Here is a 57,671-nt window from a genome sequence, read left to right on the forward strand (position 1 = left end):
TGCCAAACTGCGGATGTGCATCCAACGGTAGATGATAGGCAAACATATTGATCTGATGATTTATTAACAAAGCGATACGACGATTTTTTATACCGGTGATGCGCATATCTTCACCACGCCAAAAAAAACCATGATGAACCAAAACCGCATCCGCTTTTGCTGCCAGCGCCGCCTGCAGCAGATCGAGTGAAGCAGTTACACCGCTGACAACAACATGAATATCGCTACGCCCTTCCACTTGCAACCCATTTGGGCAATAATCCTGAAAACGGGGTATATCCAGTAACTGATTCAGATGATTTTCCAGCTCATCTCGGTCCATCGATTTCCTCCTTGGTTTCTTATACTGCATCGCAATATACTCATATTAAAACTATTTATTCTGGAGTAACACATTTGATGTACAGACTTTGGTTAATTTTTGCACAAACTGTAACAGTATTGCTGGCTATTTTTTTTATCGTGTCAACATTGCGACCGGATTTACTCTCCTGGAAACCCCGAGGAGAAATTGTAACCGTAAGAGAAGCTGCGCCTGCGGTTACATCGGAAAGACCGGATAGCTATGCCAAAGCAGCCGAAATTGCCATGCCGTCTGTTGTCAATATTTTCACTAGTAAGGAAGTCAAGGAACCTGCTCATCCTTTGCTGAATGATCCAATGTTTCGCAGATTTTTTGGAGACCAGTCAGAATCCAGACCAAAGCGTACTTCAAGTCTGGGATCCGGGGTCATTGTCAGCTCTAATGGCTATATACTGACCAATCATCACGTCGTTGAAACCGCTGACGAAGTTGAAGTTGCGCTGGTTGATGGCAGAAAAACCAAAGCCCGTCTGATTGGCTCCGATCCTGAAACAGACCTGGCAGTACTCAAAATAAATTTGAAAGACTTGCCTGCCATAACGTTTGGCCAATCACAGCAGGTTAGAGTAGGCGATGTCGTGCTTGCTGTGGGCAATCCTTTTGCGGTTGGTCAAAGTGTTACTATGGGAATTGTTGGCGCACTGAGCAGGAGCCGGGTAGGAATTAATACCTTTGAAGATTTCATTCAAACCGATGCAGCGATCAATCCGGGCAACTCTGGTGGAGCATTGACCGATACCTCAGGCAATCTAATTGGAATCAACACTGCAATTTATTCCAGCAGCGGCGGCTCACTCGGCATCGGCTTTGCAATTCCAATTCATACTGCCAAACAAATTATGGAGCAGATCATTCAGTCTGGCGGTGTAATCCGTGGCTGGCTGGGAGTCAGCATGCAAGATATGACGGAAGAGTTGGCAGAGTCATTCAATCTGGATCATCCATCGGGGGCCTTGATAGCCAGTATTCTTAAAGACGGTCCGGCCGATAAAGCGGGAATAAAGCCAGGCGATATACTGATTGCAATCGAGGGCAAATCACTTAAAAATTCATCGGAAATGCTCAATTACGTAGCTGCATTGCCACCGGATAAAGTGGTAACTGTTACAGTCATTCGCAATAAACAAGAAAAATCTTTTCCGGTACAGGTAGGTGTAAGACCAAAACAAAAGTGATCATATTTTAAAAATTAGAATGATATCAAATTTATGAAAAACCTATTACCCGCAAACGGCTTTCTATCCGTAATCGCACAATGGCTTAGCGTCAATATCCTTGCCTTGGGTCGTGAAATGCGGCTGTCCTATTTACCTCCCTTGATGGTATACGTCGCTGCCGGCATATCGGGTCTGACAAGTATTGTTGGTACGTTTTATGTCAAAGAAAAACTTGGGCTTTCCGCCGAATTTCTAGCCATGCTGGGATTCTGGATGATGTTGCCATGGGCACTCAAAATGCCGATGGGGCATTTGGTTGATTTGATCTGGCGCTGGAAAGGCTTACTGGTATATTTGGGTGCCAGTTTGATCATGTTAAGTCTGTTAATCATGATTGGGTTGCTCGGCCACACTGAGGCTATGATTGCTATAGCTTCAGTTGAAACCTGGTATGTAGTCTCAGCGTTATTGGCTCCGATCGGTTATGTTCTACAGGATGTGGTAGCCGATGCCATGACCGTTGAAGCAGTGCCGCGCGTAGACGAAAATGGTAACAAGCTGGGTTTAGAGAAACGCAAACTGATGCATGTCACGATGCAAACTCTCGGACGTGTCGCCATTATCGGCGGCGGTGTGCTGGTATCCGTGGTCAATGTTTTTGTACTCCGCGATGCTGGATCATTACCGGAAGTGGAAAAAGAAGCGGTTTATTTATTGGTGTATGAGCTTGCTTTGATTATTCCGTTAATTTCAATCTTTGGTGTGGTGTTTGCATCCTGGTTACGTCGCCGCGAATATAAACGCTTTCTAGCGCTGGGACATAGTCGTCAGGAAGCTGATAGACTACTTAATATACATTCGGAATCGCCCGCAGTAAACTGGTGGATCCTCGGCGGTGGATTAGCTTTCACACTCATATCCTTGAGCGTTGGCCTGAGCCGCATGCCCGGCAGCGAGGAGATCATTTTCGTCATTTCCATGGCCATAGTCATATTCTTGATGTGGCGCTTGACCGGCGAGCTTGAACCCGATGCTCGTAATGTGTTAGTCGGCACGGCTGTGCTGATATTCATATTTCGCGCTATTCCGGGACCCGGTGCCGGTTCTACCTGGTGGATGATTGACGAATTGGGCTTTGACCAGCAGTTCCTCGCCGTTTTATCATTAGTCGGCGCTACATTAACGCTATTCGGCATGTTTATTTTCCGCCGTTTTATGGCCGAACGCTCGATTGCCTATATCATCGGCTTTCTGACGATCGTAGGAACATTTCTTTCATTACCGATTATTGGCATGTATTTTGGCCTGCATCAATGGACAGCAGCTATGACTGGCGGAGTGGTCGATGCACGTTTCATTGCATTGATTGATACCGCGCTGGAATCGCCGCTCGGTCAGATTGCCATGATTCCAATGCTAGCCTGGATTGCCAACTCCGCACCGGAAAAACTTAAAGCCACTTTTTTTGCCGTGATGGCATCATTCACCAATCTGGCGCTTTCGGCTTCGCAACTCGGAACCAAATATCTTAATCAGATTTATGAAGTAAAGCGTGAAGTAAAAGATGCCGTTTCCGGTCAAGTGACTATTCCGGCAGATTATAGCGAGCTGGGACATTTACTGATTACCGTCACAGTCATTGGTTTTGTTTTGCCGCTGCTTACCATTTTGGTTGTCAAACACTCGCGCTTTCGCAATGCTTGATTTTATTATTTAAACAACAATAATATATTGATTAGTATCAGCTAATTTACCCCTAAATTAATTTCCGCAAAATCCGATATCACTTTGACCTGTGTGCATAGCAATTTTATGTATTCAGGTATTTTTTAATCCATAAAAACTGAAGCACTACTTTTGTTGTATGCATCAGTATTTGTTTTGATAAAGGAGATATTTATGCAGAAATGGGTTTTACTGATAGCTCTGGTATTCTTGTTTACCGGCACTGCATTTGCAGCAGTCAATATCAATACGGCGTCGCAAGCTGAGCTTGAATCTTTACAAGGTATTGGTCCTGCTAAAGCAAAAGCGATCATTGAACATCGCGAAAAAAGCGGCACCTTTGCTTCCGTTGATGATTTAGCGAAAGTAAGTGGTATTGGTCAAGGAACTATCAAACAACTTCGCGATGTAATTACCGTCGAAGGTGAAAAAGCCACAGAAGCTCCGGCCAAACAGGAGTAGTTTTTGCAGTGGATTAATTAACCCTCTCTGAATTATCTTCAGAGAGGGTTTTTATTTGTGTGATTACTTTCTTTCAATGCTGATCGCTTATGCGATAATTAAACCTATCTATGATAAAGTTTGCATTATGCATAAAACGATCGAAAATTTTGTTGGTAATACACCTTTAGTAAAACTCAAGCATTTGCCCGGATTAACTTCAAACACGATTCTTGTTAAGCTCGAAGGTAATAATCCTGCCGGATCAGTGAAAGATCGCCCGGCCTTGTCGATGATTTCGCATGCGCAACAACGCCGGGAAATTAAGCCAGGCGATACGCTGATCGAAGCTACCAGTGGCAATACCGGAATTGCTTTGGCCATGGCTGCCGCCATGATGGGGTATCGGATGATACTGATCATGCCGGAGAATTTGAGTATTGAACGACGGCAATCCATGAGTGCCTACGGCGCAGAAATTATTCTGACGCCAAAATCCGGTGGCATGGAACAAGCACGGGATCTGGCTGAAAAAATGCGTGCCGAAGGTCAGGGTATCATTCTGGATCAATTTGCAAATCCGGATAACCCACGAGCGCATTATGAAGGTACTGCGCCAGAAATCTGGCGGGATACGCAAGGAAAAATCACCCATTTTGTCAGCAGCATGGGAACCACAGGTACGATTATGGGCTGTTCAAAATTCTTTAAGGAACAACAAACACCCATTAAGGTAATCGGCGTGCAACCGGAAGAGGGAGCGCAAATACCCGGTATCCGCAAATGGTCTCCTGCGTATTTACCAAAAATTTTCGATGCGAAACAGATTGATGAAATGATCTACGTTTCTCAGCATGAAGCCGAGGATATGACACGCCGGTTAGCGCGTGAAGAGGGGATTTTTGCAGGCATTTCATCGGGTGGTGCCTTAGCGGCAGCACTTAAAGTATCCCATCGGGTTGAAAACGCCATCATAACTTTTATCGCATGCGACCGGGGCGATCGCTATTTATCGACAGGTGTTTTTCCCGCTAATGTACGATCAGAATGAGGTTTAGCGTCACTCGCTTACTATGTTGACACGCCATTTCTCATTACCGCTCCGGGTCTATTATCAGGATACAGATGCAGGGGGAGTAGTCTATCATTCAACCTACTTGAATTTCATGGAACGAGCACGCTATGAATGGCTTAGAGAACTTGGATTTAATGCCAATGCATTGATTACAGACTCTAACGTCTTGTTCATGATACGCTCAATAGACATCGAATATTTAAAACCAGCGGTATTGGATGATTTGCTGAATATAACGGTGTCAGTTCTGGAAGTTGGCAGAAGTCGCATCACGCTATTTCAAGAAGTTTTATGCAGTCATATTAAATTAGTAAATGCCACAATTCATGTGGTATGTGTCGGTGCAGAAAAACTCAAACCCGTGAGTATTCCTGCATCTCTCCGTGAAAAAATTGGGAAGTCCGCATGAGCACAACAGTAACACAAGATATGTCATTTCTTTATCTGATCAGTAGCGCCAGTGTACTGGTACAACTGGTAATGCTGATTCTGGTATTGATTTCATTTTTTTCCTGGTGGTTTATTTTTCGTAAATTGTTTGTTATTCGCAATGAAAAAAGGAAAACTGATGATTTCGAGGATATTTTCTGGCGCGGGGTAGACTTGAATGCACTGCATCAGCGAATAACGAGTGCACGCTATGATTCCGGGAGTCTGGAACGAATCTTTGCCGCAGGTTTTGGTGAATTTAACAAGCACCCTGCCGGATCTGATCTTGACGCGGTAATGGAAAGCACTCGCAGAGCGATGCGCGCTACTTATCAGCGGGAAATGGATTATCTGGAATCACATTTGTCATTCCTGGCTACCGTTGGTTCAGTCAGTCCATACATCGGCTTGTTAGGCACTGTGTGGGGTATTATGAATTCTTTCCGCAGCCTCTCCAGCGTTACCCAAGCAACCATTGCACATGTCGCTCCAGGAATTGCAGAAGCCTTAATTGCGACCGCAATGGGATTATTTGCGGCCATTCCAGCGGTGGTTGCTTATAACCGCTATGCCAGCAGCACCGATCAACTGGCCACCCGTTTTGAGAGTTTCATGGAAGAATTATCCAATGTATTGCAACGGCGAGCAGCCGGATAAACTGATATAAGAGGGTTCTATGGCGCGGCGCGCAAAACATCGGCTAATGAATGAGATCAATGTGGTGCCCTACATTGATGTAATGCTGGTATTACTGATTATTTTTATGGTCACAGCACCCATGATCAATCATGGACAGATTGAATTACCTCAGATCGGCAAATCGTTGGCAACACCGGCCGTACCTTTGGAAGTAATTATACAAGCGGATGGGCGCCTTTCCTTGCGCGATCGTGCCGTATCATCAGCAGAACAAAGTGTTGATCAAAATCAATTGATTGAAGCTATCAAACAGAAACAGGCGCAAAATGCAGACCAGCCCGTAGTGATTGCCGCTGATAAAAATGTCCGTTATGAAGAAGTCATCAAAGTAATGGATGTATTGCAGCAGAATCAGGTGCAGAAAGTGGGTTTACTGGCGCAACAAAAATGATCTATTCGTAATGAGTGTAAGTGCCTTACGCAATTCATCCTATTCTGAACCAAGAATACTATTGGCTGGTGCACTGGCTGCGCTGGTGCATCTCGTATTTATCGCACTCTTGATTTTTGGTTTGAATTGGAAAGATCAGCCACCTGAAGGCATGATGGTTGAAATCTGGACGGAGTTGCCCACGCCCATTCAGGAACCAGTTAAAACTCAATCGCCACCCCAACAAATCAAACCAGTACCCGAACCCGTTAAACCAAAACCAGAGTCAGAGCCGCCAAAACCTGAACCCGTAAAACCCGAATCTGCAAAAACAGCGCCACAGCAAGCAGCGGTAATACCGCCTGTCAAAAAACCTGATATCACGATACAGCAGAAACCAGAGCCCATTAAAGAAATCAAACCGGATCTGGAACAGCAAAAAAAACAAGAACAAGAAAAATTAAAAGAGCTGGAGAAACAAAAAGAGCTTGAAAGAAAGAAAGAATTAGAAAAACAAAAGGAGTTGGAAAAGCAAAAAGAATTAGCCAAGCAGAAGGAATTGGAGAAACAAAAAGAACTACAAAAACAAAAAGAGTTGGCCGCGCAACGACAGCGAGAACAAGCAGCAAAAGCGCAGCGGGAAGCTGAAGCACAACGCGCTGCGCAGCAAGCAGCGGCAAGGAATCAGATAACCAATGAAATTTCGAAATATAAGGCTTTGATCCTGGCCAAGATCAGGAGCAGAATCGTAATGCCGCCTGATTTACCGGGCAATCCTATCGCTGAATTCAGCGTTACACTGCTTCCCGGGGGTGACATTCTCGATGTCAGGCTGAGCAAGAGCAGCGGATATGCTGTTTTTGACAATGCCGTGGAACGTGCAATTTATTTGTCAAAACCATTACCCTTACCTCCGGACCCTGCGCTGTTTAATGAATTTCGCAATCTGAATATTACAGTGCATTATCGTGAATGATTGCTATAATCAGAAAAAAATTAACGTTTCTTGAAAATTTAATGCCTTAACGTTTATGTCAATTTACTGTTCTAAATTAACGCATGGCTTACTGTTTTGGCTTCTATGGCTAGTCAGCTCATCACTCCATGCACAACTGAATATCGAAATTTTTGGTGGGGGGGCATCCCGTATTCCGATTACCATCGTCCCTTTTGCCGAGGAAAGTAGGCTTCAGCAAAATATCACCCCGGTTATCAACGCCGATTTGCAACGTACTGGATTGTTCAGATTGATAGATCCCGCCGGATCGTCGCCACATTCGCCAGCGGAAGTGGCCTACGCCGATTGGGCCAATCGTGGTGTCAATGCGTTGGTTATTGGTCGCGTTACGCATTTATCCGGCGATCAGGTGGAAATTCAGTTTCGTGTAATGGATATTGCCAAGAAATCGCAATTAACCGGTTTGGCTATTACCGTTTCAACCACACAAATACGCGCTGCAGCACATCGTATTGCGGATGTTATCTACGAAGCACTAACCGGTGATGTGGGGGTATTTAGCACTCGTATCGCTTATGTATTAAAACGGGGTAATAAATACGCACTCCAGGTTGCCGATGCCGATGGTTATAATGCGCAGTCCATTATCGAGTATACGGAACCCATAATATCTCCCGCCTGGTCTCCGGATGGAAACCAGTTGGCTTATGTATCTTTTGAGAACAAAAAACCGGTTGTATACGTTCAGACACTATCAACCCGGGAACGCAGAGCGGTTGCCAACTTTAAAGGCAGCAACAGCGCACCGGCCTGGTCTCCGGATGGAAAAAAGCTGGCGGTTGTGCTGACTGGGCAGGGCGGATCACAAATTTTTCTGGTCAATACCGATGGTAGCGGTTTACAAAGATTGAGCAGAAGCTCCGGTATCGATACAGAACCTAGCTTCTCTCCTGATGGACGATACCTCCTATTTACTTCCGATCGTGGCGGTAGCCCCCAAATTTACCGCATGCCGGTAACTGCTGCAGAATCAAGCAATGCCGAACGGCTCACCTTTGAAGGTAGCTATAATGTCAGTCCCGATTATAGTCACGACAACAAAAGCTTTACTTTTATTCACCGCAACAATAATCAGTTTAATGTAGCGGTTCAAGAAATCGGTTCACGCCAAATAGAAATTTTAACCAACTCCAAATTTGACGAATCACCCAGCTTCGCACCCAATGGCAAAATGATCTTGTATGCAACTGAAATAAACGGGCATGGTATATTATCCGCTGTTTCCAGAGATGGACAGACACGACAGCAACTGTCAGTACAAGCGGGTGATATTCGGGAACCGGCCTGGGGTCCTTTACCAAAATGGAAGTAATGTCTTAGTCTTTTTAATTTTAAAGGAGCAACAAATGAGAAAGTTATTATGCATTGCATTGATCGTTCTGTTATCCGCGTGTGCCAGTCAAACAACACAGCCTGATGTTGATGATCTATCATCTGGTACAGGCAACGGAAATGACTTAAGCGGAAGTGATTTGATGGGATCCGATTCAGGAAGACCCAGTTATTTCAGCCAATTGAATGACCCCAACAGCATTCTGTCACAACGTAGCGTTTTTTATGACTTTGATAGTTACACAGTCAAAAGTGAATATAGGGAATTGGTGCTGTCTCACGCCAGATTCCTGCGTGACAATCCCGCCGCCAACGTAATCCTGCAAGGAAATACGGATGATCGGGGTAGTCGTGAATACAATCTCGCTTTAGGTCAACGCCGCGCAGATAGCGTTAAGAACATGATGATTTTGTCAGGCGCACAAGACTTACAGATTGAGTCAGTTAGCTTAGGGGAAGAAAAACCACGCGCGTTGGGACACGGTGAGTCAACCTGGAGTCAGAACCGCCGTACCGATATTCTTTATCGGGGCGAATAACCATGCTGATACGCGCTTTCTTTCTATTGTTGTTGCTGAGTTGCAATGTCAGTTATGCGTCATTATTCGGTGATAGTGAAGCACGTGAACAAATTGATGTATTACGCAAACAAGTTAAGGAAATGGAAGCGCGTATTGCCAAGATGGATCAAGCGCTGAATAGCGAAGCATTGTTGCAACTGTATACTCAGGTTGAAACGCTCGGGCTGGAACTGGGCAAATTGAACGGGCAAATAGAAATGCTCAGCAACGATAATGCATTGTTACAAAAACGGCAACGGGATTTTTATATCGATCTTGATAATCGACTACGTCAGATCGAGCAACCGGGCAGCCCGACACCTTTACCTCATTCCACCCCTCAGAGCACTCCTCGCGGCATGACAGCACCGTCACCCGACGAGCATGCAGCTGCACCACCGATTAATAATGATATAACACCTGAGTCCTCATCAGTTGAGAGTGCCAACTCATCCAACGCAATGGATTCCGGGTCTTTGTCAGCGAATGAATTGGCGCCCCCCGGTCCGGCAGAAAATGCGGCTTATAAGGAAGCGTATGATTCGTTTAAAAATGGTGAATATGCCAATACTATCGCGCAATTTGAAAACTTCCTGGAAAACTACCCGCAATCCACCCTGGCACCCGGTGCTGCTTACTGGATTGGCAATGCGCGTTACGCATTGCGTGATTATCAATTAGCCATCGATGCGCAAAAAAGGCTGATCAGCAAATACCCTGACAGCAATAAAGTACCCGATGCCCTACTCAATATTGCTACCAGTCAGTTCGAAATGGGTGATCGCAATGCGGGCAGAAAAACCCTGGAGAATTTGCTGCTAAGTCATCCGCACAGTGAAGCCGCAGGAAAAGCCAAGCAACGCCTGGCAAACATCAAGTAACTCGGGAACTTAAATATCTATTCCCCACATGCTGTTTGCTGCATTCGCTACAAAGTAGTAGAGTCCGTCTTTTCCTTCAGGTAATTAGTAATGATGCAAGCGTTAGAAACAACAACCTTGCGTGTCAATGAAATTTTCTTCTCGTTACAAGGTGAAACAAGTCGTGTTGGACTACCGACTGTTTTCGTACGCCTGACGGGCTGTCCCTTGCGTTGCGGATATTGTGACACTGCTTACGCATTCACTGGTGGCGAAAATATTTCGATTGCAGAAATCTTAAATCGAATCGCAGATTACAAGACAAACTACATCACCGTTACCGGTGGAGAACCCCTCGCTCAGAAAGCTTGCTTAGTTCTGCTCACCGCACTTTGCAATGCAAAATATTCGGTGTCACTCGAAACCAGCGGTGCATTGGACTTATCGCAAGTCGATCTCCGGGTCTGCAAAGTAATGGACATTAAAACTCCAGGTTCAGGGGAAGTCACGAAGAATAACTGGGAGAATCTTATCCATCTGACACCGAAAGATGAAATCAAGTTTGTATTATGTGATGAAGCCGATTATCAATGGGCGAGTGAAATTATTCGCTGTAAGCAGCTTTTCCGGTTATGCCCAATCCTGTTTTCACCGGTTTATGATGTCCTGAATCCTGCGACATTGGCATCCTGGATATTGCGCGATGAATTACCGGTGAGAATGCAGCTTCAAATGCACAAATTGCTTTGGGGCGAGGGACCGGGAAGATGAAATTTATTAAGAAGCTTCTGCGTAAAATAAGTAGCTCTTATTCGTCATTTCAACACAGTGAGCAATCTCACGATCAATAATAAAGGTTTCTTCTGATAACTCGAATGACAAATATTCAAAAAAAGCTAAGCGTATGAAAAAAGCGATTGTATTGCTCTCCGGTGGATTGGATTCCGCAACCACATTAGCTATTGCACGCGGCCAAGGTTTTAGGTGCTATGCATTGAGCATTGATTATGGCCAACGACACTTCGCAGAGTTAAATGCCGCACAAAAGATAGCACAATCATTGGACTCCCATAAGCACCAGATAATCAAGCTTGATTTGACCGCATTTGGTGGATCTGCGTTAACGGATCAATCCATTAAAGTACCGACATCAGGAGAAAATCCCGGCATTCCGGTTACTTATGTTCCCGCCAGAAACACCATCATGCTGTCACTGGCATTGGCCTGGGCAGAGACATTGGATTGCCAGGACATTTTTACTGGCGTCAACGCGGTTGATTATTCCGGCTATCCGGATTGTCGCACAGAGTACATTCAGGCTTTTGGAATAATGGCCAATCTGGCAACTAAAGCAAGTGTTGAAGGTAAGCAGTTAACCATTCATACGCCGCTCATGCTTTTATCCAAACAACAGATTATTCAAACTGGACTTGCTTTAGGTGTTGATTACAGCTTAACCGTTTCTTGCTATCAGGCAGATGAAGCAGGACAGGCTTGTGGTGTTTGTGATTCCTGCCGTATCCGCAAAGCGGGATTCAAAGCAGCGAATATACCCGATCCGACCGCTTATAAAGCTAACTAAATACTATTTCTTCTGAGTATTATTCTTATCGCCTGTCTGCCGCATTTTGTTTTCAAGTTTTTCCATTTGCTCGGGAGTTAATACCGCTTTCAGGCTTGATCGAGTTTCTTCTTGAATTAACTGTAATCTCTTTCTTTCCTCATTAAAAACAGCTTCAACTTTCTTCTGTTCCGTATTAAGGATAGCTTCAACTTTACCACGCTGAGTTTCATTAAGTCCCAATTCTTTGGTCATTCGATCGATAGCATTCTGACTGTCAGCTGAAGAATTTTTATTCTGAGCGTGTAGGATGGAAGCAGAAAACAATAAAACCATCATCGATGATACTACGAGAAGTATTTTTATCTTCATCACAGTCCCCTTAAGTTTATAAGAATATTCCACTTTTTAAATTTATAGCGTTGCAGAACAAGCAATCATGCGATTGCTTCCCCAGTATCATCCAGATTCTGGGGGGAAACCGGCAATCCTGCTACTGCATTTAGAACAATCCTGAAATGGAGCGAGCCAAACCATTGGTCAATTCGACTGCAGCTTCTTCGTACTGCAAATTTGCTTTGTTCGCGGTGCTGACTACACGAGTACGATATTTATTCATTTCACTGACTTTTGTCGAAGACTGCCTTCTTGCACCACCCACACCCTGCTTCGCATCTTGCTGCCTGTCTTCACGAACAATGACACCTTCCTCGGCTCGCTCTGCTATTTCAACATCTGTAATGGCCATAAAGGTAACATCTTTCACCGAAGCATCTGCGAGCGTACTGGCGAGACCGAAAGCAGCTGCACCAGCCAATCCACCTATGCCAGCTCCACTCCAGCCATCAATGGCAGCGCCCGTAGCTGTTCCCACGGCAGCGCCCAGCGCGGCGCTTCCCATGCCCCCATAACCCGCTCTCAAAGCAGCTTCAGCAGCGGTAGGACTGGCTTTGTCAACGCTTAGGATATTAACCTGCAACCAGTAATGCGCTTCTCTGGGATTATTAGTAATGAGATAACCTCTACCCTCCAATGCTCTGGCAACCGTAGCCGTAATATCAAAATTAGTTTTATCGGAAGTATTGCGGATATTCAGATAGATCGTTCTCTGGCTCGGTTCAACAGGATCGAGAAAAATGGTGTCACTCATCTTGGTTTGAACATCCAGATCCTTCTTGGCAATGGATGTATGAACTGCCGCACATCCACTTAGAATCAAAGAAAAAACCATGATTCCTGTGAATATCCATGTATTCTTGCTGCCGTACCCTCCCATTTCATCTCCCCTTGTTTAGTAATTAAATGAAAAACCCTTGCTTGCAAGTGATCACAGCAAATTATCCATCAATTCACTGTATCTCATATGTTGAATTGATGGATAATTAGATGGCTATCCCAGAATCAGCATCCATCCCGGCTATCACCAGCCGGAATAAAAAGGCAGATAACTGTTCACTCCATATAACCCCCCATAATATGGGCGAGCATAGCCTCCAAAATAACTGCCATAACCATAGTTGCCTAAACCAATAGCACCTCCACACCCCAGACCAACGCAGCCTGGCGCAAAGCGCTGTGTTCTTGTCGGCATGCCTCTTTGCGTCGCTTCTTTGAGCGCAGATGTTAAAGCGGCATCGCTGGGAACACTAAAACGTTTATTTATGGTTTCTGCGTTAAATTGCCTTTGAATTTCACTGAGATCCTGCCTCGCCAAAGCTTTGTTACTCACGAATGCCATTAATAGCGCTATATAAAGAATCATGCTGAATTGTATTGTACGCATTGCACACCTCCTAATCCTCGATGAGTCAAATGATATTATCAAATTTGAGCAGTTGCCATAACTCTTCAAATAATTGGCATATTCTCAACAAACTATGGAAGACTTATTCCATTTAGACATTGTCAATTCCGCTATCCGTCTTAATTTCATCACTAATTATAAATTGAATGAAGGCGTTATGGAATTGGATGTCCATACCAACATATCATGGCGTCCACGGTTCAACAGAAACAGAACGGCCTGCACGTTTGACAACATATGAAGTGATACATTGCGTATCCAATTACCCGGATTATTCTTTCATTATTCCGGATAGCTACCGGGCTCGATCTCCCTCCTTCGTTGTATTTTTACAAAGCTTGCTTACCCAATACGAACAAATTGCAAAGGAAAATTTTTAATTTAAAAAATATTAAGATATATTCCTATATTCCTACATTAGTTACATAATAATCTTAAATAAGATTGTAGGAAAACGATGGCAACTGAATGATTTATTTCTTACATACTCGGAGAAGTACGTCTTAACCACTCTAATTTAGCGTCAAGAGATCATCGGAAATCCGGCATGCTTATTGTTTTCTCTCAGGAAGAGAGTGATTTACCAAGCGAATACAAGAATATGTTTGAGATCTCATATTTTTGCGATTTTTCAGTTTGGGAAAAGGAAAAAATCATTCCATCGGCCTTTATCATTAAAGGAAAGGATAAACATTACATTTCCTCCACCCTGGAAAAGGTGCGTAAAGAAAATGAATTTTTTGCATCTTTGTGTTTTGTTACAGATTCAGCATTCCCCTACGATGATTTTATGCTCGACGGACAGCTGCCACAACCTGCAGACTTACGGGAAGTAATTAATCAGTTTGATAATTTGTCGAAATCCTTCAAGAGGAATGAGACTTATATTACGCATCAAGGGCGATTCATCAAATATTTCTGGCTGCGCCCGGACTTTATCCTTCAGCCTTACCATGATTGGCAGCATGCACGTTTCTACCGTTATCCATTACTCGAGGCGCTTAGCCTGGATCAGTCGGATTCTTTCGAGTGGCTGCGGAATCTTGCAAATAGCAAAATAATCGATCCTATCAGACTGATTGATCGGCAGCGTGAATGCACATATTGCCGGTCTTCCCATTTGAGTTTTATTGACGTTTGTCCAAATTGCCTTTCTATCGACATTGGCACACAAGCCTCTTTACATTGTTTTACCTGCGGATGTGTTGATGTGCAGGAGAAATTTCTGCATAGCGGCACCCTAATTTGCCCTAAATGCCATACCCAGCTGCGTCACATCGGCAGCGATTATGATAGGCCGATTGAAAACTACCGATGCCATTCATGCAGCCAATCATTTGTCGAAGGCAATGTGCAGGTTCGCTGCGCTATGTGCGAGAAGGAAATGGAATCCAGTGAACTTATTCAAAATGAGATTCGCAATTGGCGCTTAAGCGACAAAGGAAGAACAATCGCTTTTCGTGGCGAGGTCTTTGATTTGTCCGCAGGTTTTAATCAGCTGGATTTTATTCCCCGCGAATTATTTATTCACGATCTTGATTGGATGATGGTAACGTCACGACGCTACCCAAGCGTTAATTTCAGTCTGTTTGGAATTTATTTTGCTAACTTACCCGATTTGATCGAGCTTTTTAATCATGCGCGGTTGCTTCAAATGCTTGAGTTCTTTGCGCAACAGCTGAGAAGTTTACTACGCACCCCAGACCTCTCCACCCGGACGGCGGAAAACATGCTCTGGCTGTTACTGCCCAATACTGATGAACAAGGACTCACGGGCTTTCATAAACGCATAGAAAACAGCATGAAATTATTACTGGAAGAAAGTGAACATACATTGGACTTTCGCTTTGTCAGTCTACCCTCACATAAACTATCCGGCAAGGAGAATGCTGAATTGCTGCTTGCTCGTCTTTATGGTGAATTACTGTAACTCATGGAAAGTCTGAATCAGGCTTGGTATCTGTTTCAGGCTACATTGTCTCGCTATCAGGATTTTCAGTATGCATTCATGCTGATTCCATTTGTACTGTTTTTTGAGCTTCCGCTTTATTTTATCAATTGGATGAGCGCATTCCGCTATCTAATCAAGAACGCTATCGAGGCGCCCTTGACGCTTCATTACTATCCCCACGTAACCTGTGCGATTACCTGTTATGCGGAAGGCAAGGCCGTCCAAAGTACGGTGATTTCATTGCTGGAACAAGTATATTCCGGACACATAGAAATTATTACAATCGTGGACGGGGCAAAAAGAAACCAAGCCACTTATCAGGCTCTGGTAGAACTCATTTCTTTAGTTTCCCGATACCCTAAACGCTCGCTAGTCATTATTCCCAAGTTTCAGCGCGGAGGTAGGGTGTCTTCGCTCAATGCAGGGCTAAATCGGGCTAGAGGGGAAATTTTCTTTGCTTTGGATGGCGATACCTCATTTGATAATCAAATGGTCCATCATGCCGCAACACATTTTCGCAACCCTGGTATGGTTGCTGTCACGGGCCCGATGCGAGTACGTAACGCCGGAAAAACCATCATGACCCGGCTGCAAAGCTTAGAATATATGTTGACAATGCAAGTAGGAAAATTAGGTTTTGCGAACCTGGGCGTTATCAATAACGTACCGGGAGCATTCGGTATTTTCAGAAAATCTTTTCTTCAGCAGGTGGGAGGCTGGAATACCGGAACCGCCGAGGATCTCGATCTGACACTGCGTATCAAGCAATATTACAAGCGCTATCCGCATCTACAAATTGAATTTGAACCAAGAGCAGTTTCTCATACGGATGTACCTGAAAGTTTTTGGGATTTTCTTAAGCAACGCTTAAGATGGGATGGCGATCTCTGGTATATCTATTCAAACAAGCACAAGCATGGCATTTCAGCTTCCATGATGGGGTGGAGAAATTTCATTTTCCTTTTCTGGTACGGAATCTTGTTTCAAATTGTCATGCCTTTTTCTATTGTGATCTATACGATTTATATCGCGGTGAAGCTTCCTTTCCATGCTTTCTTGCTTAGCATGATATTGGTTTATGCCTTCTATTTTTGCCTTATTGCCATTCAGTACATTCTCTATCTGCTATTCATTACCGATAGAAGAAAGGAAGACTGCAATGCCATTTTTATTCTTCCGGTTTATCCCGCATTTCAATTTATATCCCGCGTCTGGAGTGCGCTGGCTATCCTGAATCAGATTATCAATAAAGGCCATCTGGATTCAGCTATGGCACCCCTATGGGTATTGAGAAAGGGGAAGCAGTAACCGTGCGTTGTTTATTCCTGCTAGCCTTATTGATAATGCTCAGCTCGAGTACGCTTGCCGAATCAAGAACGCTTGCCGATTTCTTTTCGCACCTTGATCAAGCCGCATCGATATTGAAAACACAAGCTGATTTAGAAGCGCAGCGATCTAATCTACTGGCTCAAGAAGCACTCAAGGGCTTGGAAGTATTTGGAGGTGTATCCGGTGGCTTCCAGAAAAGCCCCTACGCACGCGAGCCATTTGGACACTTCTTTGATCCTATGGCGCGCATCGGCTTGCGTTATCCTTTGCTGGGAAGTGCGGAGCGACAGCAACGTGCCATTGAAGACGCAGCGACACAAGTAAGAATTGAAACTATTCGTTTAGACTGGAGCCGACGGCTAGCAGCGCTTTTTCTAGAAGAAAACTACGCCGCCTATTGGAGTGCGCAAAAAATCCTGGCGCTGACGGATAACTACCTGCATTTGCGTCATGAAGGCGTTGAGAATTTACTACGCAAGCGGCAAGAAGCAGGATTGTTGTTCAAATCCGATTACTTCGAATTTCTTTCCGCTTTTGAGCGGGCACAACGCACTCAGGTGGAATTTTACAACAACAGTAATCAGGCGTTAATGCGATTAGCGCACTTGACCAATTCAACGGTAATGCCCTTCACGCCAGTCAAGCCACCCTTGGGGAAGATTGCGGATACCCTTCCGAACGAAGTCGATCAGCTGGATCTGAGAATACTACAAACGCAAATAGATAATCTGCAAAATATCCGCGATACTCAAAATTGGCAAGGAATAGAATCCGATGTATCAGTAACCGGTTTCGGAGGGCCGGCAATTCCTCATCCATCACCGCCTGACGGGATGCAATGGGGTTATGGCGGAGCAGTGGGTTTTAATTTCAGAATGCCGCTGGAAATTGTGAGCTATCGGAGAAACGAACAATCCCGATTAAACAGCCAATTAATCAGCTTACGTGCGGATTACACACGGCGGGGTCAGGAGTTGCAACATGAATTCCACGCGCTGCTGAGTAGCTTTCAACAATTGACTCAGCAAATCAATTTTCAGCGCACGCGCCTTGAAGCAGCGCAAGAACTGCTGCGTGAAAGATATCTGCGCCTGCAAGTGCTGGATGGCGATGTAATCGAGCAATACCTGCAAGCGCTGAATACCTACTACCGGGTTGCAGTAGACAATATCGAAGCAGAGTCCGAACACTGGAAACTTCACATCAGATTACGTCAATTTATTTTATTACCGAGTATGCCGGAAGAAGACAATTATCCGGAAACTGACATCACTTCATTGATCAATCCGTTGCATCAAGCAAAAAAATTTCTAACCAGCGGAGGTAACGTCACTTTAAAACACAGAGACGAACTTATTACACCCGTGAGTACGCAATTCATTTCCGGTCAACTGGCTGTTTATGTGTGGAATTTTGATGAATTAATAACACACGCTGGATTATGGAATAAGAAAGAAACCCATGTGATTAATCGGTTTCTGGTATCTCTTGATGCGCGGCAAATTTCACAAGCCGCAGATAATCCCAAGAACCTGCGCAATTTCTTGCACGACGCTCATCATCACAAGAAAAAGATTGAATTACTTTTAGGTGATCCAGATTGGATTTTGCCCGAATATCGCCATCATTTAATACAAATTATCCACCAAATGAAAACCGTAAGTTTTGATGGATTGCATCTTGATATTGAACCGGATCAACTGGAATCGGAGCTGTCTGGAAAAGCAAGACTAGAAGAATTTGTCGAAACAATCCGACAAGTAGCGGCGATTTCTCCTTGGCCTGTAGGTATCAGCATCCATCCACGTTATTTAAGCAAAGACTCATCCTTTGGTTTATGCATTCCCTGTGAATTAGGCAAGATCGGGATCAAAGAAATTACAGTGATGTATTACTCCATGAACATACAGGCTATTGTCACGGCGCTCAAATCGGCTATGCAACAACATCCGACGCTGGTGTTCAGTCTTGCGCAAAGCTTGGAAAAGGAATTAGGTTCCGAAAATAGTTATGCGCACAAACCGCGACAACATTTCATTAATGCAATGCAGCACCTTCAAGATCAACTTCAAAGCTCAAACTTTAGTGGCCTCATTATTCAATCATGGTTAGACTGGGAACATTACCTTCATGAAAATCCGCTTTAATCAGCCCGAAAATAAAGCCCCGAACATCGATCGAGGACTACGCGTGCACTATAGTGAAGCAAAGCGCCCTGGCAGACCTTGGCGCTGGTATTCGATCGTTGCGATTTCGAGTCTTCCGATTGTTTATTTGTTGGGAATAATAATATGGGAAACCATTGCAATTGAAGCGAGCGGACGCATTAGAGTCAATAATTTTTCAGTTCGCACCGCTGTTGACGGGTATGTTCAGCAGATATTTGTCGAGCCCATGCAAACAGTTTTTGAAGGTAAGCCATTGGCTGAGCTGACCAACACTCCATTACTCGACAGTCATGACCGGTTACATATTGAACTGAATGCTCTAAAAAAAGAACAACAGAAGCTGTTGACACAAGTCAAGCGATCCTCATCACGTTCGGCACAACTATCGGGATATGCTCAAGAACACAAAAGGTTTGCATACAATCGCCTGCAGCATTATGAAGCATTGTTTAAACAAGGGGCTGCCACTCAGGCGGAAATGACTTCAGCCAAAAATCAGTATCAGAGAGCGCTTGAAAATATCGTGGCACTTGAGAAAGCCGAACACCAGGAACAGGATCAATCCTCTGAAATGCGCAGGATTTCAAACCAGATGAGGCAAATGCAACTGGAGTTTGAAAAGGTTCGGGATCAGCTGCAGCAGCTAAGCCTTGTTGCGCCAGCAGGAAATGGGATAGTTACCGAAGTGTTTGTGCAGCCTGGAGAATATCTGAGCCGCGGACAAGCGCTACTTGAAATTATTTTTCCTGAGAAAGTACACATCGATGCCTTCATCCCACCTAAATACCAGAATTATGCGGTAGAAGGACAAATTGTGACTGTGAAATTTCCCAATGGAGAAAAAACGAAGGCAAAGATAATTTCCGTTCCGGGTGTTACGCAAAAAACACTGACCGAAGAAGTAAATCCCCTTGAACCGGTTCGTACCGCAATATTGGCTCAATTAGAATTTATTGAGCAGGTTAACAACCGGTTAATCAATGGAATGCCCGTAACAATTTATTTTTAATAACGCACCGCCGCAAACGGCGAGGAATTAAATCCGCCAGAGATCAAATCGGAATTACTACACATAAATTCTATTTCCTGCTGCTAAGCAGACAATTTCCCGTTCAACAACTCCAGCACTGCTCCTGATCCTGTGTGACGAATACGCGTAACTCCACCATTGCTGATTTTGATGCGATATAAACCGATTGTAGGCGCCTGGATTGTTTTTGCAATCAAGGCGCGCATCACGCCTGCATGCGCTACGATCAGAATATGATGACCGGCATGGCGTTCGATAGCTGCTTCATAGGCTGAATTTACCCGTTGAACAAAATCGTCGAGGGGTTCGGCACCTTTCGGCCGCGCATTCACAGGATTGTTCAGGAAGGCCTGATATTCGGATGCCCGCCCAATTTTAACTTCATCATGACTCAATCCTTCCCATTCACCAAATCCCACCTCCTTAAAGCATGACTCAACGGAGACATCAATACCATAACGTTCCCCTAAAGCACAGGCAAATGCCTGGCAGCGTTGCAACGGAGACGTAATAATATGTTGCCACTGATTGTACTCTCCTACCGCGTGCCACATTTGCGCCCATCCTTTCTCGCTCAGAACATCATCCACGCCGTGTCCGCGATAGCGGCGTCCGCCGATAGGTTCACCGTGACGGATCAAATCAATTAAAGTTTCAGTCATAAAAAATCTTGGCAGGGAAAATCAAAGGCAGTAGTTCAGCTGGTTTATTTTGTATATCGTATGTATGGAAAGCAGGGTAAAAAATATGAATATTAAGAAAATCTTGAATTAACCACTTTGTTCCAACAGTGAGCTACATCATAATATGTAAGAGCATATTGTCTCTAATTCTTGCTGCACATTATAATCACTTGTAATAATTCGATAAACTTGCATCTTATTCGAGAGCGATAATAACACGTTCTAGCAGGCGGTTGGAAAACGTAGCTATAACGTGATTTAGTGTAGCCGGCCGATCAGTTAAGAGAAAATAGCGTAACTGGAGGAAGAAATGGTAACAAGATAGCAAATCAAGCAGCTCTTCTCGTTCGTTAGAATTTAAGGGAGCACCACTCGATGCAAAAGTAGTGGCCGTTGCCTGTGGCCGATACCGAACACCCGTGGCACGGCACCATGCTTGTATCGAAGTGTAGTGGCAGCCAAATTCTTTGGATAATTGCTTGGGACATCTGCCTAATGCTACCAATTCCACCATCTGGTGGCGAAACTCAGCCGGGTAAGCAGGTTTATAGTTTTGTGTCATATTTCTTCCCCTTTAAACAGAACATAATGTGTCCGTTCAAAGGGGACAACTCCAGAATGACAAAGAGCTTGGTTATACAGGCATTATTTCGTGCAACCGCAAGTAAACATCCAAATAAGGGACTCATTGCTCATTCAGATCAAGGTAGCCAATAAATACTGTGCACATGATTACCAAGATCTATTACAATAATTTGGCATGGTCGCTTCCATGAGTCGTAAGGGTGACTGCTATGATAATGCTCCAATGGAAAGCTTCTGGGGATTACTTAAAACCGAACTGGTGCACCATTGTAAATTCAAAACACAGCAACAAGCCATTCAGGAAATTACCGAATATATCGAAATATTCTATAACCGACAGCGCAAGCAAGAAAGATTGGGCTATCTATCGCCAGCACAATTTACGCAGCGATACTATGCAAATCTACTCGCCGCTTAAGTCAATGGCCTCCATTTTTGACAGCACCCCTCACAACCCAATAAGGAGAACTCTCATTAAAAGATTCGCACTCGATGTTGTAGCAGTACTCTATGCCGGCACTGCCAGTGCCGACGCCCCTCATTTAGCGGGCAAGTACGGTGCGAATATCACAACCGATTCTAACCAGCCGGGACAGGTCCGAGTCAATGGCAAGGTGACCAAGCTCATCAAGCGTCCAAAAGGTCAGATCACGGCCCAATCCGCTGGTGTCTATATTGATATCACGTCCCAGGGAGACCAACTTCCTCGGATTACCTACACTGCCAAGGACAAGCCTATCGGCACGTGTCAAATCCTCTCCTTTGCACCACCGGCGGATACCGCTGCATCGGCAGGTCACGCTTCACACTCCGAACGTGCTAGCCGGGGCCATTACGACCCACATACTGTGGTGAAGTACGCGATGAAACCGCGCACGCTGATGTCGGACTGCAATGCCACCGTGACACGCGAACGCGGTGGCAACGTCACTGTGTTGGTAACGCGCCCGAACGGCCGCACTTGGACGATCTTCTTGGAGAATGGAAAACCACTCGGCGCCGACTTGAGCCAGGCCGATAGCGATATGACTTTCGAGGGGAGAAAGGAAGGTGACGTATTCATGATCCGGGCTGGCCATGAGCACTATGAGATCGTCGAAGCGATGGTATTCGGCGGATGAGCGGCCTGCATGCATTGATCGGGGGGTTAGCGATGGCCAGTCTCCCGTTGGTGAGTTGGTCGGCTGATGCGAAGTTTGTCGGCACCACCTGGCAGCTGCTCGCAATACAGTCGATGGATGACGCACAGGGCACTACCCGGGTGGATGATCCCGCGCGCTTCACGCTGACTTTTGGGCGTGACGGTCAAGCCTTCCTGCAGCTGGACTGCAATCGAGGCACGGGCAGTTTCAAGATCACCCCGGCAGCAAGCGGGGATTCCGGGTCAATCAGCTTTGGCCCCATCGCGGCCACGCGTGCCTTGTGCCAGCCGCCACGCCTGGATGAACGCATTGCACGCAACATGGCCTATGTCCATAGTTATCTGCTCAAAGATGGCAAGCTCTATTTCTCGCTGATGGCTGATGGCGGCATCTACGAATGGGCGCCTGTGCACACGGAAGGTACGGCGCAGGACCCGGACCGCACAATCAAACCGGTGCAGTTTTCCAAGGGGACGAATGAAATCCGCATTCGTGATCGCATCGTCGGCCGCCAGTTTGTTGATTACCAGTTGCGTGCCAGCGCCGGCCAGCGCCTGATGGTGAGCCTCAATGGCAGCAATGGCGCCAATTACTTCAACCTGCTGCCGCCGGATTCAGCCGATGCGGCCATGGCAATCGGCATGTTGAATGGCAACCGCTTCGAGGGCTTGCTGCCGGATGACGGTGTTTACACCATTCGCGTCTTTTTGATGCGCGCGGCCGGCCGCCGCAACGAGGCGAGTAACTACACATTGTCGATCGGCATTACAGGCAAACCGCTCGAACCGGTGTCTGGTCAGACTGACGTCGTGCTTCCGGGCACGCCCTACCATGCCCGTACCACGACACCCTGCGAGCCTAAGTATTCGCAGGCTCGCGAGTGCGAAGCGCTGGTGGTGCGGCGCGGTTTTGATGGCACCGGGACGGTGGAGCTGCGCTGGGAGGGCGACCGCAAGCGGCGCATCCTGTTCATCAAGGGTGAGCCAAAGGCGACCGATGTACCGCAGGCCATGACCTTCATCCGCCACGAGCGAGGCTGGCGCGTAAGTTTTAATGGCGACGAGCACTTCGAAATCCCCGAGCCGCTGGTGTATGGCGGCTGACTCCTCAATGACGGGAGAGCGGAACGCCATGCGACCGACGCTGATCCTGTTGCTACTTGTTGTTTGCCTCACGCTGTATTTCATTGTCAAGCTTCAGCCGAGTAGCGTGGGCGCTTTCGGATTTGCGGTGGTCTGGCTGATCGTGCCGTATGTTGCGATGGCGGCGTTGCTGTTCGTATTGCGGCGCAAAGGCATAGCATTATTGCCATGGTGCATCGTTGTTATTGTGCTGGTGACTGTGACGGGGCTCAGCGTGTTTCTCGATGCGATCTACTGGCATCCCGATCCGCAAAGCCCCATCGCCATCGTGTTTACGCCCCTACTTACAGTACCTCGTCTTCTTGATCGTGGCGCCACTGGCATGGTGGGCAGGACGGCGAATGTCCGCGTGAGCAAGTCGCCTCCTGTCAATGGCGGAGTAAAAAATGCGGATCATGTTAAGTGATTGCGGGGCATCGATCTGACTAATCGGATACAAACCGATATAAGGAAATACATTGCTTTCAAATCTACGCAATACATCCTTGCTATGACTTGCTACCCAGGTATGAGTTTGTTTTGTGTGCCCCTCAAGGGCAACAGCTTCAACGTAATTGATTGTGGCTTCCTTTGCTTTTTGCTTATTGATTTGATGATCAATTGAAGGATCAATATTACTGACTAGTTTGACTCGTTCAGCTTGTACCAGCTGCCTGGCTTGTTTTAGCGAAAGAGGGATTCATATTTGAAAATTAACTTAATGATTAATAGTAATATTATTTTTTTAAACTAAAAGTTACTCACATTTTGAAATGTACCCCCACAGATATAGGAATTTCAATTGTGGTTTGTTCTGACAAATTTGCCAAAACAGATTCTGATTTTCTTATCTGATGTTTTTTTGCTCTTGCAGCAATCAGAGGGATGGGTATGAAATTGAATCTCTCTCTTTTTCGCGAAAGAAACGAAGTGAAATATTCGTTCATCACCCAAAGAAAGAAGACCTGCCCGGTTGGCTTGATGTGCCGACTCATGGGTGTAAGCCGTAGCGCCTATTATCATTATGTTCGGTTCGCTGATAATTGTTCTACAGACCCATGTCACGAGGAAATGCTTGGAATGGTTTTGGATATAGCGAAATCCAGCAATCATAGCCATGGCAGCCGCAGAATCGGAAAAGTGCTCAATGCGTTGGGTTATCCAGTTGGTCGCTGGAAAGTCCGGCGCCTGATGCGGGAAGGCTGGATTTATCTGGTTGTCTTCATTGACTTGTTTTCCAGAAAAGTGGTTGGCTGGAGTATGAGTTCAAGAATGAAAGCAAGACTGGTTTGTGATGCATTAAAAATGGCTATCTGGCAGCGCCAGCTGCAAGCAGGACTGATAGTACATTCGGATCATAGATCACAATATATCAGCAGGAAATATCGGAAGCTTCTGGAAATAAACGGCTTCGTGGGTAGTTTGAGTCGCACCGGCGATTGTTTCGACAATGCTGTGTTAGAAAGCTTTTTCGGCAGCCTCAAACAGAAACGAATTCACTGGTGGCATTACCAAACCCGCCATGTAGCACAGCAAGATGTGCTGTAGTATATTTTCATATTTTATAACAGCCATCGATTGCAGTCATACTTGGGATACAAAAGTCCTAATCAATGATGTGAAGTGGAAACAGAAAAAATGAGAATAGTCGCTTAACTGGCTGCAAATGCAGTTTTTTAGCAGTCAACTAAGTAACACACTATTGAGACTTTAGGTTAAATGAACAAAGTAATCATTCGATTTTTGCTGTTAGTCCCTTACATCACTCTGCTGCATGGCTGTTCAAGCTTATTTTATTACCCGGATAATAAAAATAGTTTTTTTGATCCCAAAACAGCAGGCTATGCGCCAGAAAATGTTTTTTTTACAGATGCATCCCAAAGAAAGCTGCATGGCTGGTGGTTCCCGGCCCAGAAATATCCGGTAAAAGCAACCGTTATTTTTTTTCATGGTAATGCCGAAAACTTAACTTCACATTTCCTGCACTTGGCTTGGATCAGTCAAGAAAACTATAACTTCTTCATTTTTGATTTCCCCGGCTTTGGACGTTCCGAGGGAAAACCAACGCCCCAGAGCTGTATCGAATCAGGACATGCAGCAGTTGATTGGGTGAACAAGCACAAAGCGGAAGGCAAACCGATTATTATCTATGGTCAAAGCCTAGGTGGAATAATTGCGTTGCGAACTGCAATTGATAAAAAGTCAGCGACCAATTTAAAGCTAGTAGTCGCAGACAGCACTTTTGATTCTTTTCGTGAAATAGCCCGCGTTAAGCTATCTCATTATTGGTTGACTTGGTTAATACAACCATTGGGCTACGTTCTGTTGAGCGATCGCTGGGCCCCCAGAAACTTGGAATCGTTATCACCTGTTCCCGCCCTAGTTATACATGGGCAAAAGGATACAACCGTAGAACCAATTTTTGGGAATAGGATTTTTGAAAAGCTGGCTGAACCAAAGACGCTCTGGAAGATTCCAGATGGGATCCATACCGATGTATTCTCGAGGCATGAATACAAATATCGCACAAAATTTATATCATTTCTGAAAGGTCTGGATAAACTGTAAAATTCTGAAAAATTAACCATAACAAGGAAAATACTAATAGCCGAGTAGCCAAATAAAATGTAATATTTCTTCAGTATTAATAACAGATCTTAAATTTATTCATAACCTGCATTTACATTTTGACAATCTAAGGATAAGGGAGATTTGGTAAGCTAAGTTTTAAGTCGACCTTAAACCAGATCTGAGTTATTGATACATTATAAAGTAAGATTTGAATCTAATTACTCTTATAAAGGAGTTTATAATGATAAAAAATTATTTGATCGCACTTACATCTTCGTTACTTTTATTGCCACTATCAGTATTTGCTGCAGGGTATGGCTCCGCCGGATGCGGGTTGGGCTCTATGGTCATGGGATCCGGAGATGGCATTGGACAGGTTTTTGCTGCAACGACCAATGGCACATCCGGCTCTCAAACTTTTGGAATTACTTCTGGCACATCGAATTGTGATGAAGGCGGGCTGATAAAATCGAGCAAAGAGCGGGAAGTTTTTGCAACAGAAAACTATACCAGCCTGATTAAGGAAATGGCACAAGGTCGTGGTGAAAACCTGCACACATTAGCTAGCTTATATCAGTGCCAAGCCGGAGCTCATCAAGAATTTGGTTCCATGGTACAGAAAAAATTCGATCAACTGATTGCAAGCGAGCAGACCACTCCGATCGAGTTACTTAATCATCTTGAAGCCCAATTGGATCAACATCCTAGTCTTTCAAAATCCTGCAGTTACAGCTAACAGAACTGAGTTTAACGAGCTCAAACGGATACAGGTTTCCACTGTATCCGCTTAAAAAGTTTATTTCGCTGTTTTTATAGGTACTGCGCGGTGCGAGTTTACCTTATTGCCGGACTGTCTTTATGGCTTTGCCTTTTACCTGCAATCACATATTCCAAAGGTAAAGACTCCGACAATTATCTCGCTGAACTTCAACAGCAAGCAAAAAAAATCAAACTTGGCGAACAGAGTGTCTGGCATCTTTTATTAAAATACAATCGGCAGTTGCTGGGAGGTGTCATCAGTGAGGCGGATGGCATGGAGTTTTTTAATTCTGCAGATGGAAAAATCAATCCAGAATCGGAATTAGTAGCTACTTTGGCCAGTTTCTTTCTCCCGCTTGATAATCTGACAAATAACCAAGAGCATCCACAATGTAACTTCCCCGCCCGGTTCAAATGGCTGAATCAGCAATTGAAGTTTGATGCCACCCGGCTAAAAATACAAACCTGCGACCGACTTGATCGCTGGATTAATGAGCTGGATCCCGTCAGCATAACATTAGTCTTTGCTTCCTACTATTTGAATAACCCGGCATCAATGTTTGGTCATACGCTGATTCGCATTGACAGTAGAAATCGCAAAGACAAAAAATTAACGAATTATGGTGCTAACTATGCCGCCAATCCAGATACCGACAATCCATTTCTATATGCCTGGAAAGGATTGACGGGCTCATTCGAAGGGCGTTTTGCAATTTTCCCATATTACACAAAAATCCAAGAATACAACAACTTAGAAAGCAGAGATCTTTGGGAATATGAACTCCAATTTACCGAAGACCAACTGAATACTATGCTTTTACATTTATGGGAGTTAGGCGGTACATACTTTGATTATTATTATTTCCAGGAAAACTGTTCATATCATGTACTTTCACTTCTTGAAATTGCCAGACCGGAGCTTCGATTAAGGGATCAATTTTTCTTTAGTGTCATACCGGCAGATACTGTGAAACTCGTCTTAGCTCAGGATAATCTGGTTAAAAATATCGTATACCGCCCCTCGATTTTGAGTTTGATGAACCAAAAAAGAAATTCGATGACATCTGTAGAAAAGAAAATCTTTCAAGACATAGTGGAAGCAAAAATTTCAATAAATTCTGATACGCTCACCCTTTTTTCAGCACAATCCCAAGCGCTTATATTGGATGCGTATATGGATTACCTTCAGTATATAGGCATGCGGCAAAAAAGCGACCATGACGCCAAAATTCCGCATTCGGTTTTACTGGCAAGAAGCCGCTTGCAACTAACCGATGAAGAAGAAAAATCTATAGCATACCTTACCAGTCCTCCGCATCTTGGTCATGGTGCTGATCGTTTCCGTATTGGAATGGGCCACAATGACCAAGAACCATTTATAGAGTTTGCTTACCGACCCGCCTATCATGATTTAATGGCCAGAGATGAAGGTTATGACAAGGATTCGGAAATTATTTTTATGGATTTCAAACTTCGGTATTTTTTTGAATCTGAGCATGTAAGACTGGATCAAGTAAAATTTCTTTCGATTACCGCGCTCAACCCATATGATTCACTTTTCATTAAACCTTCTTGGCGTATAAATTTTAGTATTGATACACTTAGAGATCGAGACTGCAATTATTGCAACGCAATTACAGGTAGCTACGGTAGGGGTATGTCTTATCGTCCCACCTTTTTTTCTTCTCTGTTGTTATTTTCATTTCTTGACCTTAGAACTGAATTTTCGAATCACTTAAAACAGGATTATCGATTCGGCGGAAGCATGGAGGCAGGAGCTTACTATGATTTTAATAGTCACCTAAGAATCAAGTTCTCGGGCAGCTATCGCACTTTTTTTTTGGGTGAACATAAACATTTTTTCACCTCACACGTCGTTACCAGATACGCATACTCACAAAATCTTGATATGAGATTGGAATTCAATCGCTATGATAACAACACTGAGAGTATTTTCGCTATCAACTATTATTTCTAGCTACAAAAACCTACTACAGGTATTCTGATTTTCAACTCCATTAATTCCATTTCTACACGCACATAGCCGCAACAGTAGAAATCTTCCATCATCCCATTCTTAATTCTTTAATCATGATCTAATAATTTCCCACCTTAATATTCGATCCGCCGGTTTTCTTAACCACCTCCAGCGCGATATCCACATACTCGGTAAACTCCAGCGCATCTTCTTCCGCAATCGGGGTTGTCAGAACAAAATCAGCATGCTTGCGCGCTTCATTCTTTCGTCCGATGTCATATAACAATTCAGCATAAAAAGCGCGCGTAATGATGTCGTGCGGAAACAGTTCGTGGGCTCGTTTGAGATGTGCGAGCGCTTTTTGGTTACTACCAAAGCTGATCGGAAACCTTGGCAGTTTATGGTAAATACGACCCAATGCGCGATGAGCGCCGGCATTCTCATATCTTTCATCAAGTTCGACCACTTTTAAAAGCAAATCCTGCATCGGCTGAAGCATTCTCAGTGCATTGAGCATGCCGCTATCTTCAGCGATTTTTCCCATCGCCGCAGCCTTCCAGAACAGCCCGCGCACATCATTGACATTCAACATCAGTGCCTGATCAGCCATTGCAATACTGCGCTCAAACAACTGTATTCGATGATGTTTATCGAGTTCGAGCTGAGCGCGCATAAATTTCAATCGGGCAAGCTCCGCCAGCGCAGCCGATTCCTGGGAATTTCTCGCCACATCACGAAACCAGTCTATGGTTTCCAGCAACAGCGGCGTATCAATGGCATACTTCCACGCCGCCAATTCAATTCTCTGCTGATTTTCCGGAGTTAATACAGTGGGCGCAATGCGGTACGCCAGAACCGATGATGTCAAACAAATCAGTGAAACCATGCCGCATGTAAAAAGGATAAATCCTTTTCCCAATTGCCTTAAGTTTGATTTTATGAAGACACGCATGTTAAATCCTTTTATAAGCTGTTTCTTTGATCAGTCTGACAAAATAAATAAAATATCGTTATTCAGGGTACGCACAAAATTAAGCATAGCGCTATTTAGAATAAATTCAAATCATAAATAATAAGGAAATTTACGCCTTTTTAAACAATCCGCTACTGCAGAAACTGATAACAGAAATGAAGTATAGTTACCCTTCCATTCTGGAAATCGTATAGCCAGCCACTAAGACAACCAATCCATGCCAGGATTCCGATAGCCTGTATCAAACTTAATCGTTTCACTCACCCGATACGTTTGTCACGAAACAAATGGCATGTCTCTGGGCTCCTCATTTCATTACAACTTATTACAATGAAATGACATTTTTTGTCGATTTATCCCGCCTTTCATCGAATGAGCTTATATTCCGCTTCGTTCTGCTCCTCTTTCTAGGATAATATACAAATTTTGATCACGATCCATCTTTCCGGTTTTCATTTTCCAACGCTGCAAGGCAAGCATGTCAATAATGCAACACCCACACTCCTTACCTAAATCCGGCACCATATTCCGTTATGCTGATCTCGATGGTTCCAGCGATGCGCTGTTTCTCGCGCAAGTGGCGCAACAGGCCAGGCCTGTGACGATCATTACCGCTCATGCACTGGATGCGCAAAGATTATTGGAAGAAATTCCATTCTTTGCTCCCGAATTAAGAACGCACTTGCTACCGGATTGGGAAACATTGCCTTACGATGTTTTCTCGCCGCATCATGATCTCGTCTCAGAACGGCTGGCAACACTTTATCAAGTGATGCACGGCGCCTGCGATGTATTGATTGCGCCGCTGACCACGGCACTCTATCGCATGCTGCCACGCGAATATCTGGCTGCGCATACTTTCTTCCTCAAGCAAGGCGAAACGCTGGATGTAACGGGATTACGCAGTCAATTGACATTGGCGGGTTACTCGCACGTCACGCAAGTTTTCTCGCCCGGAGAATACAGCGTGCGCGGCGGTTTAATCGATTTGTTCCCGATGGGCAGCCCGTTGCCCTACCGTATCGATTTAATGGATAAAGAAATCGACACCATCCGCACATTCGATGTGGATACGCAGCGCAGCATTTATCCGGTCAAGGAAATACGCCTGCTGCCCGCACGGGAATTTCCCCTGGACGAAGCGGGACGCACCTGCTTCCGGGGTAATTTCCGCGATAAATTTGAGGGCGATCCATCAAAAAAACAGATTTACAAGGATATCAGCAAAGGCCTGACACCCGCAGGCATTGAGTATTATTTACCTTTGTTTTTCGATCAGACGGCTACGCTATTTGATTATTTGCCAGAAAATACCCTGCTTTGCCTGCATCACGATGTACGTCCGGTAATCGAGGAATTCTGGCGCGATACGCAATCACGCTATCAATTACTGCGTGGCGACTTGGATCGGCCGTTGCTGCCGCCGCTGGAATTATTCCTATCCAGAGATAGCTTCTTCGGCACGTTAAAACCCTATGCGCGCATTGAGATTTTGTCCACTGCGCAAGACTCGAAACTGACCGCCCCCAAGAACACTCTCCCGCTGCCTTCGGTTCAGGTCAATCGGCACGCCGAGAATCCATTGGAAAAACTGGCTATATTTTTGGCTCATTTTTCCCAATCCGGCGGTCGCGTTCTGCTGCTGGCGGAAAGCATGGGACGGCGCGAGCTCATTGCCGAGTATCTACACCAGTACGATCTGCACCCACACAATTGTGAAGATTATGCCCAGTTCCTAGACAGCTCGCAGCCTTTCATGATCAGTGTGTCATCACTGCACAGCGGTTTTATACACGAATCCGCGCAGTTGGCTTTCATCACCGAAAGCGAACTGTATGCAACGCATGTCCACGGACGGCGCGAGCGCGAATCGCGCAAGACCACATCCACCGACAATATCCTGCGCGATTTATCGGAAATCAAGCCGGGCGATCCGGTCGTCCATGAGCAGCATGGCATTGGCCGTTATCTCGGCTTGATCAGCATGGATGTCGGCGAAGGCGAGCCTGGCGAACTCAGTGAATTTTTGTCGCTGGAATACGATGGGGGCGACAAGCTCTATGTACCGGTCTCACAACTGTATCTGATCGGGCGCTACAGTGGTGCTGCCCCCGAATCCGCGCCGCTGCATAAATTGGGCAGCGGCCAATGGGACAAAGCCAAGCGCAAGGCGATGCAACAGGTGCGCGATACCGCAGCGGAATTATTGAACTTATACGCGCAACGTGCCGCGCGCGAAGGTCATACCTTCACACTCAAGCAACACGACTACGACGCTTTCGCGGAAGGATTCGGTTTTGAGGAAACAGCGGATCAAGCGGCCGCGATTAAAGCAGTGATCGAAGATTTAACATCGGGAAAGCCGATGGACCGGCTGATCTGCGGCGATGTGGGTTTCGGCAAAACCGAGGTAGCGTTGCGTGCTGCGTTCATTGCCGTCGCCGATGGCAAACAAGTAGCGGTTCTGGTTCCCACCACGCTACTTGCGGAACAGCATTTCCAGAATTTCTCCGACCGCTTCGGTCTGATCGCCGATCAATGGCCGGTCAAAATTGCTGAGTTGTCGCGCTTCCGCTCCGCCAAGGAACAAACCCAGGCAATTGCCGGTCTGGCCAAGGGCGAAATCGACATCATCATCGGCACGCATAAATTGATTCAGAAAGATGTACATTTCAAGAATCTGGGCTTGGTCATTATCGATGAGGAACACCGTTTTGGCGTGCGGCAAAAGGAACAACTGAAAAAACTGCGCGCCGAAGTCGACGTATTGACACTCACCGCGACACCGATCCCGCGCACGTTGGCGATGTCGCTGGAAGGGTTGCGCGATTTCTCCATCATCGCCACTGCGCCGCAGCGCCGCTTGGCCATCCGCACCTTTGTCAGCGGATTCTCGATGGGCATCATTCGCGAAGCCTGTTTGCGCGAACTCAAACGCGGCGGACAGATTTATTTCCTGCACAACGAAGTCAGCACGATTCAATTGATGCTGGAGAAACTGACTGGCCTGCTGCCCGAAGCACGCATCAACATCGCCCACGGACAAATGCCGGAACGCGAACTGGAACACGTCATGCGCGATTTCTACCAGCAGCGCTTCAACATCCTGCTGTGCACCACGATTATCGAAACCGGCATCGACATCCCGAGCGCCAACACCATCCTCATCAACAACGCACATAAATTCGGCCTGGCACAACTGCATCAATTGCGCGGACGGGTCGGACGCTCGCACCATCAAGCCTATGCCTACCTGCTGACGCCCCCGGAAGAAGCGCTCGGCGCGCAAGCCAAGAAACGCCTGGAAGCGATACAGGCGATGGAAGAACTCGGCTCCGGGTTTTATCTCGCCATGCACGACCTGGAAATTCGCGGTGCCGGTGCAGTCTTAAGCGAATCGCAAAGCGGCGAAATGCAGGAAATCGGCTTCAGCTTGTACAGCTCGATGCTGGATTCCGCCATCCAATCCTTAAAACAAGGCAAGGAACCCGATATGCAGCACCCATTGGGTGTTGCCACCGAAATAAACCTGCACGTACCGGCGTTGCTGCCGGACGATTATTGCCACGACATCCACGAACGCTTGGTACTATACAAGCGCATGGCCAATTGCAGCGATGACGAACAACTCGACGACATGCAACGCGAACTGATCGACCGTTTCGGCCTGTTGCCCAATCCGGCGCGCGCATTGCTCGACTGCCACCGCCTGCGCATCGCCGCCAAACCGCTCGGCATCACCCGCATCGACGCCAGCGCGGAAAGCATTCAAATCCAGTTTATCCCCAATCCGCCGATCGACCCGGTAAAAATCATCCAACTGATCCAAAGCAGCCGCGAATACTCACTCTCCGGCCCGGATCGTTTGAAAATCCAGGTGCAAATCGAAGATGTGAATAAGCGGGTGATGCGGATTAGGGAGTTGATGCAGAAGTTGGGGTGAATGATTGAGAATAACCTTTTTCACCGACTTATGAATTTGTTGACATGTATCATATTGGAAAACGAGGTGATACTTTTTTATAAGATGGGAGGGGTTAGCATGATGACTTCAAATATGAATTTGATTTTTGACGCATTAGATTGCGTCGTTTCGGATGCCTAATTCTCGTTAGAGCAGAAGAACAAGGGAGACCATGCTGTGGATTTAGCAAATCGACTCGAACTGCACTACTATTTTTTCTCTGAATCAGACCATGCTATTGATGCGTTAGTGCGTAACAAATGCGAAGCAGAGATGCTGGCGATATTTCTCGAATCCGCTGCACTACTCGATATTGATGCGCATCTGATCACGGAGGCTTATCTCGAAGGTGGATTTCGAGATATCTGGAAATTTCTAGGACGGAATGTTCAACTCCTAACACTACTTGTATTGATCGCCCAACTCGTGGTCACTGCGGCGCCCCTTTTCGATAAAGAGAGCGCTGATTTGGAGAATGAGTTAAATAAACTAAGTATCGAGGAGAAAAAGCTGCAAATCGAAAAGCTGAAGAGGGAACTTAAAGAAAGCGAACCAAGTGAGGAGTTGGTTCAAAAAGCGGCCAGTGCCGTAGGTAAAAGCCTGAAAATTATTAAGCGAAGATCGAACTTCTACGCAGACCTTGAAAAATACCGAAAAGTCGAAAAGATTGGCTTTATCGCCTTGAACGAAAGGTATCTTCCAGTCTCAGGTGAGATTGTTGTGTCTCAAAGTGATTTTTCGCGGTTCGTTCTTAGCACGAACAAACTCCGATCCGAAGAAGATGAAAATGCAGTGATTGAAATTATCTCACCCGTGCTCAAGGAAGGGCGGTACAAATGGAAAGGAATGTACAAAGAAAAGCCGATTAGCTTTGAAATGCAGGATGCCTCTTTTCGTGATTCCGTTCTTCTGGAAAACATCCCCTTTCAGCACGGTACCAGCATCGAATGCGTTCTGGTCATAAACCGAGAGCTTGATGAAGTCGGGGAGATAAAAATCACCGGGTATGCGGTTACAACAGTAATCAAGAAGGTTGATGGGGATGTGGTCATGGAAACTCTCCAAGGGAAAAAATATCGGTACGCGAAGAAACTTGCGGAATCTCAAGGCGATTTATTCGGTGAAAGCTCTAACAAGTCCAGATAGATTGGGATGAGACCGCGAACCCCAACATAAACAATAAATATTGGCATCGTGCATGAGGAAATGAACAACCATGCAATACAGGCGTGCTGATGTAAAAGGCGGAACCTATTTCTTCACGGTCAATCTTGCCCAACGTCACCTGCGCTTGTTATTGGATCCTGTGGAAATTTTTCGCGAAACGGTCAAAACGGTGAAGTAACGGCACCCTTTTCACATCGATACCTTCGTCGTGTTGCCGGATCATTGGCATGCAATATGGACTTTACCGCTGGGCGATGCGGATTTTGCCACCCGGTGGTGCTGATCAAATCGGGTTTCTCGCGTCATATCACCATGAACGAACGCCGCAACGCCAGCCGGATTTCCAAAGGCGAACGTGGAATTTGGCAGCATCGGTATTGGGAGCATTTGACTCGTAACGAAAATGATTTTGAGCGGCATGTCGATTACATTCATTACAATCCGGTAAAGCATGGATACATCCACCGGGCAAGTGAATGGCTTTACTCGAGCGTTCGCCGGTATATCAAGGCTGGCATCATCATAAATGATTGGGAAGTGGCGTTGATAGCAACGATAAAAGCAATTATGGTGAGCGGTGAAAAGTTGGGATTCGCAAGCTCACCCAACCTACAAGCTATTATTCGAACGGCAACGTTACATAACACCAAAATTATATTACAAAAAGCAAAAGTTCATATATCATGACATTCAATGCATCTCATCGACATTATAACAGCGGGGTAAAAATTCGAAATGAGTCAAATTTCTGCAAGACTGCCGGATGAATTAGTAGCAGCACTGGATGAAGCAGCTACAAAATTGCATCGAACACGCGCCGACGTAATCAGACAAGCTGTTGAATATTATCTCGACGATTTTGAAGACATTTCCCACGCTGTGGAAGTCTTGCGCGATCCAGCGGATCCAATTCTGGATTGGGAAACTGTAAAGCATGACCTACTCCGTCAGCATTAAGCAGAGTGCACTCAAATCGTTAAAAAACATTGCGCATGAAGATCGATTGCGTATCATTGCCGCCATTGATCAACTCAAGGTTAGCCCTACGGCTGGCGGAGTACTAAAAGGTGAATATTCCGGGCTACGTCGTATTCGAATTGGTTCGTATCGTGTCGTGTACGAGATACATGACAAGAAATTAACGGTACTCGTTATCCGCATCGGCCATCGGCGCGAGATTTACCGACGAATCTGATCATTACGGATTCACATGACAAGCGTTATTCAAAATTGCACTTCAAACTTGAATCCACCCTTAAATATAAACTGGTGCATTTTCATAAAACAGAAGGAGATAGCATGCAGTTTTTGATGTTAAGTTTCATTTATGGCGTATTATATTGCGTCATTTCGGGCGCCTAATTCTAGTTAGGCGAATAAAATTGAGCCACATAGAAATGATCGAGTTTCTGAAGGAATTTAGCTTCTTAGCTCCGTATGCAGCTACATTCGGTGTTGCTGTGGCAATGGTTCAGCTGTGGAGAACTGCGACGCAGGCAGTGACGACATTCGAAGACTCTACCTCTAAGGAGTATAGGGAGATTACTAGGAGAATCCCCTACAAAGCCCTAGTTGGAATAGAAATGACAGACGCGGAGAAAAACGTAGCGCTAAATGAAATATACAACTACATGGACCTCTGCAATGAGCAGATATTTCTTCGGAAAGCCAAACGGGTTCGCAAGAATACCTGGAATGACTGGCAAGAAGGAATGAGACTAAACTTTGAATTGCCCTTCTTCCAGGTGGCTTCAAACGAGATCCTAAATAGGCTGCCAACTACCTTCAACGAGCTTCGACGTGTGAAAGAGAGCGGCTATAGAACGGACCCACGGAAATGGTAACGCATAACAAACTGCTCCTGAGGCCGGCAGGCTGGGGTGAGTCCGAGAACTCCAATATAAACGATTATGTTGGGGTATCAAAAACGAGGAAATGAACAACCATGCGATACAGACGCGCTGATGTTAAAGGCGGAACCAACTTCTTCACGGTCAATCTCACGCAACGGCATCCCTTTCATATCGATGCCTTTGTCGTGTTGCCGGATCATTTATCTGTTATAGAATTTAGAACTAACCCCAAGAAAATAAGAAATATTTTTGATTGAATAGAGGGTTGCTACCAATAAGGAACTTAGAAAAACCTGAAACTGGGTTTTATAGACTCAGCCATATCAAGCCTCAAATGGATTGACAATCATCAGTCCATCGATTTGCTGGTTGTGCTGTAAATCTTCGGTGTATAAACGGATGCAGCCAGATTCGAGCGCTGCCGACACGATCAACGCATCGTAAAAACTAAAACCGTAGCGCTGCTGAAGCACAAGACTCCGTTGATAAAGCGTCGGAGTGGGCATGACTTGCCACAACGGAATCAGCACTTGCTCCAGAAAGCGCTGCGCATTCTCGGCGCTCATCGGGGATGGCAGTTTGCACGTTACGACATTGAGTGTTTCCTGGATAACTTGATAACTGATACAAGCACCGCGCGTTTCCAATGCTTGCTGAATCAGTTGGTTCGCGATCGCACGTTTGCGATCATCGGTTTCGTCGAACAAGTAGATGAAAATATTAGTATCGATAAACTCACCGTTCATTCATTTCATCCCGCGTGAATTTACGGCCGCCGGTTCTCACTTGTCCCCGCAGCTCTTCGATCAATGCAATTGCGGATTCGGTTGTTTGCTCCTGCTGTACATAATCGGCCAGCCAGCGGCGGAATTGCTCATTGAGCGTGGTCTGTTCAGCGCGGGCGCGAGCTCGTGCGGCTTCTATTAATTTATCGTCTGCGCTCAAGGTAATATTCTTCATCTGTGATGTTCTTTCTAATGTTGTGTACACGATAATAGTGTACGCTATTATCGATGTGTGGATCAGCAATTTGGCATTTGAATTCCAAAAACATTCCACAACGCGGATCAGAGTCAGGCGTAACCGTTACCTGGTTACACAAAGCATACGCTGACTAAATATCAATTTGAAACACAAGAAAAAACTAACCCGCCAATTCATTCTCCACCAGCTTAACCCAATACGCCGCACCCAGCGGCAGAATCTCGTCATTAAAATCGTAGTTGGGATTATGCAGCAGACAGTTGCCTGCCGAGTTACCATTCCCGATCCAGATATAGCAACCCGCTTTTTCTTGCAGCATAAAGGCGAAGTCCTCGGCGCCCATGCTGGGAATCGGCGCGGTATTGACGCAATCCTTGCCTGCAACCGCAGTAGCGGCGCGGATTGCACTGGTGGTTTCATCAGGAGTGTTGATCGTGACCGGATAACCGGGGTTTTCGGGATTGAAACGGATGTCAGCATTAATCCTAAAACCCTGGGCAACACTTTGAGACAGATGACTGATACTTTGTTCCAGTTGCACCCGCACCGAGTTTTTAAAACTGCGAAAGGTTCCCCGTACTATCGCCGAATCCGGTAGCGCGTTCCAGGTGTTGCCGCCGTGAATTTGCGTGACGCTGACTACGGCAGCTTCGGCCGGATCAATCTGGCGGCTGACAATGGTTTGCAATTGGGTGACCAAATGTGCCGCAACGACCAACACATCGTTACCCAAATGCGGCATCGCGGCATGCGTGGCCTGACCGCTGAGATTGATTTCGAAGCAGTCAAACGAGGCCATCATGGGGCCGGCTTTGACCGCGAAATGCCCGACTGGAACATCCGGAAAATTATGCATGCCGAAAACCCGTTGCGCCGGAAATTGTTCAAACAGGCCTTCACTGATCATTTGATGAGCACCCGCACGGCATTCTTCCGCCGGTTGAAAAATAAAATACACCGTACCTTCAAAACGACCATGATTGGCGAGATAATGGGCAGCGCCGAGCAACATGGCGCAATGTCCGTCATGACCGCAGGCATGCATTTTCCCACCATTGCGTGAGGCGTACTCAAACCGGTTTTGCTCCTGGATAAATAGCGCATCCATATCGGCGCGCAACGCAATGCTGTTATTACTGCTACCACGACGCAGAATCCCGATAACACCGGTTTTGGCCATGCCTAGATGCACTTCGATGCCGACTTTCCGCAGTTGCTCGGCAATCAACCGGCCGGTTGCGGTTTCTTCAAATGCGACTTCCGGATATTGATGCAACTGCCTGCGCCAACGACGCATGTCGGCATGCAATGCCAGAATTTCGGGAACAATGTTCATCGTCGATCCATACCCGTGACCCCATCGTGAAATCGCGCACACCATAATAGCGATGACTCAAACAACATGAATGATTCAAAATGCGCTGCTTTTGATAAGAAACACGAAGACATGTCTTGAGTATCAAGACACGGATTCATGAGTAGAACCCGCAGCCGAACCCATGCGCAAAAAGTTATACCGGTCTTCCGTTTCACGGTGAAATCGGGCAAGCCGCTTTTCTGATTGCTCATCGCGTTGTTTTTCCAGCTGTAGCTTGGCAGAATTAATTTCCATTTTTTTCGGGGCGGGTATCTTCAGATACTGAAGTATTCTTGCAATGATGAACTCAGGCTTTGCTAGTAGATCTTCATAATGAATTCGGCAGGGATTCAACTTAAGCATCTCAAAATAAAGTTCAAATCTTGACTGCGCAAACAGTATCTCGGAAATCGCCATGATGATTTGTTCGTTGCTTATGTCTGCCAATTCTATTTTTCCATTCAAGCCACTATTCCAATTACTTTTCCATTGCCCTGTCTGCTGAGCTACCAGGAATGAAAGCGCTTGCGCGGCCACATCATCCCGCACGATATAAATGAATTGAGGATTGGGGATGATCCAGGGTATCACTTTTACACGGGATAAAAAATACAACTGATCCCAAGAAAGCTTGGTAGCGAAAATTTTATTTAACGTGCTGTGATTACCGGGCAAATGGCGCACGAAATCATCCAATGAACTTAATCCGCACTCAGCACAATCTGCCTGAATGCGCTCTGTATTGAAAAATTCATCCGCCAATCCCATCAATTCCGTGGCATAAAGCAATTCAGCCAGCCAGTTGGAACCGCAACGATTTGTAAAACAGAGTATGACTTGTTTCTGGGTGCTTATTTTTATTGATAAATCTCTAAAAAGAACTTTATCCGATTGATTAAAGTACTCTAAAGTCTCAATTTCGTGGTGACATGGCGTGTATTCGATCGGAAATGGCTGCTCCAGCGTCGAACGAATAGCGTGATAAAGGGATTGTAAAAATGGCAACATCTTGCGCCGACCTTATAGCACAGTATTACTGATATTGCCAAACCAGATATTTCACACGCGACGCAAAACAATTCATACTGTCAAATTAATCAACAAATTAGGGAAAAAGTCTCCCTATTCTTTAGGGTGTCACACCCTCATTTGGCCTTCACTCTGCTCGGTTGGATTTTTGCAAACCCGATCCTAAATGGCACTGGCTCTTTATTACTCAGTAAAAAGCCGGTGCCAAACCAAACATGATCAAGGAAATGACGGCACCCTGGGTTCCGTTTGCTCGACTTCAACCTGAGGCAAATGTTGTTTGACCCGATCTTCAATTTCAGCCACCCGGTCAGTCGGCACATCGACCAGAATCAATAGCTTACCGGCCTCAATCGCATTCTCAAATTCTTTAATTTGTCGATTGCCAACACTCATGCCCACCATGCCACCAAACCATGAACCTACACCTGCCCCCGCCAAAGTGGTTGCCAATAAAACACCCCCGGCAATGACTGTCGATGCTGGCGGCAATGCAACTGCAACCAACCCGGCAAGCAAGCCTGTCGCGCCGCCCAATGCGACCCCTTGCTCCACGGCAGGAATGAAATCGGTTTTTTGCAATAGATTGGCTTCTGGCAAATCTTCAAGCGGTGTACCACGTTTCGCAATTACATGGATATGCTTCTCTTCAATTTTTTGCAGAAGCAAATCCTCGACAATTTTTTTAGTGGTTGTGATATCCGGAACTAGAAAGTATATGCGTCGCATAATTTCCTCCTTCGAGGGTATGGCGTTTAAAAAGAAAGAGCATAAGACACGTTTTGGACAAAAGCTTTCTCTTTCAGTTAATGATGCTAATGCAGTTTGTACCTATCTTTTATTCCGATTCAATTCCACCAGAATAATTTCCCTGTACATTTTCTAAAATATGTTCAAATGATCGTTTTTCAATCCTCTTGCCAAAAAACCAGAAAATTCTGATATTAGCCGACAGACGTAAGGAACTCACTAAAGCAAGTAAGCATCAAAAACCGCCAAGCGACTGCGAAGGAAAACTATCGGGAGGCAAGCGTAAGTTTACGCAGCCACGAGAGCGAAAGCGTGCAAATTTACTCGTTTCAATGATTGCTTTGCAACGAGATCGAATAGTGAGTTTCCAGCTGAGCTCTAAACAATCTTGCTATCTGTATCAGTGACTTGATTAAAAGATTTATGCTGGAAGAAATTTTTGATATTGTCCGCCAATAATTCCAGCAAACGCTGTCTCGATTCCCGGCTGGCCCAGGCGATATGCGGCGTGACAATCAGATTGGCAGGTTGTTGCCGCAAGACCGGATTATCCTTGCTCGGCGGCTCTTCCTGAATCACATCGATCGCAGCACCGGCAATTCGGCCCAAAGATAGGCTCTCCAATAAATCGGCTTCATTGACCAGACCACCGCGCGCGGTATTGATCAGATACGCAGAAGGTTGCATCAGCTCAAATTCCTTGCGGCTGATCAGGTGCTGCGTTTCCCGCGATAAGGGGCAATGCAGCGTAATAAAATCCGCCTGCTGTAATACCGCATCAAATAAAGTTCTGCCAGGACGCGGCAATTTATTTTTGTGCTCCGCAATTTGTACTTGCATGCCAAATGCTCGCGCCACATCGGCCACCGCATGACCCAATTCACCATAACCGATGATTCCCAGTGTTTTCCCAGATAATTCCCGGATACCGAAATCCAGCGGACAAAAAAACTGGCTTGTCTGCCAACCGCCACGTTTTACCAACGCCTGATAGTCGACAAAATGGCGCGCCAGATTCAGCATCAGCATGAACACATGCTGCACCACCGAAGGCGTAGCGTAGCCGCGCACATTGCACACCGGAATACTGCGCTTGCTGGCTGCTGCGAGATCAACATTGTTATACCCTGTTGCTGCTACGCATATGAGTTTCAAATTCTTCGCCGCAGTGATCGCCGCACGGCCGATAAACACCTTGTTGCTGACAATCACCTCCGCTTCGCGAATTCTTTCCGGCACTTCCGATTCGGAAGAATCATGATAATACCGCCACGGCGATACCGCCCGCTCCAGCACCGCACAATCCATATCGCCGCGGGTTACAGAACCAAAATCCAGAAAAACAGCGCGCATTTCAATACTCCAACTATGATCGAAAACCATGTTTCAAGCAATTTTAGCAGTTTCATAAGCAAAATCTCATCGCACACTTCACAAAATATTTGACCGTGTACTTTTAATATTCGACTTGATACAGTGTTCTTCTGCCTTCACATGTCGATGTGATTTCTAACGAGGAAATCAAGCTATGACCGAATCAAAAAACAGTACCTCAAACCTGATTGATGTCAAGGCCGATTCACAGGAAGCGCTTGCCATCAGCCAATTCGTGCAGCGCAAAATCCTGCTACGCTTGTTTCTGGGATGGTTGTTTCTCTGCGTCACGATCGGTGGCGTCGTTCTATGGCTTGAAATTTCGCGCTTTCAGCAATTCGTGCATGCGCTTGCACTGGAGGAATCCGCAGTGCTCAGCGGTGAATCCTCTTATGATTTGGAACAACTGGACAACTCAACTCATCGACACCTGACCCTTTTGGCCCAGCAATTGGTTAAACGCAATTTCCTCGTGGTTGAGCTCTACGATGTTAACAAGCAACTCAAAATCGAAGCATTCCGTCAAGGGCAGAAAATGACCGAGCAATGGATCAACAGTCATCGCCACCAATTTCCCAAACGCGGTGACTTTTTCCAGGAATTTCATTTCATTCAAGATGAACTGCTACTGGTCATATTGGTTCCGATCAAAGGGCCCCAGCATACCTTGATCGGTTATTTCGAAGGCATTTACCAGGTCGATCAGAAAACTCTGAATTCGATCAAGGATGAACTGTTTCACACACTGTTACTGATTACCATCAGCATCACTTTCACCACCCTGCTGATGTATCCGATTTTGCTAAGGCTCAATCGGGAACTCACCAAGCTTTCCACCGATCTTCTAACCGGAAATCTGGAGTTGATGAATGTAATGGGTTGCGCGATTGCAGAGCGCGACTCCGATACCAACAGCCATAATTACCGCGTTACCTTTTATGCGCTCCGGTTGGGAGAAAAAATCGGATTGCGTCATGAAAATATCCTTAACCTGATCACCGGTGCCTTCCTGCACGATGTTGGCAAAATTGGAATCCGCGATCCCATTTTGCTGAAACCGGGAAAGCTGACCCCGCAGGAATTTGAGATCATGAAAACGCATGTCACATTGGGTGTGGATATATTAAAGCAATCCAGCTGGCTCAGCGGAGCGTGCGATGTGGCTCATTTTCACCACGAGAAATATGATGGCAGCGGTTATCCGGAGGGACTCAAAGGCGAGGAAATCCCGTTGAATGCGCGGATATTCGCCATTGCCGATGTATTCGATGCGCTCACCTCCAAACGTCCATATAAGGAATCGTGGACGGTGCACGACGCCATCGCCGAACTCGAGCACGATAGTGGCACTCATTTCGATCCGCAGTTATTACGTATTTTCGTGTCGATCGCCCCGGCGCTCTATCAGCAGGTGACTGATATTAAGGAAAACCAAATGATTGCTTTGGTAAAACGCTGCATTTCACGTTATTTCCTGACAACTACGACGACGGATACCCAACCTCACAACCACATGCTTTGAACAACACTGCATTAGGCTTGACGGGGATCAGTAAAAATTACTGTGGATCACAATGGCTTGCCAAATTATTTGGCAATCGTAATACTCGGCACCCCGATGCGCGGTAAATCGGTGACGGTCATTTGAAATAGCAGGAACAGTAGCTGAAATGCATTCCGATTCCAACGCGCATGGGGTCCTGTCGTATTGACCGCATAGTACCGGTCATTCCAGCGGATCGAAAAATCGGCATCGGAAGGAGGCACATTGGAAACCGCAAATTCCATGGTTTGGTCTGGATTCTCGTTGTTGAGAATCGGTGGCGTACGAGTATCTTTCTCGACATGATATCCCTTCTCATTACCCAGCGCCTTACCCAGAAAACCAAGAATCGAATGAAAGCTTCGCAACCGGAACATACCGCTCATTGGCCAGTCACCGCCATAATGACCGGCACGGATATCAAATGCAATATCGCTGATATCCCAATCTCTAGCGCGTTCATTTAGCGCTTCACGCTCTTCCTCGGGAAGCAGATCGGGATCATAGTTAGTAATCAGAATGGGGCCCGGGGTATGTTTGCGCAAAACAAAGGCATCATCCTCAGCATCATAGTGCACGATAAACTCTTTTTGCAGCGACTGAAAGCTATCCGGCGCAATCGAACTGGATGGAATCTTCCAGGTATGTTTCAACAACAACGGTTCTGCATACAGTTGATTATGATCCTGGATCGCGGAGAAATGCAGTACCACGCGACGGAACATTTCATACCCATCTTTATCGGTGGGAGTGTTACGATGAACACTATGCTGTTCGGAGTGCGCCATGCGAACTTCCTGCGCCATCATGCGCAACAGCATGTCGACATCATAATGCTGGCGCAGCAACAGCGTTAGCTTGCTTTGCGGAAACGGCGTCAGCAAGCGCTGCGTGAACTCTTCCCCTTCGATCGGAACAATGCTGATTGTTGGACTCTCAGCCAGACTACCACCGAAAATCGGCATCAACGTTGCGCCTGCGAGTCCTCCCGGCGCTGGCGTAGCCCCCGCATTGGCAACAAAAGTAAAAGTAGCTGCAATATTGGATACACCGGTAAAATGCACCGGTTGACGGTAATGCGCGCGTACGATATTCACCAATAGCTGCTGTGATATGGAATCGGTAACCGCTTCATCATACGCAATCACAGCGCGATTCAATGCCAGCGGCGATATACAACCGGTGAGGACGATTAAAACGAACAGGCACAGCAAATGCTGGAAAATCAACCCCTGATAACTTGATTGCAGCCTTTTATACTTCACCACTCATCCTTTACCCCGAAATGGGTTCTCCGATACAAGCCGCGTAAGCCCGTCATCTGTACTGCGCGCTGAAAATTAGGCGCCGGATAATTTACCAAAAACCAGCAATCATCGTAATAAAGATTGTACTAATAGTATTCCGGCCTGGCATGGCTTTCAAAGCGTGTATATTCGCCCAGGAATGTCAGATCGACTTTTCCGATCGGGCCGTTGCGCTGCTTGCCGATAATGATTTCGGCAATGCCCTTGTCCGGTGAATCGGGGTTATAGACTTCATCGCGATAAATAAACAGAATCACATCGGCGTCTTGCTCAATCGCGCCGGATTCGCGCAAATCCGACATCACCGGGCGTTTGTTGGGACGCTGTTCCAAACTGCGATTAAGTTGCGATAATGCAATCACCGGCACTTTCAGTTCTTTCGCCAGCCCTTTCAACGCACGCGATATTTCCGAAATTTCCGTGGCGCGATTCTCTCCCTGACTACTAGAAGACATCAGTTGCAAATAATCAACCACAATCAAACCCAGTTCACCGTACTGACGGTACAGCCGCCGGGAGCGCGCTCTGAGCTCAAGCGCATTCAATGCCGCCGTTTCATCTATAAAAATGGGCGCTTCATTCAGCTTACCCAAAGCGTGCGTCAGCTTGGGCCAATCTTCATCATCCAAACGACCGGTGCGCACCTTATGCTGATCCAGCTTACCCACTGACCCCAGCATCCGCATGGCCAGCTGCGCACCGCCCATTTCCATACTGAATACTGCAACGGGTTTGTTTAACTCCAATGCCACATACTCCGCAATATTCAACGAGAATGCGGTTTTACCCATGGATGGCCGACCCGCAACAATAATCAGATCACCCGGTTGGAATCCCGATGTCTTCTGATCAAGATCGTGAAAACCCGATGCAATTCCGGTTACATTGCTCGGATTATCCTGGCTATATAACAACTCTATCCGCTCGACCACTTGCCGCAACAGGGGCTGAATTCCCATGAAACCTTCCTTACCGCGCGCCCCTTCTTCTGCAATCTCAAATACTTTCGCTTCCGCTTCATCCAACAAGTCTGCGGCAGAGCGTCCCACCGGGTTATAAGCAGAGTCGGTAATGTGCACGCCGACTTGCGCCAGATTGCGCATAATCGAGCGCTCACGAACAATTTCCGCATAGCGCTTGATATTTGCTGCTGAAGGAGTGTTCTGCACAATGGCACCAATATATGCAAGCCCGCCGATAGTCTGCAGCTCTGCGGATGTTTCCATCGACTCCGCGACGGTAATGACGTCAGCCGGCCTGTTCTGCTCTATCAGCTTACAGATATGGTGATAAATCAGTTGATGATCCTGTCGGTAAAAATCGGCATCGGTAATGATATCGGCGACTTTCTCCCACGCGTTATTGTCCAGCATGAGCCCACCCAGTACCGATTGTTCGCTCTCAATCGAATGGGGCGGTGTTTTATAGGGATCGATTAGCTGATCCTGATGGAGACTGATCGGTGATTGCACCATAGATATCGAAAACTCGGTTGAAGATGTCTGATTCTACCACTTGCTGAATCACAAATGAAAAAGGACTACGAATAGTCCTTTTTCAAATAAATCCATAAAATGGCTTTATCAGAACGTTGAATCACCCAGTACCGAAACGGTAATAATTGCTTTTACATCACTATGCAGTGAAATGGTCAGGGGATAATCACCCACTTGCTTTAATTGACCATGCGGCATATGAATCATGGTACGTTCAACTGAGAAACCCAGGCCGGTAAGCGCCTCGGCAATATTCGCATTGGTAACGGAACCAAATAGTTTTCCATCACTGCCAGCTTTCTGGGAAATCTGCACCAACAAACCATCCAGTTTTGCAGCAACTGCCTGAGCAGCGGCAAGAACTGCTGTCTGTTTTTTCTCCAGTTCCGCCCGCCTGGATTGGAATTCCGCAATAGCCTGCTCCGTTGCACGCTTTGCTTTACCTTGCGGAATCAGATAATTACGTGCAAATCCGCTTTTAACATTCACTACGTCACCTAGTTGACCCAAATTGCTAATTTTTTCCATCAAAATGATTTGCATAACATTGCTCCTTAGTGACGATCCGTGTAAGGCAATAACGCCAGAAAACGAGCCCTTTCTATCGCCGTACCTAACTGACGCTGATAAAAAGCAGTTGTACCGGTAATTCGCGCCGGAATTACTTTGCCGTTTTCACTAATGAAATCTTTCAAAATTTCAATATCCTTGTAATCCACCTGTTTAATGCCTTCCGCGGTAAAACGGCAAAACTTTTTGCGCTTGAATAAAGGGCGGTTGGCTTTTTTATCTTTTTCTTTCTCTTTACTGTCTTTACGTCTGGTAGTAAAACGTGCCATATCTATTCCTATTTATAATTAAATGAGTTCAATTTGATCTGAGTGCAGCACTAATTGCTGATTCATATGGTTCTTTCTATTGAGAAACCCGGTGAGCCTGACGCTGCTGTTAATCTCAAATTCGGCCACGGTCAAAGCCTGCTCTCCCATCACAACCACAGGAACATCAAAGACTATTTGCCTCATAACACCCGCTTCCTTTTGCCGAGATCCGTGACTTACCGTAAACTCAATCACAGCAGTACCGGCAGGGGTGTAGCGTAAAATGCCTAATTTGGCAATTTTCCCGCAAATAGTGGTCTGATTACATTCCAATGGCTAGAAAACTATGCAGTCGCAGCAGCCCCGGATTCTACCGGAGTCTCATCAGAATCCGTTTCATCCGCAGTTTCCTCTGAATCCTGCAGGCTCGCGGAACCGGCTCTCTCCACTTGGCGCATCATGGGTGATGGTTCTGTGACAGGCCCCTTAGTTTTAAGGGTTAAATGGCGTAAAATCGCATCACTGAATTTGAAAGCATGATCCAGATCATCCAGAATCTCCTGATCACATTCAATATTCATCAATACATAATGCGCCTTATGAACTTTCTGAATCAGATAAGCAAGCTGACGACGCCCCCAATCTTCCACTCGATGAACTTTGCCGTTTTTAGAAGTTACAATGCCACGATAACGCTCGATCATTGCAGGCACTTGTTCACTCTGATCAGGATGAACAATAAAGACTATTTCGTAATGTCGCATAAATTCCTTTCGGGTTATAAGCCTCCCACCAATCACGATGGTGAGGCAAGGTTGGAAAACGTGCTATTCTACTGAATTAATAAGGCAATATCAAATGGCGCTCAAATAACAGCAATAATGTTATTCGCATACCGGTCGAACTGGTAAAATTTATCCGCTATGACTCGAGAATTTTGTCACTGGATTTGATTTTTTCAAAAGCCTCAGAAATAACTATTACCCACAACGCACATAATAATCATGTTGCTAATGATTGATAACTACGATTCTTTTACTTATAACCTGGTACAGTATTTTTCGGAATTGGGAGAAAAGGTTGTTGTATACCGGAACGATGAAATTACTCTGGATAAAATTTCACAATTAAGCCCGCAGCGAATTGTGATTTCCCCCGGCCCATGCACACCGAATGAAGCGGGCGTATCACTGTCCGCCATTCATCAGTTCAGTCAGAACATTCCTATTCTAGGCGTTTGCCTGGGTCATCAAAGCATCGGACAAGCATTCGGCGGGCGAGTTATTCATGCGAAACAATTGATGCATGGCAAAACATCTCCGATTTATCATCATGACATCGGTGTTTTCCGAGGCTTACCTAATCCTTTCACCGCCACACGCTATCATTCTCTTGTCGTTGAGCGCTCAACGCTGCCGGATTGCCTGGAAATTACAGCATGGACCGAAGATAATGAAATTATGGGTATCCGTCATAAAACCCTTGCCATTGAAGGCATTCAGTTTCATCCTGAATCCATTTTGAGTGAACATGGCCATCAAATGCTCGAGAATTTCCTTAATCGTTAAGCGATCAGACTGCACAGAGGCAATTTCATGAATCCACAGGAAGCGCTGCAACGAATCATCGCACATCAAGAAATATTACACGATGATATGATCGCTCTAATGCGAAAAATCATGCAAGGTGAAATTTCACCCATGCTCATCGCTGCACTCGTCACCGGCCTTCGGGTAAAAAGAGAAACTATTGGCGAAATAGCTGCCGCAGCACAAGTCATGCGTGAATTTGCAACTAAGGTCGATATTCCCGATGACACCCATCTAGTAGATACTTGCGGCACGGGCGGGGATTCCTTACACACCTTTAATATATCAACGGCATCGGCTTTCGTAACCGCCGCCGCAGGCGCACGGGTCGCCAAACATGGCGGCAGATCAGTTTCGAGCAAATCCGGCAGTGCGGATGTACTGGAAGCACTGGGTGTCAATCTCAACCAGACACCTCAACAAGTTGCCCAGAGTCTCAACGAAATCGGCGTCGGCTTTATGTTCGCGCCCAATTACCATGCCGCAATGAGACATGCCGCCCCGGTACGACGTGAATTAGGTATCAAAACTTTATTCAATATCCTGGGACCATTAACAAACCCCGCCAATGCCAAAAGGCAAGTATTAGGAGTTTTCAGTGAAGACCTAGTAGAAACCCTGACTCATGTGCTGCAGCGACTGGGCAGCCAGCATGTACTGATCGTGCACGGCAAGGATGGATTGGATGAAATCACGATCACAGGTGAAACGATTATGGGCGAATTAAGAAATGGCCAAGTAACCATTTATAACATCAAACCGGAAGATTTCAGTCTTAAATCCACTGGCATCGACGCCATCCAGGTTAGTAATAATGAAGAGGCAAAAACAATGTTGCTTTCAGTTCTTAGAAACAACTCGGGGCCCGCGCGGGATATCGTTGTAATGAATGCCGGCGCTGCGATATATGTTGCCGGGCTCACAGACACACTGGAATTGGGAATCAGAGCGGCGCAGAGAGCCATCGAAAGTGGCGGCGCATTGAAAAAACTTCATGATCTGGTGGAATTTACCAATAAAAATCCGAATTAAAAACATGTCTGATATTCTAAGCAAAATACTCACTGTCAAAAAACAAGAAATAGCAGCCGCCAAGGCATTAAAGCCTTATTCAATATTACTTCAAGAAACGCAATCCGCAGCACCACCACGAGATTTTGTCGCTGCCATTCAAAATAAAATTGCTGCAGGAAAATCAGCGGTCATCGCTGAAATTAAACAGGCCAGCCCGAGCAAAGGTGTTTTACGCGGCGGCTCCTCGGGAAACGTTCATTCCTTTGCGTTTGTTCCTGCCGAAATAGCTCAGACCTATGCCCAGCATGGCGCAGCTTGCCTTTCGGTATTGACCGATCAACAATTTTTTATGGGTAGCCCCGAATATTTGCAAGCGGCAAGGAACGCCTGTTCACTTCCCGTGTTACGTAAGGATTTCATTCTGGAAGAGTATCAGATTGCTGAAACCCGCGCGATGAACGCAGATTGCATTTTATTGATCGTAAGCGCTTTCTTGCTGGAATGCGGCAATCCACCCGGAAATCTAAAAAATGAATCTCTGGAACGCATGTTAAAGCTTGAACAGCTGGCCCACTCGCTAGGAATGGCTGTTCTGGTAGAGGTCCATGATGCCGCTGAACTGGAAATGGCCTTGCAGTTATCTACACCATTAATCGGAATCAATAATCGCAACCTGCATACCTTTGCAACATCACTTGATACAACCTTGGAATTACTACCCTCGATCCCATCCGGGAAAATTGTCGTAACTGAAAGTGGAATTCATACGCCTGCAGATGTTGCGCGCATGCGTGCTCACCAAGTTAACACTTTTCTTGTCGGGGAAGCTTTCATGCGCGCGGAAGATCCGGGCATCGAACTGGCGCGTTTGTTTTTTTAATTGATAGTTTATATTTCAGGCAAGATGGGCGCTTTCGTGCTGCTTGTTAGCACCAACGATCGTCATGACGTCACACGCTTGCAAGTGCAGGAGTTTGGAAATCTCCTCATAATCGTCAGGCAATGCAGCATCGTCCCATCCATTGGCGGAGTGCCTGGCCAGATTCACTGCAAGTATGACATTGCGAACTCGTCGTAATTTTGCGTGCTCATCATCCATGAGTGTAATGAGTAGCTCAGGCAACTTCCATCTGACAGCGAGCTCATGTTGCAATTGATTTAAAGTAAATCCCAAAATTTTTTCCTGTACTACTGCACTTCTTAATGCTTTATTTTGTTTTTGCAGTTGCTTGATTTTTAACATTTCAACGGGTGCAAAGCACCACATCAATATTTCTGCAATATCGTGCAGCAGGGCAGCCAGACGGATATCGGCAAAATGCAGATCATGCAAACGAATCGCCCAGTCATACGCATAAGATGCTGCCATATTGGAACGATGGGCCGTTTTTAATAAATGGATGAGCGCACTCATATTATTGCGTCCGAGAACTTCTTCAACCAATGGGTTAGGAGGAATTTTCTTAAGCAGGGTTTCAAGTCCGAGCATCATTACAATCTGCTCGGCTTCCATCACATCGTGTTCTTGGCAGCGATGCTTATGATCTTGCATGTAACGCATAAGCTTGACTGTCATCAAAGGATCATTCTTCACAACATTCGCATAACTGCGCGCATTTAAGTTTTGTTCATCTTTTGTAAGAACCGCAAGATTCCGTGCAGTTTGTTTGAGAACAGGAATTTCTGCCCTTGTGAGGAAATTGACCCAATCTGATAGTTTTCTTGAGACTGGTTGAGACATTCTGAACTCCTGAATAAGATTCGCGTGAAATTCCTTACGACATTTCTTTATAAACCTTGAGGAAACAATAAGCTAGCTATTGAAAAGACAATCACGAGGGTTGCTGACATCTTTCTGAGAAAAAGAGAGGAAAAATCATGCCAGCGATCCATCCGCAATAAGAAAAGAAAATACAGCAAAGTATATAAATACCCATAAGAGCGAAGTAGGGTATCCCAGACAGACTGTAAACAGACTCGGGTAATTTATTTATCCGAGACCTTTGCACGGTTACTACGCGGCACGATAATTGCGTTAAAAATTCGCGAAAAATGCTCATTTACCCCGTGTAAACTCCGCTTTTTCGCAAATTTTTGCCTTATTCTCGTACCGCTCATGACACCGTGCAAAGGTCTCTATCCTTGATATTCTCCACTATTTCATTGTTATAAAATACAATTCCCTTTATTATCACTCATATAAGCAAGCCATCCACTACCCCGATTTTTATACTTTCAATATCAGGAGAAACAGGATGCTTAAACGCTCTCTTTCTGCGCAAGGAATTTGGCATCTCAAGTATCTTTTATCCGCCATCCTGTTCTTATTTCTTTTTCTTCACGGAAGCAACTTTCATGCGGTGGCGGCCGGATCACAAGCTCACCTGAAAGGGAGATTCGGTCCTCTACACGATTGGCCCGTTGTACCTATCGCAATGATGCTGATGCCGGATGGACGAGTCATTGCTTATGGAACCGATACCGTGGGTACGCAGATTGGCAATCTGCTGTATGTAATCTGGGATCCATCGCTCGGCACCGGATCCAATGCGTTTGAAACATTACCCAACACAACTCTTACCGACATCTACTGCGCTGGTCAGGCGCATCTCCCGGATGGCCGCGGTCTTTTCTTTGGTGGCGATGCCTTCTTGAACACGAAGAGGCAATATGCTCACGCTAATGTGAATGTTTTTGACTCCTCCACCGATACATTAACGCACCATCCCAAAAACATGACGTTTAAGCGTTGGTACGCAACCGCTGTAACACTGCCCAATGGTGAACATGTGGTGATGGGTGGCCGTAACAGCAGGGATTTTCCCGGAACACCCACCATACCCGCCACTGTAGCGACTTATTCTCCTACGCCGGAAGTACGCACAACTGACGGGCAATGGCGGGTACTTAGCTCAGCGACCAGTAGCGCCGCTTACGGCGCACTGGGCGGCACCGGGGTTGCCTGGTTTTATCCCAGAGCTTGGGTAAACCCGCAAGGCAAATTGTTCATTCTCGGTCACGACGGAGCAATGTACAAGCTCGACACCTCAGACACCGGTACGCTCTCAAAGTATAAATCAATCACACCGTCAGGCCTTAACAGTCTACCGAGCATCATGTATGCCCCGGGCCGCATATTATCGATTCGCGACAACCGCAAGGCGTCTGTTGTCAACATCAATGGTAGCGGCGAACCTGTCGTGACTTCGGGCGGCACGCTGGCAAAAAAACGTCAATATAGCAATGCGACCGTACTCGCCAATGGCTCTGTCTGGATCAATGGAGGATCATCAACCGGTAACGACTTAGCAGGTGCAGCTTTGGATTCCGAGCTTTGGAATCCCAGTACAAAAATATGGAAAGCAACAGCAAGAGCGGCCACTCCCCGCCTGTATCACTCAACTTCATTGCTTCTTCCCGATGGAAGCGTTATTACCGGAGGCGGCGGCACACCAGGTCCTTTGACTCAGCTTAATGGTGAAATTTACTATCCGCCTTATTTATTTAAAAAAGACGGCAGCGGGCAGTTTTCTCTTCGGCCGGTTATTGTGGACGCGCCAACAACCATGATGAGTTGGAACGAACAATTTTCCATCGAAGCAAGCGAAAATATTTTCAGGATCACGCTGGTGCGTATTGGTGCTACTACACATGCATTCAATAATGAGACACGTTTTTTTAACCTGCCGACCCCACAAAAAGGTAACCGTATCGTAACAGTAAAAACACCTGCTTCAGCTAATGTAGCCCCTCCGGGTTTTTATATGCTTTTCGTTTGGAATCTTGACGGAACACCCTCAGTGGCTAAAATTATACAAATTGGCTGAACTGCTATTTGAAGTATCCGGTTCGTCCCTTTCCCCAGGAGATTCATTGCGCATTTGCCTGCTCAGCTCGAATTTTCTGCAGCTTAGGATCGTCCGGCAAAATGGATTCCGCTCTTTGCAAATAAAGCTTAGCTGTATCAAGCTTACCTTCAGCCTTTGATTTTTCAATAAACTGAATATAGCGATCCACCATTTTCTGCAGACCTTCAAGCGCCTCTGTATTATTGGGTTCCATCGCCAGCACCATCTGGTAATATTTGTACGCATTATCCCTTGCAGGTGTGGTGAAGCGCTCCGCTTTCATGGCTTTCTCAGCTGCAGTCAAATGCTTTTTAATTAACCCGGCATCAATTGGTTTTATCGCAGAATCCTGCTCCGCAGATTGGGACAAAGGTGCATCAACTACCGCAGTACGTTCCGCTTCGACAACCGCCAACTCCTGCGGAGAAGGAGTACTGGTAACGGGTTGATTTTCAGTTCCATACGACATTGCTCGCACGGTTTCGGATACTTTATCCGGTCCCGATTCTTGATTTGATTCGATTGTCCCCGAAGCAACGGATGAATCTTCTTCTTTTATCGCTGAAGTATCAGCGACTTTCCCGGGATTGCGTTGAAATAGAGGCTCAGTGGCCACAGTACCTGGCCCGTCATCCAATAGCTCCGCAGGATTCTCGTCGAACCATAATCCAACAGTCACCAGAACAACGATTCCGATCATGATACCCATCAACAGCATATTATTAGCCACCGGACGGCTACGGGTAAGTGTCTCTGCAGTCATTTGTTTTGCGGCTGCGGTTTTGGTTTCACTGGCATGATCGGATTTCAGCAACGCCAAAATCTCACCAGCCGATTGCGGTCTGTCCTGATATTCCGGCTGCAACATCCACTCCACCGCTTGCAATAATTCAGCACTATAAACGATGTCCGGAGATCGGGAAAGATCACTCATTGGATCGGATTCCCCTTGGCTTAAAGCCGTTTTCCTGGTCTGCGCCGCAACAGGCGGGTGATGCGTCATACCCACATAAAGAACTGCGCCCAACGCATAAAAGTCGGTTGCAGGTCCAGATTCATTGCCGGGTTCATATTGCTCCGCAGGTGCATAACCAACGGCTAATTCCTCAGTGAAGCGCGAGGTACGGGCAGCGATCGCCAATCGTGCAGCAGCAAAATTAATCAGCAGCGGTTCACCGTCCTTACCGATAAGAATTGCCGCCGGTTGAATGCCGCCATGCACGATTTTATGTTCGTGTATTTGCTGCAACGCACTCAAGACCGATACCAGTATGAATTTTAATTCTGCTTCGGCTAAAGAGACTTGCGCCTCTAACAACTTAGCCAGCGGCATCCCCTCCTGGGCACCCATAATCAGATACGCCGTGCCATTTAATGAAAGAATGTTTTCTGTCACCGCAATATTAGGATGCTCGATCTGGGTGAGAACCTCAGCCTGATCCAAAAATGCCTTTAATCCATAATCATAATTTTCTTTATCAGCTTGATATAGAGATTTGGGTTCGACGCCAACACCATCCATTGCGCGTTTTGCGAAATCATGAGGAAAATATTCGCGTATTTTCACTCGCTCCTTAAGATGATGATTCCAAGCACGATAAGTGATATCAAATGCACTCACCTTTGCAACGCCTTTAATTTCATAGACGCCGATTTGCGTGCCTTCAGGCAGAGTTTGATCGTGTATTTGTGTCATGATAGATAATATATTCCTGTTACTAATCTCGATGAGGCATCTGATTTTTTATGAGAAGCATCTTAAAGCTACAAGGCTAACCATGATAACCCGTTCTATTAGGTAATCAACAGCAATCCGCCACAATAAAAATAAAACGGTCAATAATAAGATAGTGTAATGCAACCGGATAAAAAAGTGGGCGTCATGACATTCCCCGAATAAAATCATTTTAACGTTTCCATAAAGATGGCTTGCCAAGCTTAATGATGTATTAGTAAACTAACTTTGGGTTAATTCAAGAAGACCTGAAAGATACCAAAAAAACAACTTGGCAATTTGCCAACAGGTAATAAAACACAGCGATTCATCAATTATTATTAATACAGCCAGCCTTAAATCACCCTAATCATGAGCCAAAGTAAAAAAATAAAAGTATTATTTGTCTGCATGGGCAATATTTGCCGGTCCCCAACCGCGGACGCCGTATTCCGGCATATCGTCAGTACCGCCGGGATGGATCACATGATAGAAGTGGATTCCGCGGGCACGCATGCCTACCACATTGGCAACCCGCCGGATCACCGCGCGCAGCATACGGCATTACAGCGCGGGTATAAAATGGACGAATTACGCGCCCGTGCGGTGCAATCGAGTGATTTTGAGGAATTCGACTACATTCTCGCCATGGACAACGAGAACCTCGCTTTATTGCGGCAGCGCAGCCCTCAGCATCATCACGGCAAGATTCAATTATTTATGCAATATGGCGAAAATGCCCCGATGAATATCGAAGTGCCAGATCCTTACTTCGGTGGACAGCAAGGATTTGAGCAGGTACTGGATATGGTCGAGGAAGCCAGCCGCGGTCTGCTGGCGCATCTGCGCAATCACAAAATATAACAAGGACAAATTTCAATGAAAACAAGCGCTGCAATAGCCTGGAAAGCCGGTCAGCCCTTAACGATCGAACAGGTCGATCTGGCAGGCCCGAAATCCGGTGAAGTATTGGTAGAAATCAAAGCCACCGGCATTTGTCATACCGATTATTACACGTTATCCGGCGCCGATCCCGAAGGTCTGTTCCCGACCATCCTGGGTCATGAAGGCGCCGGGGTGGTGGTGGATATCGGCCCCGACGTCAAATCGTTACGTAAGGGCGATCATGTTATTCCGCTGTACACCCCGGAATGCCGCGAATGTAAATTTTGCCTGTCGAAAAAAACCAATCTATGCCAGGCGATTCGCAGCACCCAAGGTCGCGGCTTGATGCCGGACAGTACATCGCGTTTCTCAATTGATGGAAAACCGCTGTTCCACTACATGGGCACATCGACGTTCTCCAATTACACCGTGGTACCGGAAATCGCGCTAGCGAAAATCCGCGAAGACGCCCCTTTCGATAAGGTGTGCTATATCGGCTGCGGTGTCACAACCGGACTCGGTGCGGTGATCTATACCGCCAAAGTCGAAGCCGGAGCGAACGTGGCCGTGTTCGGCCTAGGCGGCATCGGCTTGAACGTCATTCAAGGCGCGCGCATGGTTGGCGCCGACAAAATCATCGGTATCGATATCAATCCGGAACGCGAAGCGATGGCACGCAAATTCGGCATGACGCATTTCATCAACCCGAACGATGTCCCCAATATCGTCGATGCCGTGGTACAACTGACCGACGGCGGTGCAGATTACAGTTTTGAGTGCATCGGCAACACCAAAATCATGCGCCAGGCACTGGAATGTACGCACAAAGGCTGGGGACGCAGCATCATCATCGGCGTGGCGGAGGCCGGTGCCGAAATCAGCACGCGCCCCTTCCAACTCGTCACCGGCCGCAAATGGGAAGGCTCCGCATTCGGCGGCGCGCGCGGCCGCACCGATGTACCCAAAATTGTGGATTGGTATATGGAAGGCAAAATCGATATCGATTCGCTGATCACCCACACCCTGCCGCTGGATAAAATCAATGACGGCTTTGACTTGATGAAAAGCGGTGAATCCATTCGCTCCGTGGTGATTTACTAATCATGACGACACTCGAAACCCGCAGCCTGCATCAATGTTTTGGCGGCGTCCAGGGCTTTTACCAGCACCCATCCGAGATCATCGGTTTGCCGATGCGCTTTTCCGTGTACCAACCGCCTCAGGCGCAGTATCAGCGCGTACCGGTGATATTCTTCCTGGCCGGACTCACCTGCACCGAAGAAACCTTCAT

General features: G+C 46.1%; 60 protein-coding genes and 3 pseudogenes (2 of these 63 cut by a window edge). 41 read left to right on the forward strand and 22 right to left on the reverse strand.

The features are described from left to right. Positions 1–322, reverse strand: the 5' end (the start) of a protein-coding gene (locus CPG39_RS07755) for a Nif3-like dinuclear metal center hexameric protein (RefSeq protein WP_096292777.1). It extends 425 nt beyond the left edge of the window; 322 of the gene's 747 nt are visible here — the first part of the coding sequence; its start codon is at positions 320–322; its stop codon lies off the left edge, out of view. 77 nt (positions 323–399) lie between these two features. Here CPG39_RS07755 and CPG39_RS07760 point away from each other — a divergent pair, with 77 nt between their 5' ends. From CPG39_RS07760 to queC, 13 genes are all read left to right on the forward strand, one after another. Further along, a complete protein-coding gene (locus CPG39_RS07760; protein ID WP_096292778.1) occupies positions 400–1,539 on the forward strand; it encodes a Do family serine endopeptidase in 1,140 nt (379 codons plus the stop codon). A 33-nt stretch (positions 1,540–1,572) separates the two neighbouring features. Next, positions 1,573–3,225: a hypothetical protein gene (locus CPG39_RS07765; RefSeq protein ID WP_096292779.1), complete on the forward strand. Its 1,653-nt coding sequence runs from the start codon at positions 1,573–1,575 to the stop codon at positions 3,223–3,225. Positions 3,226–3,420: 195 nt separating this feature from the next. After that, a complete protein-coding gene (locus CPG39_RS07770) occupies positions 3,421–3,708 on the forward strand; it encodes a ComEA family DNA-binding protein (RefSeq protein WP_096292780.1) in 288 nt (95 codons plus the stop codon). A gap of 127 nt (positions 3,709–3,835) precedes the next feature. After that, the gene (gene cysM, locus CPG39_RS07775; protein ID WP_096294283.1) at positions 3,836–4,738 is read left to right on the forward strand and encodes a cysteine synthase CysM; all 903 of its coding nucleotides are present in this window, start codon (positions 3,836–3,838) and stop codon (positions 4,736–4,738) included. A gap of 22 nt (positions 4,739–4,760) precedes the next feature. Further along, entirely contained in the window at positions 4,761–5,171 is a 411-nt protein-coding gene (gene ybgC, locus CPG39_RS07780; protein ID WP_096292781.1) for a tol-pal system-associated acyl-CoA thioesterase, read from the forward strand. Then, entirely contained in the window at positions 5,168–5,848 is a 681-nt protein-coding gene (gene tolQ / locus CPG39_RS07785; protein ID WP_062557952.1) for a protein TolQ, read from the forward strand. The genes ybgC and tolQ overlap by 4 nt, the downstream gene beginning before the upstream one ends. A gap of 19 nt (positions 5,849–5,867) precedes the next feature. After that, positions 5,868–6,281 carry a protein TolR gene (gene tolR, locus CPG39_RS07790; RefSeq protein WP_096292782.1) on the forward strand — a complete coding sequence of 138 codons (414 nt, stop codon included), beginning with the start codon at positions 5,868–5,870 and terminating at the stop codon, positions 6,279–6,281. Positions 6,282–6,291: 10 nt separating this feature from the next. Next, a complete protein-coding gene (gene tolA, locus CPG39_RS07795; RefSeq protein WP_096292783.1) occupies positions 6,292–7,236 on the forward strand; it encodes a cell envelope integrity protein TolA in 945 nt (314 codons plus the stop codon). 55 nt (positions 7,237–7,291) lie between these two features. Beyond that, the gene (gene tolB / locus CPG39_RS07800) at positions 7,292–8,590 is read left to right on the forward strand and encodes a Tol-Pal system beta propeller repeat protein TolB (RefSeq protein WP_096292784.1); all 1,299 of its coding nucleotides are present in this window, start codon (positions 7,292–7,294) and stop codon (positions 8,588–8,590) included. 34 nt (positions 8,591–8,624) lie between these two features. Beyond that, positions 8,625–9,149, forward strand: coding sequence for a peptidoglycan-associated lipoprotein Pal (gene pal / locus CPG39_RS07805; RefSeq protein WP_096292785.1), 525 nt, complete (start codon positions 8,625–8,627; stop codon positions 9,147–9,149). Between the two features lie 2 nt (positions 9,150–9,151). After that, positions 9,152–10,051 (forward strand): tol-pal system protein YbgF, encoded by a 900-nt coding sequence (ybgF, locus tag CPG39_RS07810; protein WP_096292786.1) that lies wholly within the window; start codon positions 9,152–9,154, stop codon positions 10,049–10,051. Between the two features lie 93 nt (positions 10,052–10,144). Then, entirely contained in the window at positions 10,145–10,801 is a 657-nt protein-coding gene (gene queE / locus CPG39_RS07815; RefSeq protein WP_172424146.1) for a 7-carboxy-7-deazaguanine synthase QueE, read from the forward strand. A gap of 133 nt (positions 10,802–10,934) precedes the next feature. Further along, positions 10,935–11,612 carry a 7-cyano-7-deazaguanine synthase QueC gene (gene queC, locus CPG39_RS07820; protein ID WP_096292788.1) on the forward strand — a complete coding sequence of 226 codons (678 nt, stop codon included), beginning with the start codon at positions 10,935–10,937 and terminating at the stop codon, positions 11,610–11,612. Between the two features lie 3 nt (positions 11,613–11,615). On the opposite strand, the gene CPG39_RS07825 is transcribed toward queC, so the two are convergent. The 3 genes from CPG39_RS07825 to CPG39_RS07835 all read right to left on the reverse strand — a co-directional run bounded on the left by CPG39_RS07825 (position 11,616) and on the right by CPG39_RS07835 (position 13,374). Next, entirely contained in the window at positions 11,616–11,963 is a 348-nt protein-coding gene (locus tag CPG39_RS07825) for a Spy/CpxP family protein refolding chaperone (RefSeq protein ID WP_096292789.1), read from the reverse strand. A 130-nt stretch (positions 11,964–12,093) separates the two neighbouring features. Continuing rightward, positions 12,094–12,867, reverse strand: a complete 774-nt coding sequence (locus CPG39_RS07830) for a complement resistance protein TraT (RefSeq protein WP_013646616.1) — start codon at positions 12,865–12,867, stop codon at positions 12,094–12,096. Between the two features lie 144 nt (positions 12,868–13,011). Then, positions 13,012–13,374, reverse strand: a complete 363-nt coding sequence (locus CPG39_RS07835) for a hypothetical protein (protein WP_096292790.1) — start codon at positions 13,372–13,374, stop codon at positions 13,012–13,014. Between the two features lie 568 nt (positions 13,375–13,942). Here CPG39_RS07835 and CPG39_RS07840 point away from each other — a divergent pair. From CPG39_RS07840 to CPG39_RS07855, 4 genes are read left to right on the forward strand one after another with little or no spacing between them, the layout of a single operon-like run. Next, positions 13,943–15,325 (forward strand): GGDEF domain-containing protein, encoded by a 1,383-nt coding sequence (locus CPG39_RS07840; protein ID WP_096292791.1) that lies wholly within the window; start codon positions 13,943–13,945, stop codon positions 15,323–15,325. Positions 15,326–15,328: 3 nt separating this feature from the next. Next, positions 15,329–16,654, forward strand: coding sequence for a glycosyltransferase family 2 protein (locus CPG39_RS07845; protein WP_096292792.1), 1,326 nt, complete (start codon positions 15,329–15,331; stop codon positions 16,652–16,654). Continuing rightward, entirely contained in the window at positions 16,627–18,822 is a 2,196-nt protein-coding gene (locus CPG39_RS07850) for a TolC family protein (RefSeq protein ID WP_096292793.1), read from the forward strand. Before CPG39_RS07845 ends, CPG39_RS07850 begins: the two co-directional genes overlap by 28 nt. Then, the gene (locus CPG39_RS07855; protein ID WP_096292794.1) at positions 18,806–19,852 is read left to right on the forward strand and encodes an HlyD family secretion protein; all 1,047 of its coding nucleotides are present in this window, start codon (positions 18,806–18,808) and stop codon (positions 19,850–19,852) included. Before CPG39_RS07850 ends, CPG39_RS07855 begins: the two co-directional genes overlap by 17 nt. Before the next feature lie 83 nt (positions 19,853–19,935). On the opposite strand, the gene CPG39_RS07860 is transcribed toward CPG39_RS07855, so the two are convergent. Together CPG39_RS07860 and CPG39_RS14355 are read right to left on the reverse strand one after the other, a co-directional pair. Continuing rightward, positions 19,936–20,535, reverse strand: coding sequence for a histidine phosphatase family protein (locus CPG39_RS07860; protein WP_096292795.1), 600 nt, complete (start codon positions 20,533–20,535; stop codon positions 19,936–19,938). A gap of 217 nt (positions 20,536–20,752) precedes the next feature. Beyond that, a complete protein-coding gene (locus CPG39_RS14355) occupies positions 20,753–21,118 on the reverse strand; it encodes a hypothetical protein (protein WP_145956222.1) in 366 nt (121 codons plus the stop codon). Between the two features lie 47 nt (positions 21,119–21,165). Between CPG39_RS14355 and CPG39_RS07865 the strand changes: the two are divergent. From CPG39_RS07865 to CPG39_RS07880, 4 genes and pseudogenes are all read left to right on the forward strand, one after another. Continuing rightward, positions 21,166–21,559 (forward strand): annotated as a pseudogene (locus tag CPG39_RS07865) (transposase); the annotation flags it as partial. Further along, on the forward strand, positions 21,537–22,262 hold the full coding sequence (locus CPG39_RS07870; RefSeq protein WP_096292796.1) for a hypothetical protein: 726 nt from the start codon (positions 21,537–21,539) through the stop codon (positions 22,260–22,262). The pseudogene CPG39_RS07865 and the gene CPG39_RS07870, both read left to right, overlap by 23 nt. Further along, a complete protein-coding gene (locus CPG39_RS07875) occupies positions 22,259–23,386 on the forward strand; it encodes an META domain-containing protein (protein ID WP_096292797.1) in 1,128 nt (375 codons plus the stop codon). The genes CPG39_RS07870 and CPG39_RS07875 overlap by 4 nt, the downstream gene beginning before the upstream one ends. Before the next feature lie 142 nt (positions 23,387–23,528). After that, complete coding sequence (locus CPG39_RS07880) at positions 23,529–23,831, forward strand: hypothetical protein (RefSeq protein WP_145956223.1); 303 nt, start codon at positions 23,529–23,531, stop codon at positions 23,829–23,831. 39 nt (positions 23,832–23,870) lie between these two features. Here the strand turns inward: CPG39_RS07880 and CPG39_RS15030 are convergent. Next, positions 23,871–24,104 (reverse strand): annotated as a pseudogene (locus tag CPG39_RS15030) (integrase); the annotation flags it as partial. 209 nt (positions 24,105–24,313) lie between these two features. Here CPG39_RS15030 and CPG39_RS07885 point away from each other — a divergent pair. The 4 genes and pseudogenes from CPG39_RS07885 to CPG39_RS07900 all read left to right on the forward strand — a co-directional run. After that, positions 24,314–25,021: pseudogene (locus tag CPG39_RS07885) on the forward strand (IS3 family transposase); the annotation flags it as partial. A gap of 102 nt (positions 25,022–25,123) precedes the next feature. Then, positions 25,124–25,972: an alpha/beta hydrolase gene (locus tag CPG39_RS07890; RefSeq protein ID WP_096292799.1), complete on the forward strand. Its 849-nt coding sequence runs from the start codon at positions 25,124–25,126 to the stop codon at positions 25,970–25,972. A gap of 244 nt (positions 25,973–26,216) precedes the next feature. After that, a complete protein-coding gene (locus CPG39_RS07895; RefSeq protein WP_096292800.1) occupies positions 26,217–26,711 on the forward strand; it encodes a DUF3015 domain-containing protein in 495 nt (164 codons plus the stop codon). Between the two features lie 453 nt (positions 26,712–27,164). Then, entirely contained in the window at positions 27,165–28,712 is a 1,548-nt protein-coding gene (locus CPG39_RS07900) for a DUF4105 domain-containing protein (RefSeq protein WP_231990244.1), read from the forward strand. A gap of 118 nt (positions 28,713–28,830) precedes the next feature. Here the strand turns inward: CPG39_RS07900 and CPG39_RS07905 are convergent, their stop codons facing one another. Then, positions 28,831–29,664 carry a TRAP transporter TatT component family protein gene (locus CPG39_RS07905; protein WP_096292802.1) on the reverse strand — a complete coding sequence of 278 codons (834 nt, stop codon included), beginning with the start codon at positions 29,662–29,664 and terminating at the stop codon, positions 28,831–28,833. 508 nt (positions 29,665–30,172) lie between these two features. On the opposite strand from CPG39_RS07905, the gene mfd reads away from it, so the two are divergent. From mfd to CPG39_RS14360, 8 genes are all read left to right on the forward strand, one after another. Continuing rightward, positions 30,173–33,628 (forward strand): transcription-repair coupling factor, encoded by a 3,456-nt coding sequence (mfd, locus tag CPG39_RS07910; protein WP_231990245.1) that lies wholly within the window; start codon positions 30,173–30,175, stop codon positions 33,626–33,628. Between the two features lie 198 nt (positions 33,629–33,826). Further along, a complete protein-coding gene (locus CPG39_RS07915; RefSeq protein WP_096292804.1) occupies positions 33,827–34,795 on the forward strand; it encodes a hypothetical protein in 969 nt (322 codons plus the stop codon). A gap of 70 nt (positions 34,796–34,865) precedes the next feature. Beyond that, on the forward strand, positions 34,866–34,994 hold the full coding sequence (locus CPG39_RS14885) for a hypothetical protein (protein ID WP_269457594.1): 129 nt from the start codon (positions 34,866–34,868) through the stop codon (positions 34,992–34,994). 56 nt (positions 34,995–35,050) lie between these two features. Continuing rightward, entirely contained in the window at positions 35,051–35,503 is a 453-nt protein-coding gene (locus CPG39_RS14755) for an REP-associated tyrosine transposase (RefSeq protein ID WP_231990246.1), read from the forward strand. Positions 35,504–35,551: 48 nt separating this feature from the next. Then, positions 35,552–35,773: a ribbon-helix-helix protein, CopG family gene (locus tag CPG39_RS07925; RefSeq protein WP_096292805.1), complete on the forward strand. Its 222-nt coding sequence runs from the start codon at positions 35,552–35,554 to the stop codon at positions 35,771–35,773. Further along, positions 35,751–36,011, forward strand: a complete 261-nt coding sequence (locus CPG39_RS07930) for a type II toxin-antitoxin system RelE family toxin (RefSeq protein WP_096292806.1) — start codon at positions 35,751–35,753, stop codon at positions 36,009–36,011. The genes CPG39_RS07925 and CPG39_RS07930 overlap by 23 nt, the downstream gene beginning before the upstream one ends. 187 nt (positions 36,012–36,198) lie before the next feature. Then, the gene (locus CPG39_RS07935; RefSeq protein ID WP_197702867.1) at positions 36,199–36,660 is read left to right on the forward strand and encodes a hypothetical protein; all 462 of its coding nucleotides are present in this window, start codon (positions 36,199–36,201) and stop codon (positions 36,658–36,660) included. A gap of 101 nt (positions 36,661–36,761) precedes the next feature. Continuing rightward, entirely contained in the window at positions 36,762–36,926 is a 165-nt protein-coding gene (locus CPG39_RS14360; protein ID WP_231990247.1) for a hypothetical protein, read from the forward strand. Positions 36,927–36,992: 66 nt separating this feature from the next. Here CPG39_RS14360 and CPG39_RS07940 read toward each other — a convergent pair whose 3' ends face one another. The 6 genes from CPG39_RS07940 to CPG39_RS07965 form a co-directional block, all read right to left on the reverse strand. Then, positions 36,993–37,415, reverse strand: coding sequence for a PIN domain-containing protein (locus tag CPG39_RS07940; protein ID WP_096292807.1), 423 nt, complete (start codon positions 37,413–37,415; stop codon positions 36,993–36,995). Further along, positions 37,405–37,629: a hypothetical protein gene (locus CPG39_RS07945; RefSeq protein WP_096292808.1), complete on the reverse strand. Its 225-nt coding sequence runs from the start codon at positions 37,627–37,629 to the stop codon at positions 37,405–37,407. The genes CPG39_RS07940 and CPG39_RS07945 overlap by 11 nt, the downstream gene beginning before the upstream one ends. A gap of 184 nt (positions 37,630–37,813) precedes the next feature. Continuing rightward, positions 37,814–38,989 carry a M20 aminoacylase family protein gene (locus tag CPG39_RS07950; RefSeq protein ID WP_096292809.1) on the reverse strand — a complete coding sequence of 392 codons (1,176 nt, stop codon included), beginning with the start codon at positions 38,987–38,989 and terminating at the stop codon, positions 37,814–37,816. Between the two features lie 123 nt (positions 38,990–39,112). Further along, positions 39,113–40,018: a Stf0 family sulfotransferase gene (locus tag CPG39_RS07955; protein WP_096292810.1), complete on the reverse strand. Its 906-nt coding sequence runs from the start codon at positions 40,016–40,018 to the stop codon at positions 39,113–39,115. Positions 40,019–40,258: 240 nt separating this feature from the next. Next, on the reverse strand, positions 40,259–40,768 hold the full coding sequence (locus CPG39_RS07960; protein WP_096292811.1) for a DUF1269 domain-containing protein: 510 nt from the start codon (positions 40,766–40,768) through the stop codon (positions 40,259–40,261). Between the two features lie 399 nt (positions 40,769–41,167). Beyond that, positions 41,168–42,142 carry a 2-hydroxyacid dehydrogenase gene (locus CPG39_RS07965; protein WP_096292812.1) on the reverse strand — a complete coding sequence of 325 codons (975 nt, stop codon included), beginning with the start codon at positions 42,140–42,142 and terminating at the stop codon, positions 41,168–41,170. A gap of 175 nt (positions 42,143–42,317) precedes the next feature. Between CPG39_RS07965 and CPG39_RS07970 the strand changes: the two genes are divergently transcribed. Beyond that, on the forward strand, positions 42,318–43,685 hold the full coding sequence (locus tag CPG39_RS07970; RefSeq protein ID WP_096292813.1) for an HD-GYP domain-containing protein: 1,368 nt from the start codon (positions 42,318–42,320) through the stop codon (positions 43,683–43,685). A gap of 65 nt (positions 43,686–43,750) precedes the next feature. Here CPG39_RS07970 and CPG39_RS07975 read toward each other — a convergent pair whose 3' ends face one another. The 6 genes from CPG39_RS07975 to rpsF form a co-directional block, all read right to left on the reverse strand. Next, on the reverse strand, positions 43,751–44,971 hold the full coding sequence (locus CPG39_RS07975) for a hypothetical protein (protein WP_096294285.1): 1,221 nt from the start codon (positions 44,969–44,971) through the stop codon (positions 43,751–43,753). Positions 44,972–45,099: 128 nt separating this feature from the next. Beyond that, positions 45,100–46,488: a replicative DNA helicase gene (gene dnaB / locus CPG39_RS07980; RefSeq protein WP_096292814.1), complete on the reverse strand. Its 1,389-nt coding sequence runs from the start codon at positions 46,486–46,488 to the stop codon at positions 45,100–45,102. A gap of 108 nt (positions 46,489–46,596) precedes the next feature. Then, positions 46,597–47,052: a 50S ribosomal protein L9 gene (rplI, locus tag CPG39_RS07985; protein ID WP_096292815.1), complete on the reverse strand. Its 456-nt coding sequence runs from the start codon at positions 47,050–47,052 to the stop codon at positions 46,597–46,599. An 11-nt stretch (positions 47,053–47,063) separates the two neighbouring features. Continuing rightward, entirely contained in the window at positions 47,064–47,348 is a 285-nt protein-coding gene (gene rpsR / locus CPG39_RS07990) for a 30S ribosomal protein S18 (protein ID WP_062557985.1), read from the reverse strand. 18 nt (positions 47,349–47,366) lie between these two features. Then, on the reverse strand, positions 47,367–47,663 hold the full coding sequence (gene priB / locus CPG39_RS07995; RefSeq protein WP_096292816.1) for a primosomal replication protein N: 297 nt from the start codon (positions 47,661–47,663) through the stop codon (positions 47,367–47,369). A gap of 11 nt (positions 47,664–47,674) precedes the next feature. Beyond that, complete coding sequence (gene rpsF / locus CPG39_RS08000) at positions 47,675–48,094, reverse strand: 30S ribosomal protein S6 (protein WP_096292817.1); 420 nt, start codon at positions 48,092–48,094, stop codon at positions 47,675–47,677. Between the two features lie 240 nt (positions 48,095–48,334). Here rpsF and CPG39_RS08005 point away from each other — a divergent pair, with 240 nt between their 5' ends. Genes CPG39_RS08005 through trpC form a run of 3 tightly spaced genes read left to right on the forward strand, consistent with a single transcriptional unit; the run spans position 48,335 to position 50,813 of the window. Then, positions 48,335–48,898 (forward strand): anthranilate synthase component II, encoded by a 564-nt coding sequence (locus CPG39_RS08005; protein WP_096292818.1) that lies wholly within the window; start codon positions 48,335–48,337, stop codon positions 48,896–48,898. A gap of 27 nt (positions 48,899–48,925) precedes the next feature. Continuing rightward, positions 48,926–49,951: an anthranilate phosphoribosyltransferase gene (gene trpD, locus CPG39_RS08010; protein ID WP_096292819.1), complete on the forward strand. Its 1,026-nt coding sequence runs from the start codon at positions 48,926–48,928 to the stop codon at positions 49,949–49,951. A gap of 4 nt (positions 49,952–49,955) precedes the next feature. Continuing rightward, a complete protein-coding gene (gene trpC / locus CPG39_RS08015; RefSeq protein WP_096294286.1) occupies positions 49,956–50,813 on the forward strand; it encodes an indole-3-glycerol phosphate synthase TrpC in 858 nt (285 codons plus the stop codon). Positions 50,814–50,828: 15 nt separating this feature from the next. Here trpC and CPG39_RS08020 read toward each other — a convergent pair whose 3' ends face one another. Further along, entirely contained in the window at positions 50,829–51,674 is an 846-nt protein-coding gene (locus tag CPG39_RS08020) for an HDOD domain-containing protein (RefSeq protein ID WP_096292820.1), read from the reverse strand. Between the two features lie 514 nt (positions 51,675–52,188). On the opposite strand from CPG39_RS08020, the gene CPG39_RS08025 reads away from it, so the two are divergent. Beyond that, positions 52,189–53,760, forward strand: a complete 1,572-nt coding sequence (locus tag CPG39_RS08025) for a glyoxal oxidase (protein WP_096292821.1) — start codon at positions 52,189–52,191, stop codon at positions 53,758–53,760. A 43-nt stretch (positions 53,761–53,803) separates the two neighbouring features. Here CPG39_RS08025 and CPG39_RS08030 read toward each other — a convergent pair whose 3' ends face one another. Next, a complete protein-coding gene (locus CPG39_RS08030; protein WP_096292822.1) occupies positions 53,804–55,477 on the reverse strand; it encodes a serine/threonine protein kinase in 1,674 nt (557 codons plus the stop codon). A 390-nt stretch (positions 55,478–55,867) separates the two neighbouring features. On the opposite strand from CPG39_RS08030, the gene CPG39_RS08035 reads away from it, so the two are divergent. The 3 genes in view from CPG39_RS08035 to fghA are tightly spaced (at most 15 nt apart) and all read left to right on the forward strand, a layout consistent with a single transcriptional unit that may run on beyond the window. After that, on the forward strand, positions 55,868–56,359 hold the full coding sequence (locus CPG39_RS08035; protein ID WP_096292823.1) for a low molecular weight protein-tyrosine-phosphatase: 492 nt from the start codon (positions 55,868–55,870) through the stop codon (positions 56,357–56,359). A gap of 15 nt (positions 56,360–56,374) precedes the next feature. Next, positions 56,375–57,481 (forward strand): S-(hydroxymethyl)glutathione dehydrogenase/class III alcohol dehydrogenase, encoded by a 1,107-nt coding sequence (locus CPG39_RS08040; protein ID WP_096292824.1) that lies wholly within the window; start codon positions 56,375–56,377, stop codon positions 57,479–57,481. Between the two features lie 2 nt (positions 57,482–57,483). Then, a protein-coding gene (fghA, locus tag CPG39_RS08045) for an S-formylglutathione hydrolase (RefSeq protein ID WP_096292825.1) crosses the window boundary here: on the forward strand, positions 57,484–57,671 show its start. 655 nt of this gene lie beyond the right edge of the window; 188 of the gene's 843 nt are visible here — the first part of the coding sequence; its start codon is at positions 57,484–57,486; its stop codon lies off the right edge, out of view.

The sequence above is a fragment of the Nitrosomonas ureae genome, assembly GCF_900206265.1.
Classification (GTDB): domain Bacteria; phylum Pseudomonadota; class Gammaproteobacteria; order Burkholderiales; family Nitrosomonadaceae; genus Nitrosomonas; species Nitrosomonas ureae_C.

Excerpts from the sequence above, each read along its gene's own strand:
- CPG39_RS07860 (WP_096292795.1), bottom strand. The coding sequence starts at position 20,535 with ATGACTGAAACTTTAATTGATTTGATCCGTCACGGTGAACCTATCGGC.
- CPG39_RS07940 (WP_096292807.1), bottom strand. The coding sequence starts at position 37,415 with ATGAACGGTGAGTTTATCGATACTAATATTTTCATCTACTTGTTCGAC.
- tolA (WP_096292783.1), top strand. The coding sequence starts at position 6,292 with ATGAGTGTAAGTGCCTTACGCAATTCATCCTATTCTGAACCAAGAATA.
- ybgF (WP_096292786.1), top strand. The coding sequence starts at position 9,152 with ATGCTGATACGCGCTTTCTTTCTATTGTTGTTGCTGAGTTGCAATGTC.
- CPG39_RS07835 (WP_096292790.1), bottom strand. The coding sequence starts at position 13,374 with ATGCGTACAATACAATTCAGCATGATTCTTTATATAGCGCTATTAATG.
- CPG39_RS08020 (WP_096292820.1), bottom strand. The coding sequence starts at position 51,674 with ATGTCTCAACCAGTCTCAAGAAAACTATCAGATTGGGTCAATTTCCTC.
- CPG39_RS07965 (WP_096292812.1), bottom strand. The coding sequence starts at position 42,142 with ATGCGCGCTGTTTTTCTGGATTTTGGTTCTGTAACCCGCGGCGATATG.
- queE (WP_172424146.1), top strand. The coding sequence starts at position 10,145 with ATGCAAGCGTTAGAAACAACAACCTTGCGTGTCAATGAAATTTTCTTC.
- trpD (WP_096292819.1), top strand. The coding sequence starts at position 48,926 with ATGAATCCACAGGAAGCGCTGCAACGAATCATCGCACATCAAGAAATA.
- CPG39_RS14355 (WP_145956222.1), bottom strand. The coding sequence starts at position 21,118 with ATGACACAAAACTATAAACCTGCTTACCCGGCTGAGTTTCGCCACCAG.
- CPG39_RS07960 (WP_096292811.1), bottom strand. The coding sequence starts at position 40,768 with ATGCGACGCATATACTTTCTAGTTCCGGATATCACAACCACTAAAAAA.
- CPG39_RS08035 (WP_096292823.1), top strand. The coding sequence starts at position 55,868 with ATGAGCCAAAGTAAAAAAATAAAAGTATTATTTGTCTGCATGGGCAAT.
- rpsR (WP_062557985.1), bottom strand. The coding sequence starts at position 47,348 with ATGGCACGTTTTACTACCAGACGTAAAGACAGTAAAGAGAAAGAAAAA.
- tolQ (WP_062557952.1), top strand. The coding sequence starts at position 5,168 with ATGAGCACAACAGTAACACAAGATATGTCATTTCTTTATCTGATCAGT.
- CPG39_RS14755 (WP_231990246.1), top strand. The coding sequence starts at position 35,051 with ATGGACTTTACCGCTGGGCGATGCGGATTTTGCCACCCGGTGGTGCTG.
- CPG39_RS08040 (WP_096292824.1), top strand. The coding sequence starts at position 56,375 with ATGAAAACAAGCGCTGCAATAGCCTGGAAAGCCGGTCAGCCCTTAACG.
- CPG39_RS07770 (WP_096292780.1), top strand. The coding sequence starts at position 3,421 with ATGCAGAAATGGGTTTTACTGATAGCTCTGGTATTCTTGTTTACCGGC.
- CPG39_RS07905 (WP_096292802.1), bottom strand. The coding sequence starts at position 29,664 with ATGCGTGTCTTCATAAAATCAAACTTAAGGCAATTGGGAAAAGGATTT.
- CPG39_RS14360 (WP_231990247.1), top strand. The coding sequence starts at position 36,762 with ATGCGATACAGACGCGCTGATGTTAAAGGCGGAACCAACTTCTTCACG.
- CPG39_RS07825 (WP_096292789.1), bottom strand. The coding sequence starts at position 11,963 with ATGAAGATAAAAATACTTCTCGTAGTATCATCGATGATGGTTTTATTG.
- CPG39_RS07970 (WP_096292813.1), top strand. The coding sequence starts at position 42,318 with ATGACCGAATCAAAAAACAGTACCTCAAACCTGATTGATGTCAAGGCC.
- CPG39_RS07845 (WP_096292792.1), top strand. The coding sequence starts at position 15,329 with ATGGAAAGTCTGAATCAGGCTTGGTATCTGTTTCAGGCTACATTGTCT.
- dnaB (WP_096292814.1), bottom strand. The coding sequence starts at position 46,488 with ATGGTGCAATCACCGATCAGTCTCCATCAGGATCAGCTAATCGATCCC.
- CPG39_RS07760 (WP_096292778.1), top strand. The coding sequence starts at position 400 with ATGTACAGACTTTGGTTAATTTTTGCACAAACTGTAACAGTATTGCTG.
- mfd (WP_231990245.1), top strand. The coding sequence starts at position 30,173 with ATGCAACACCCACACTCCTTACCTAAATCCGGCACCATATTCCGTTAT.
- CPG39_RS07950 (WP_096292809.1), bottom strand. The coding sequence starts at position 38,989 with ATGAACATTGTTCCCGAAATTCTGGCATTGCATGCCGACATGCGTCGT.
- CPG39_RS08025 (WP_096292821.1), top strand. The coding sequence starts at position 52,189 with ATGCTTAAACGCTCTCTTTCTGCGCAAGGAATTTGGCATCTCAAGTAT.
- CPG39_RS07840 (WP_096292791.1), top strand. The coding sequence starts at position 13,943 with ATGCTTATTGTTTTCTCTCAGGAAGAGAGTGATTTACCAAGCGAATAC.
- ybgC (WP_096292781.1), top strand. The coding sequence starts at position 4,761 with ATGTTGACACGCCATTTCTCATTACCGCTCCGGGTCTATTATCAGGAT.
- cysM (WP_096294283.1), top strand. The coding sequence starts at position 3,836 with ATGCATAAAACGATCGAAAATTTTGTTGGTAATACACCTTTAGTAAAA.
- CPG39_RS07850 (WP_096292793.1), top strand. The coding sequence starts at position 16,627 with ATGGGTATTGAGAAAGGGGAAGCAGTAACCGTGCGTTGTTTATTCCTG.
- CPG39_RS08030 (WP_096292822.1), bottom strand. The coding sequence starts at position 55,477 with ATGACACAAATACACGATCAAACTCTGCCTGAAGGCACGCAAATCGGC.
- CPG39_RS07855 (WP_096292794.1), top strand. The coding sequence starts at position 18,806 with ATGAAAATCCGCTTTAATCAGCCCGAAAATAAAGCCCCGAACATCGAT.
- CPG39_RS07870 (WP_096292796.1), top strand. The coding sequence starts at position 21,537 with ATGCAAATCTACTCGCCGCTTAAGTCAATGGCCTCCATTTTTGACAGC.
- CPG39_RS08005 (WP_096292818.1), top strand. The coding sequence starts at position 48,335 with ATGTTGCTAATGATTGATAACTACGATTCTTTTACTTATAACCTGGTA.
- CPG39_RS07890 (WP_096292799.1), top strand. The coding sequence starts at position 25,124 with ATGAACAAAGTAATCATTCGATTTTTGCTGTTAGTCCCTTACATCACT.
- CPG39_RS07945 (WP_096292808.1), bottom strand. The coding sequence starts at position 37,629 with ATGAAGAATATTACCTTGAGCGCAGACGATAAATTAATAGAAGCCGCA.
- tolR (WP_096292782.1), top strand. The coding sequence starts at position 5,868 with ATGGCGCGGCGCGCAAAACATCGGCTAATGAATGAGATCAATGTGGTG.
- queC (WP_096292788.1), top strand. The coding sequence starts at position 10,935 with ATGAAAAAAGCGATTGTATTGCTCTCCGGTGGATTGGATTCCGCAACC.
- CPG39_RS07830 (WP_013646616.1), bottom strand. The coding sequence starts at position 12,867 with ATGGGAGGGTACGGCAGCAAGAATACATGGATATTCACAGGAATCATG.
- CPG39_RS07925 (WP_096292805.1), top strand. The coding sequence starts at position 35,552 with ATGAGTCAAATTTCTGCAAGACTGCCGGATGAATTAGTAGCAGCACTG.
- CPG39_RS07930 (WP_096292806.1), top strand. The coding sequence starts at position 35,751 with ATGACCTACTCCGTCAGCATTAAGCAGAGTGCACTCAAATCGTTAAAA.
- CPG39_RS07955 (WP_096292810.1), bottom strand. The coding sequence starts at position 40,018 with ATGTTGCCATTTTTACAATCCCTTTATCACGCTATTCGTTCGACGCTG.
- CPG39_RS07765 (WP_096292779.1), top strand. The coding sequence starts at position 1,573 with ATGAAAAACCTATTACCCGCAAACGGCTTTCTATCCGTAATCGCACAA.
- CPG39_RS14885 (WP_269457594.1), top strand. The coding sequence starts at position 34,866 with ATGCAATACAGGCGTGCTGATGTAAAAGGCGGAACCTATTTCTTCACG.
- pal (WP_096292785.1), top strand. The coding sequence starts at position 8,625 with ATGAGAAAGTTATTATGCATTGCATTGATCGTTCTGTTATCCGCGTGT.
- CPG39_RS07895 (WP_096292800.1), top strand. The coding sequence starts at position 26,217 with ATGATAAAAAATTATTTGATCGCACTTACATCTTCGTTACTTTTATTG.
- rplI (WP_096292815.1), bottom strand. The coding sequence starts at position 47,052 with ATGCAAATCATTTTGATGGAAAAAATTAGCAATTTGGGTCAACTAGGT.
- rpsF (WP_096292817.1), bottom strand. The coding sequence starts at position 48,094 with ATGCGACATTACGAAATAGTCTTTATTGTTCATCCTGATCAGAGTGAA.
- CPG39_RS07875 (WP_096292797.1), top strand. The coding sequence starts at position 22,259 with ATGAGCGGCCTGCATGCATTGATCGGGGGGTTAGCGATGGCCAGTCTC.
- tolB (WP_096292784.1), top strand. The coding sequence starts at position 7,292 with ATGTCAATTTACTGTTCTAAATTAACGCATGGCTTACTGTTTTGGCTT.
- trpC (WP_096294286.1), top strand. The coding sequence starts at position 49,956 with ATGTCTGATATTCTAAGCAAAATACTCACTGTCAAAAAACAAGAAATA.